The sequence below is a fragment of the Rhizobium sp. PvP014 genome (genome assembly GCF_017876855.1).
Lineage (GTDB): Bacteria > Pseudomonadota > Alphaproteobacteria > Rhizobiales > Rhizobiaceae > Neorhizobium > Neorhizobium soli.
On sequence record NZ_JAGIOT010000004.1, the window covers coordinates 1 to 57,671 of the forward strand.

The 57,671-nt window shown below is 55.9% G+C and carries 41 protein-coding genes and 5 pseudogenes (1 of these 46 running past the window's edge); 22 read left to right on the forward strand and 24 right to left on the reverse strand.

The annotated features are described in order from the left end of the window. The 5 genes from J3A65_RS22955 to J3A65_RS22975 all read right to left on the reverse strand — a co-directional run. On the reverse strand, nt 1-1,207 hold a 1,207-nt coding region (locus J3A65_RS22955; RefSeq protein ID WP_209904198.1), incomplete at its 3' end, for an NAD(P)/FAD-dependent oxidoreductase. 90 nt (nt 1,208-1,297) lie between these two features. Next, nucleotides 1,298-2,383: an ABC transporter ATP-binding protein gene (locus J3A65_RS22960; protein WP_209904200.1), complete on the reverse strand. Its 1,086-nt coding sequence runs from the start codon at nt 2,381-2,383 to the stop codon at nt 1,298-1,300. Beyond that, nucleotides 2,383-3,177, reverse strand: coding sequence for an ABC transporter permease (locus J3A65_RS22965; RefSeq protein WP_209904203.1), 795 nt, complete (start codon nt 3,175-3,177; stop codon nt 2,383-2,385). The genes J3A65_RS22960 and J3A65_RS22965 overlap by 1 nt, the downstream gene beginning before the upstream one ends. Beyond that, a complete protein-coding gene (locus tag J3A65_RS22970) occupies nt 3,177-4,163 on the reverse strand; it encodes an ABC transporter permease (RefSeq protein WP_209904205.1) in 987 nt (328 codons plus the stop codon). The genes J3A65_RS22965 and J3A65_RS22970 overlap by 1 nt, the downstream gene beginning before the upstream one ends. A gap of 159 nt (nt 4,164-4,322) precedes the next feature. Beyond that, the gene (locus tag J3A65_RS22975) at nt 4,323-5,432 is read right to left on the reverse strand and encodes an extracellular solute-binding protein (protein WP_209904207.1); all 1,110 of its coding nucleotides are present in this window, start codon (nt 5,430-5,432) and stop codon (nt 4,323-4,325) included. A 1,151-nt stretch (nt 5,433-6,583) separates the two neighbouring features. Here J3A65_RS22975 and J3A65_RS22980 point away from each other — a divergent pair. The 6 genes from J3A65_RS22980 (at nt 6,584) to J3A65_RS23430 (ending at nt 10,446) form a co-directional block, all read left to right on the forward strand. Continuing rightward, a complete protein-coding gene (locus J3A65_RS22980) occupies nt 6,584-7,087 on the forward strand; it encodes a hypothetical protein (RefSeq protein WP_209904210.1) in 504 nt (167 codons plus the stop codon). A gap of 1,564 nt (nt 7,088-8,651) precedes the next feature. Further along, on the forward strand, nt 8,652-8,888 hold the full coding sequence (locus tag J3A65_RS22985; protein ID WP_209904212.1) for a hypothetical protein: 237 nt from the start codon (nt 8,652-8,654) through the stop codon (nt 8,886-8,888). Next, nucleotides 8,885-9,091, forward strand: coding sequence for a hypothetical protein (locus J3A65_RS22990; RefSeq protein ID WP_209904214.1), 207 nt, complete (start codon nt 8,885-8,887; stop codon nt 9,089-9,091). The genes J3A65_RS22985 and J3A65_RS22990 overlap by 4 nt, the downstream gene beginning before the upstream one ends. A 115-nt stretch (nt 9,092-9,206) precedes the next feature. Beyond that, a complete protein-coding gene (locus J3A65_RS22995) occupies nt 9,207-9,557 on the forward strand; it encodes a hypothetical protein (protein ID WP_209904216.1) in 351 nt (116 codons plus the stop codon). Nucleotides 9,558-9,910: 353 nt separating this feature from the next. Further along, the gene (locus J3A65_RS23425) at nt 9,911-10,090 is read left to right on the forward strand and encodes a hypothetical protein (protein ID WP_245341769.1); all 180 of its coding nucleotides are present in this window, start codon (nt 9,911-9,913) and stop codon (nt 10,088-10,090) included. Between the two features lie 59 nt (nt 10,091-10,149). Then, nucleotides 10,150-10,446 carry a hypothetical protein gene (locus J3A65_RS23430; protein ID WP_245341770.1) on the forward strand — a complete coding sequence of 99 codons (297 nt, stop codon included), beginning with the start codon at nt 10,150-10,152 and terminating at the stop codon, nt 10,444-10,446. A 654-nt stretch (nt 10,447-11,100) separates the two neighbouring features. Here J3A65_RS23430 and J3A65_RS23005 read toward each other — a convergent pair. The 5 genes and pseudogenes from J3A65_RS23005 to J3A65_RS23025 form a co-directional block, all read right to left on the reverse strand. Beyond that, nucleotides 11,101-11,568: pseudogene (locus J3A65_RS23005) on the reverse strand (conjugal transfer protein TrbE); the annotation flags it as partial. A 10-nt stretch (nt 11,569-11,578) separates the two neighbouring features. After that, complete coding sequence (locus J3A65_RS23010; RefSeq protein WP_209904219.1) at nt 11,579-11,878, reverse strand: conjugal transfer protein TrbD; 300 nt, start codon at nt 11,876-11,878, stop codon at nt 11,579-11,581. After that, a pseudogene (locus tag J3A65_RS23015) lies at nt 11,871-12,263 on the reverse strand (TrbC/VirB2 family protein). The gene J3A65_RS23010 and the pseudogene J3A65_RS23015 overlap by 8 nt, the downstream one beginning before the upstream one ends. Further along, nucleotides 12,253-13,224 (reverse strand): annotated as a pseudogene (gene trbB, locus J3A65_RS23020) (P-type conjugative transfer ATPase TrbB). The pseudogenes J3A65_RS23015 and trbB overlap by 11 nt, the downstream one beginning before the upstream one ends. After that, nucleotides 13,221-13,788 (reverse strand): annotated as a pseudogene (locus J3A65_RS23025) (acyl-homoserine-lactone synthase). Before J3A65_RS23025 ends, trbB begins: the two co-directional pseudogenes overlap by 4 nt. A gap of 377 nt (nt 13,789-14,165) precedes the next feature. Here J3A65_RS23025 and repA point away from each other — a divergent pair. The 5 genes from repA (at nt 14,166) to J3A65_RS23050 (ending at nt 20,603) form a co-directional block, all read left to right on the forward strand. Further along, a complete protein-coding gene (repA, locus tag J3A65_RS23030) occupies nt 14,166-15,356 on the forward strand; it encodes a plasmid partitioning protein RepA (protein ID WP_209904221.1) in 1,191 nt (396 codons plus the stop codon). An 84-nt stretch (nt 15,357-15,440) separates the two neighbouring features. After that, on the forward strand, nt 15,441-16,436 hold the full coding sequence (gene repB, locus J3A65_RS23035) for a plasmid partitioning protein RepB (protein WP_209904224.1): 996 nt from the start codon (nt 15,441-15,443) through the stop codon (nt 16,434-16,436). Between the two features lie 155 nt (nt 16,437-16,591). After that, nucleotides 16,592-17,836 carry a plasmid replication protein RepC gene (gene repC, locus J3A65_RS23040; protein WP_209904226.1) on the forward strand — a complete coding sequence of 415 codons (1,245 nt, stop codon included), beginning with the start codon at nt 16,592-16,594 and terminating at the stop codon, nt 17,834-17,836. Between the two features lie 157 nt (nt 17,837-17,993). Next, the gene (locus J3A65_RS23045) at nt 17,994-19,292 is read left to right on the forward strand and encodes a hypothetical protein (RefSeq protein ID WP_209904228.1); all 1,299 of its coding nucleotides are present in this window, start codon (nt 17,994-17,996) and stop codon (nt 19,290-19,292) included. 57 nt (nt 19,293-19,349) lie between these two features. Continuing rightward, on the forward strand, nt 19,350-20,603 hold the full coding sequence (locus J3A65_RS23050) for a DUF4062 domain-containing protein (RefSeq protein WP_209904231.1): 1,254 nt from the start codon (nt 19,350-19,352) through the stop codon (nt 20,601-20,603). A gap of 111 nt (nt 20,604-20,714) precedes the next feature. On the opposite strand, the gene J3A65_RS23055 is transcribed toward J3A65_RS23050, so the two are convergent. Next, nucleotides 20,715-21,863, reverse strand: coding sequence for a site-specific integrase (locus tag J3A65_RS23055; protein ID WP_209904233.1), 1,149 nt, complete (start codon nt 21,861-21,863; stop codon nt 20,715-20,717). A gap of 198 nt (nt 21,864-22,061) precedes the next feature. Between J3A65_RS23055 and J3A65_RS23060 the strand changes: the two are divergent. The 3 genes and pseudogenes from J3A65_RS23060 (at nt 22,062) to J3A65_RS23070 (ending at nt 25,522) form a co-directional block, all read left to right on the forward strand. Then, a pseudogene (locus J3A65_RS23060) lies at nt 22,062-23,197 on the forward strand (RHE_PE00001 family protein). 79 nt (nt 23,198-23,276) lie between these two features. Beyond that, nucleotides 23,277-24,110: a Shedu immune nuclease family protein gene (locus tag J3A65_RS23065; RefSeq protein WP_209904235.1), complete on the forward strand. Its 834-nt coding sequence runs from the start codon at nt 23,277-23,279 to the stop codon at nt 24,108-24,110. A 272-nt stretch (nt 24,111-24,382) separates the two neighbouring features. Then, complete coding sequence (locus J3A65_RS23070; RefSeq protein ID WP_209904236.1) at nt 24,383-25,522, forward strand: DUF3800 domain-containing protein; 1,140 nt, start codon at nt 24,383-24,385, stop codon at nt 25,520-25,522. Nucleotides 25,523-25,638: 116 nt separating this feature from the next. Here the strand turns inward: J3A65_RS23070 and J3A65_RS23075 are convergent, their stop codons facing one another. From J3A65_RS23075 to J3A65_RS23085, 3 genes are read right to left on the reverse strand one after another with little or no spacing between them, the layout of a single operon-like run. Then, entirely contained in the window at nt 25,639-26,925 is a 1,287-nt protein-coding gene (locus J3A65_RS23075; RefSeq protein WP_209904239.1) for a restriction endonuclease, read from the reverse strand. Nucleotides 26,926-26,937: 12 nt separating this feature from the next. After that, entirely contained in the window at nt 26,938-27,747 is an 810-nt protein-coding gene (locus J3A65_RS23080) for a hypothetical protein (RefSeq protein ID WP_209904241.1), read from the reverse strand. Next, nucleotides 27,744-28,349, reverse strand: a complete 606-nt coding sequence (locus J3A65_RS23085; protein WP_209904243.1) for a poly-gamma-glutamate hydrolase family protein — start codon at nt 28,347-28,349, stop codon at nt 27,744-27,746. The genes J3A65_RS23080 and J3A65_RS23085 overlap by 4 nt, the downstream gene beginning before the upstream one ends. Nucleotides 28,350-28,687: 338 nt before the next feature. Between J3A65_RS23085 and J3A65_RS23090 the strand changes: the two genes are divergently transcribed. Genes J3A65_RS23090 through J3A65_RS23100 form a run of 3 tightly spaced genes read left to right on the forward strand, consistent with a single transcriptional unit; the run spans nt 28,688 to nt 35,003 of the window. Continuing rightward, complete coding sequence (locus J3A65_RS23090) at nt 28,688-31,180, forward strand: ABC-three component system protein (RefSeq protein WP_209904246.1); 2,493 nt, start codon at nt 28,688-28,690, stop codon at nt 31,178-31,180. Beyond that, a complete protein-coding gene (locus J3A65_RS23095; protein ID WP_209904248.1) occupies nt 31,177-31,869 on the forward strand; it encodes a hypothetical protein in 693 nt (230 codons plus the stop codon). Before J3A65_RS23090 ends, J3A65_RS23095 begins: the two co-directional genes overlap by 4 nt. Then, nucleotides 31,866-35,003, forward strand: a complete 3,138-nt coding sequence (locus J3A65_RS23100) for an AAA family ATPase (protein ID WP_209904251.1) — start codon at nt 31,866-31,868, stop codon at nt 35,001-35,003. Before J3A65_RS23095 ends, J3A65_RS23100 begins: the two co-directional genes overlap by 4 nt. Nucleotides 35,004-35,392: 389 nt before the next feature. On the opposite strand, the gene J3A65_RS23105 is transcribed toward J3A65_RS23100, so the two are convergent. The 3 genes from J3A65_RS23105 to J3A65_RS23115 form a co-directional block, all read right to left on the reverse strand. Further along, the gene (locus J3A65_RS23105) at nt 35,393-36,523 is read right to left on the reverse strand and encodes a hypothetical protein (protein ID WP_209904253.1); all 1,131 of its coding nucleotides are present in this window, start codon (nt 36,521-36,523) and stop codon (nt 35,393-35,395) included. Between the two features lie 390 nt (nt 36,524-36,913). Next, a complete protein-coding gene (locus J3A65_RS23110) occupies nt 36,914-41,833 on the reverse strand; it encodes a glycosyltransferase (protein WP_348635259.1) in 4,920 nt (1,639 codons plus the stop codon). Between the two features lie 434 nt (nt 41,834-42,267). Beyond that, complete coding sequence (locus J3A65_RS23115; protein ID WP_209904257.1) at nt 42,268-43,065, reverse strand: hypothetical protein; 798 nt, start codon at nt 43,063-43,065, stop codon at nt 42,268-42,270. Between the two features lie 387 nt (nt 43,066-43,452). Between J3A65_RS23115 and J3A65_RS23120 the strand changes: the two genes are divergently transcribed. Genes J3A65_RS23120 through J3A65_RS23140 form a run of 5 tightly spaced genes read left to right on the forward strand, consistent with a single transcriptional unit; the run spans nt 43,453 to nt 50,609 of the window. Continuing rightward, entirely contained in the window at nt 43,453-46,086 is a 2,634-nt protein-coding gene (locus J3A65_RS23120; RefSeq protein ID WP_209904259.1) for a Z1 domain-containing protein, read from the forward strand. Next, nucleotides 46,086-47,093 carry a PD-(D/E)XK motif protein gene (locus J3A65_RS23125; RefSeq protein ID WP_209904261.1) on the forward strand — a complete coding sequence of 336 codons (1,008 nt, stop codon included), beginning with the start codon at nt 46,086-46,088 and terminating at the stop codon, nt 47,091-47,093. Before J3A65_RS23120 ends, J3A65_RS23125 begins: the two co-directional genes overlap by 1 nt. Then, nucleotides 47,090-48,928, forward strand: coding sequence for a hypothetical protein (locus tag J3A65_RS23130; RefSeq protein WP_209904263.1), 1,839 nt, complete (start codon nt 47,090-47,092; stop codon nt 48,926-48,928). The genes J3A65_RS23125 and J3A65_RS23130 overlap by 4 nt, the downstream gene beginning before the upstream one ends. After that, nucleotides 48,925-49,833, forward strand: coding sequence for a hypothetical protein (locus J3A65_RS23135; protein WP_209904265.1), 909 nt, complete (start codon nt 48,925-48,927; stop codon nt 49,831-49,833). The genes J3A65_RS23130 and J3A65_RS23135 overlap by 4 nt, the downstream gene beginning before the upstream one ends. Then, complete coding sequence (locus J3A65_RS23140) at nt 49,830-50,609, forward strand: hypothetical protein (RefSeq protein WP_209904267.1); 780 nt, start codon at nt 49,830-49,832, stop codon at nt 50,607-50,609. The genes J3A65_RS23135 and J3A65_RS23140 overlap by 4 nt, the downstream gene beginning before the upstream one ends. A gap of 315 nt (nt 50,610-50,924) precedes the next feature. Here J3A65_RS23140 and J3A65_RS23145 read toward each other — a convergent pair whose 3' ends face one another. The 7 genes from J3A65_RS23145 to J3A65_RS23175 all read right to left on the reverse strand — a co-directional run. Then, nucleotides 50,925-52,148 (reverse strand): type II restriction endonuclease, encoded by a 1,224-nt coding sequence (locus J3A65_RS23145; protein ID WP_209904270.1) that lies wholly within the window; start codon nt 52,146-52,148, stop codon nt 50,925-50,927. After that, complete coding sequence (locus J3A65_RS23150; protein WP_209904272.1) at nt 52,145-52,603, reverse strand: very short patch repair endonuclease; 459 nt, start codon at nt 52,601-52,603, stop codon at nt 52,145-52,147. The genes J3A65_RS23145 and J3A65_RS23150 overlap by 4 nt, the downstream gene beginning before the upstream one ends. Beyond that, on the reverse strand, nt 52,596-53,804 hold the full coding sequence (gene dcm / locus J3A65_RS23155) for a DNA (cytosine-5-)-methyltransferase (protein WP_281064482.1): 1,209 nt from the start codon (nt 53,802-53,804) through the stop codon (nt 52,596-52,598). Before dcm ends, J3A65_RS23150 begins: the two co-directional genes overlap by 8 nt. Nucleotides 53,805-54,493: 689 nt before the next feature. Next, nucleotides 54,494-55,486: a hypothetical protein gene (locus tag J3A65_RS23160; RefSeq protein ID WP_209904277.1), complete on the reverse strand. Its 993-nt coding sequence runs from the start codon at nt 55,484-55,486 to the stop codon at nt 54,494-54,496. Nucleotides 55,487-55,523: 37 nt separating this feature from the next. Continuing rightward, complete coding sequence (locus tag J3A65_RS23165; protein ID WP_209904279.1) at nt 55,524-56,507, reverse strand: hypothetical protein; 984 nt, start codon at nt 56,505-56,507, stop codon at nt 55,524-55,526. Between the two features lie 238 nt (nt 56,508-56,745). Next, entirely contained in the window at nt 56,746-57,378 is a 633-nt protein-coding gene (locus tag J3A65_RS23170; RefSeq protein ID WP_209904281.1) for a hypothetical protein, read from the reverse strand. Next, nucleotides 57,375-57,671, reverse strand: partial view of a hypothetical protein gene (locus J3A65_RS23175; RefSeq protein ID WP_209904283.1) — the 3' end only. The gene runs 480 nt beyond the window's last position; 297 of the gene's 777 nt are visible here — the last part of the coding sequence; the start codon falls outside the window, past its right edge; its stop codon occupies nt 57,375-57,377. The genes J3A65_RS23170 and J3A65_RS23175 overlap by 4 nt, the downstream gene beginning before the upstream one ends.

A 57,671-nucleotide genomic window follows, 5' to 3' on the forward strand; every position in this document is an offset into this window, starting at 1 on the left:
AGTCATTGGCGAGATACGGGAATTTCCCGAGGTCTGCGTTCTCTTCGCCAGGAGGCGGCGTGAAGCGGTCCTGCCACAGCAAGATCTTGTCCGCGTAACCATCAAGCTCCTTGCGCGCCAGCGGATCGACCCCGAAACCGGTTCCGAGGATCATGAAATCGGCACGCAAAGCCTTGCCCTGCGCTGTTTCGATGAGGATTTCGTCGCCGTCGAGTTTTACCTTTTCAACCGCCGTGTCGAAATGGAAATATGCATTCGGATGCCGGCTGACACGCATCGTTGAACCGCGGGGGGCCGGCGTCTGCGTGCGTAGCGAATAGTTCATGATCTGCCAGCGCCTGGCATCGCTGAGCTTTGGAAATGCCGCAGTGAACCCGAACGAGCCTATGCCCATCAGTTTATTGATGCGGGGCATCTCTTTTCGGCGAATGAGGTGTCGCACTTCGGCTGCGCCCGCCTCCAGTGCCTCAGCCGCGTTGTCGACCGCAGAAGCGCCAACGCCGACGACCACGATCCGTTTTCCGCGCAGGGCTTTAAAGTCGATATCGTAGGACGAATGCGCCCAGTATTCCTGCGGCAGATCGTTGACGAAACCGGGTATGCTGGGGCGACCCATGCCATCGCGGCCGGTTGCCATCACCACCTTGCGGGCAAGCACCGAGCTTTCGCGCGCGCCGTCGCCGCAAAGCGTCAGCCGCATAAGCTCGCCCTCCGGCTTGATCGTCTTCACTTCGACGCTGTTTTCCACCGGAAGATCCAGCACCTTACGATACCAGCAGAGATACTCCATCCACATCGGGCGCGGGATCTTGTCGAGCGCTGCCCATACGTCATTGCCGAACCGAGCGGTAAAATAGGCACGGAACGTGAGCGATGCCATGCCATAAGCCGGACCGGTCAGTTGCTTGGGCGATCGCAGGGTTTCCATGCGTGCGTAGGTGACCCAGGGCCCTTCCATGCCAGCCCGATTGCGGTCGAAGATACGGATATTCGCAATGCCGGCAACCCTGAGCGCGAAGCCGGCAACCAGACCGCACATTCCGCCGCCGATGACGACGACGTCGTGGACCTGCGGCTCGCCGACCGTCGGCGCCACCCAGCTTGCAGGCGGATAGCACAGGCATGCAAGGTCGTCGCGCACACGCAATTCCAACTCGGCCAGACTGTTTACGGCTGATTGGAGCGGTTTCTGTACATCATAGGCCATAATTTGCCTCCGGCGCCCGGTAGATCTGGGGCTCGAATGGAATGCTCGAACTTTCTTGGCGTCTCACTCTTTGAGAGGCAGACACCCTTCTCATTTGCCCGCATGCCGGTCGGGAATGACGGTCGCTGTCTCCGTCTTCCAGCCGAGCCAGACATCCTCATTGCCCAACTGGGCCACTTCGCTTGGGTGAACCAACGTGTTGAGAACGGCGCCGCCTTCGACCTCGACCATCAGCGAAGTATGGTTGCCCTTGAACACGCGCTGACGGATCTTGCCCTTGATGCGATTGCCGCTTGCGGGTTCGAAAGCCGAGCAGTGGATAGCCTCCGGACGCAACACTACGTAGAGATGCTCGCCGACGCGCGGCGCGAGCCCGCCGGGATTTGCCTTGATGGTGACGCCGTTCCAGTTCAGCGACGTTTCGTTGCCCTCCGAGCCGATCACCGTGCTCCGCAAAAGGTTCGTCTCGCCGATAAAGTTTGCGACGAACACCGAGCCCGGCCGGCCATAGAGCGTATTCGGGTCGCCCATCTGTTCGATGCGCCCCTTGTTCATCACAACGATCGTATCGGACATCGTCAGCGCCTCTTCCTGGTCGTGCGTCACGAACATAAAGGTCTTGCCGGTTTTTTCCTGGATCGATTTCAGCTCTATCTGCATCTGCTGGCGCAGCTTGGCATCAAGCGCTGACAGCGGTTCGTCGAGCAACAGCACATCTGGATCCGGGGCAAGCGCACGCATGAGCGCAACACGCTGACGCTGACCGCCCGACAGCTCGGCCGGAAGGCGGCCGGCATAGTCTTGCAGCTCAACCAGTTCCAGCAGTTCGGAAACCCGGCGGTGTATGCTCTGGTTGTCGAGGCCTTTCAGTTCGAGACCGAAGGCGATGTTGCGGGCAACGCTCATGTGCGGAAATAGCGCATAATCCTGAAACACGATATTGACGTTGCGCTTGTTGGGCGGGACGCGGGTAACATCCTTGCCGCTCAGCATGATGCGGCCGGATGTCGGTGTCTCGAAGCCGCCAAGCATCCGAAGTGACGTCGACTTGCCGCAGCCGGAGGGTCCCAGCAGCGTGACGAATTTTCCCGCCTCGATGCTGAGGTTGAGATTGTCGACCGCAACATGCGTGCCGTAGCTTTTGCTGACATTGTCAAATTGGACGACGGGTTCCATTAGCGGGTCCTCGCGCGGCGGGTGATGAATTCAGCGTACAATCCGACAGCGGCCGTAACCACCAGAACGATCGTCGCCATGGCATTGATTTCGGGAGACATGCCGCCTTGCACCTTCGCAAAGATCAGCATGGGAAGCGTCGGGCGGTAGCCACCCAGGAAGAAGGTGCGGACGAAATCGTCGATCGAGAGCAGCACGCAGAAGATCATGCCGCCAAAAAGTGCCGGCCCGAGATAGGGCAGCGTCACGCGGAAGAACGCAACGATACTGTCTGCCCCAAGATCGCGCGCGGCATCGACCAGATTGCCCGGCATGGAACGAAGACGGGTAAGAGCCATCACCACCACGAAGGGAACCGCGTGCACGGTATGACCAAGGATAATCGCAGCGGTTCCCGTCGGCATGTCGATGGTCGAGATGAATATGCGGAGCGAAATCGCTGAAATCATGCCCGGCACCACAGCGGGCAGGCAGGCGAGCGCAAAGATGATGGTCCGGCCACGGATGCCGTTCGAGACGATCAGCATGGCGATCCAGGTTCCCAGCGTGGTCGCGCCCAATGTGGAGGCCGCGGCGATCATGATGGAATAGAGGCAGGCCTCGAGGAACTGCTTGTCCTGCATGACCCTGACATACCAGTCAAAAGTCCAGTTGCTGATCGGGAAGGCGACGAAATTGGCATCCTTGAAGCTCATTGCCATCATCAGGGTGAGCGGCAGGAGCAGATAGAGGATGAAGACCCAGTAAATCGCAGTCAAAGTCGTGCGTGGAACATCGGAAACTGTGTTGCGCATCAGATCGCACTCCCCTTCTTGCCGCCGACGACACGCATGAAAATGCCAGCTGTGATCAACGCCGTGACCAGCATGATCAGCGCAAATGCGGCTCCAACCGGCCACTTGTCGCTTGCGCCATGGAAGAACCCACTGATCGTTTCAGGAAACAACACCGTATTCGGACCGCCGAGCAGCATGGGAGTTGCAAAGACCCCGATGCAGGTCAGAAACACAAGCGAGCAACCGGACACGATCCCGTCCTTGGACAGGGGCAGAATGATCCGGCGGAAGCGCGTGATCGGTCCGGCGCCCAGGTCGGCGGCAGCGTCCAGATATTGCGATGGAATTTTTTCGATGGCCGAATATAGCGGCAGAAGCATATAGAGGCAGATCAGATAGATCAGGCCGAATCCGAGCGAGAACGAAGTATAAAGCATCGGAATGGGCCGGTCGATCAAACCGATTTCGCGCAGAAGAACATTGAGCGCACCGCGATTCGCCAGAAGCATGATGACCGAGAATGTGCGTATCAGTTCGCCTGCCCAGAACGGTACCAGAAGCAGAAGCAATGCCTTTGAGCGACCTTCGGGCTTGACGATCTTTGCCACATAATACGCCACCGGATACACGACGATCAGCGTGATCGCAGTCGCCGCCGTCGCGAACACGAAGCTCTTGATCAACGGCGTGAAGTAAAGCGACTCCTGAAAGAAGATCGCATAGTTGTCGAACGTGTAGTGCGCTTCCACACCCGCCGGGATGGGATAGCGGGACAGAAGGCTGATCTTCAGCATCTGATAGATCGGACCGACATGCAGCATGACGAGCCAGACCAGTGGGATGCCGGCCAGCAGCACAACACGGCCGATGCGGGACTCGACGGCAGCGCCGAGAGTGTGCTGGTAAATTGCGGAGTTGACGATCCGCGCAATGCCGGTCGAATATTTGGGTACGGGGGCGTCGCGTCCTGCCGCATCCCCGGCTATCCTGTTGATGTCCGCCATGAAACTATCTCGGTTAGAGCAACTCGACTTTCCGCAGCCCTAAGCTGGCGGTTCGTCATCGCGCGTGGTCAGGTTGAAAATCTCAAGATCACCAACCATCCCCCGGAGATCGCCGAAGCGCTCCGGAAGGGATCACGGATCGTGCAGGCCCCTGCGTTGTCAGGCCGCCTTGACCTCTGCAGTCGCACGATCGATCATCTGGTTTTTCATGTCGCGATTGACCGACGAGAAGAAGATGATGCGATCGAGCTGCTCCTGAGGAAGCGTTGAAGCAAGCTTCTCCCGATCGTTCAGCAGGTCTGCGACGCCGTTGATCGTAGAACTGTACCCCGACTGGCGGGTCATGGCCGCGCCGACCTCTGGGCTTTCAAGGATCGCATTGAGCAGCTTGTACGCATTCTCAGCGTTGGGCGCGTTGTTGACGACGTTCAGCGTGTAGCAGAATCCGAATGTGCCTTCCTTTGGCACAGATAGTTCGATCGGATGCCCTTCCATAATGAGCTTGGCAGCCGGGCCGGACCACGAGTGGGCAAGATAGATATCCTCGTTGATGAACATCTGCTGCACTTCCGAACCCGCATCGTAGTACTTGCGGACCATATCCTTGTGCTTGATGAGCAGGTCGCGGGCTTCGTTCGTTGCCTTCTGTGCGATGTCCGCCTTGTCGAGATAGGTCACGAAGTCACCATCATGCCCCAGCATCTGCATGGCGATGGTCATGAAATCGCTGACGATATAAGACGTCAGTCCCTTGTATTCGGGATCAAACATGATCTGCCAGCTCGGCGCATCCTTGACGTAATCGACATTGCGGGCAAGGCCCTCATATCCTGCCAGGATCGGCAGACCCCAGAGCTTGTCGTCGACCCGTGCCCAAGGCGCGTCCTGATAAGCGGTGTTGAGGTTTTTCCAATTTGCAATTTTGGCCGTGTCGAGCGGCTGGATCAGCTTCGAGCTGATGAACTGCGAGTAGCGGTGGCCGGCGACCGTAACAATGTCGGTTGATGGATTTGCGCCCTCGGCAGTCAGAAGATTGTACTGCTTACCTTGGTCATCGGTCAGCCGGATCCTAACTTCGATCCCCGTGTCTCTCTGGAATTGTTCAACGAATTCCTTCGGGAGAAACTTGTCATAGGTGGTGACGTTGATGACGCCGTTTGCAGCCCAGGCGGGCCGAGGACGAATGATCATCGGCACTGCGAGTGCAGCGGCGCCTGTGCCTAGCAAAGTCAGTGCGGATCTGCGGGTTATTTTGGATTTGTCACTCATCTTGCGTTCCCCTTGTTGATTTGAACTTCAATAGAGTTGGTATTTGGCAATCGCCACGAAGTTATGTTTGTGGCGGTTGAGAACGACCGCCAGTGCAGCAGACCATTGGGACGCAGTGTCCGGTATGCCGAATTTAATTCCGGTAAATAGGAATTGAACGTAACATTAGATCGTTGTCAACTCTCTGATTGAAATTCTCTTGCGGCATGTCGACTTCGACCGAGGCGATGTGGCGTTCCTTTTAATCCGCACAGATCGAGGCTCAAGGGTGACATGATAGCGGTAAGAAAACGGAAAATATCTCGAAGTTTCTCGACCTCATTGGACCCAAAACCACTCCCTTAGAGAAAAATCGTAGTCCCCTTCCGTGTACTCTCGGACGGTCATGCAAATAGATTAGTGACAGTTGAGCAAACTGCTCGGCGGGCCTAGGCCATAAGGCCTGGGCTCGAGGGGGACGTGTGTCCTGTCACAAAATCCTTGCCTATGGGGAGATGGAGTTCTCAACGCCTTCACCATGATCTCTTACGGCCATATCCTGCCATCAGATTGAGGCCAGCAGTCGCGAAATGGATGGAGAGTGTTTCCGGAAATGACGCTGACTGCTCTGGGGACTTCCGTCAGACTTCCTTAAATTTGGAACACCGTTTGGCTATGATGTACGGCGAGACCTTCAGGTGGTTGCAACAGAAAACTTCAGTAACTGGAGGCTCGTGACATCTGGGCGCCTCTAGCGCCAAGAATATGATGTCGGCTCACCAGCGCCCTCTAAACCTTTGAAAAGTATCACGGTTCAACGCGGGTTCTTTGTGACCGGAAGCTTCTCAGTTGGAATCTCGGATTGAGTCTTGTGAGATCTTCGCATCGCAGTGTCTGTGTCCCTGCGACGTCTTTTGATCTCGTTGTCGATGGCTGTTCTGATGAAATCCAGGCGAACCTCACCGACATTTAGGAGTGAGTCAATCGTCGCGGTGGCGCCTTCGGCCAACGGTAACTGAATTCGTTCTGTCCACTGCTTCTTACGTCCCATTTTCGTGGGAGTTACATGTATAACAACTGGAGTCAATTATCGGCCATTTCGTGCATATGATATTGACCAGATAAGATATACATGATACTGCCCCAATGATGTATATGATTGGAGGTTTAGAATGAAATTAGGTCGGAACGCTTGCATAACACGACTGCACGCCATTCTGGAAAGCGGGGAATATGTTTCCATCAAAGATCTAAATTCGTTCGAAGACTACACTTTTGCTCCAATCTACAACGATCAAATGCCAATTGGATACGATCTTCCACCTTCGATGATCGATTCGATTTGGTGCCAGCGAGTATGCGGCTATTGTATCAAACCCACATTAAATTTTGGATGCTTGACGAGCATTATACCACCAAGTTGGGGCGGTTCTAAACGAAGTTGGAACCACGCCTTAGCGTGTGAAGAATGCCTTCGTATCAAAAAAAGCAAAACGGGCTGGTCTACTTTTGACGGAAGGGAAGGTGTGTACTGGGACGGCTCATCATGGCGCGGAGAAAAAAATCCTCGTCCTAAGTTTGCCAGGGATCGTGAGGTGCAGGAATTCGTGTCGTTCACGCGTCGTGATGTTGAAACGATATTACCACATCGCTTCATGAAACCGGCTGGGCTGTGACATGCTGTGCCTGGCCGCGATGCAAAACCGAAATGTCAGGTGGTGATGACAACAATCATGGTCGATGACCAGACCGAAGTATTCGCCTTTGCCGTATTCAGTTGCTTTGCTCGGACCCGGCCGACGTCGTTGCCGTAAAGATGCATCTGCCAAAGCGCCCTGATACCAGGATCCGAGAAGCGTATCTCGTATAGATCGTCAGCCGCAGGCGGGTGAACATCGTATGTATTTGAATGATTTTGTTTCATAGGCTCAAGATGGGAGTTGGTCCCCTGCAGCGCAATCACACTGCTGCTTCACAGTTATTCAAGTTGAATCAACCCGACCTTCTCGAAAGATCATTACCGGTTGACCAAGGGGCTATCATAGCAGTCCGAGAATCGGAAAATTGCCAAGACTTTTTCCAACCCTATTACTTGGAACATGCCAGTATTATCAGATAAATACGTACTACCCTTCCGCTGGTCTTTCAGGTGCAAGGGCAATAATCTGCAGGTGACGGGTAAGGACCGTCGCACGTAAACTTTGGTCTGCTCTCCCTTTCTTCCTCTGGGGGGAGCGTTCGATTGACTTTCAAAGGTCAGGAGATCATCAGTGGGGCATGATCGCCCAACGCTCTCGAGCCGACATCTAGAACGTCAATCGCGGCATGTGGCCGAAGCATTTCCTTATTCTCGGCGATCTACCAGCTGACTTTGATCTGGACGTTTTTGAAGGCCCACGACCGGACGGGACGGGCTAGTCGATAAACTCGCGGTCCCGAGCCTCGAACCCGAATCCTTCGAGCCTGTGGCACGGCTTCGGTCCAGGATCGGCAAACATACAGTGCTCGCGGCTCAGGACCGCTCAAAGCTAACCCGGGGGTCTCAGAACTTGGATGGGACGCACGGTTGAGGACCACGGATGGGACGGGGAAGGGAGTAGTCACTCTTCGGGGCCGGTCCGTGGTCCTAATTCGCATGCGTCCCAAACACAGCTCGGTTGCGTTGGAGAAAGCGTCCTATATATACGGACAGGCTAGCACTACCATGCCCTGTGCTATGTGGGGTGCAGGTCGAGGTTCCTAGTCGGGATCAGGCTCGGAGTCGGGATCGCCAGTGTGGTGTATTCACCAGCAGGTGTGGAAGTGAGTTGATTAAACTTCCATCGGCCTGAATGTTTGGAGTTGAACCGCTTTTTCTTAGTATCTTCTATTTTTTCTTTAACTTTGGCCTAAAGAAGAAAAAGAGAGTATAATAAACTAAGAATAACCTAAGAGAACCGACTGGGCCTATTTCCCGACGGAACCGCCTTCCACCCGCTGGTGATAAGCCAGCACTGCGGCGCCACAGACGGCCATCCTCCCCCGCAGGGGAGCGATACACCACCCAACCCCCTCATCGCGCTGTAGCTCCCGGCTGTAACACCGGGAAATGCACATCCGATCCAGATCCGCGATCCAGATCCTCGATCTGCGATCCGTATGGAGCAAAACCGTGCCTGATCCCCTCGAAATGTACGCTTCCATGCTTGATCACATCACTCGAGCCATGAACCAGATCCTCGCATCGAAAGACATCATGCGATGAAGTGGAAAGTCCACACCCCGAACCTGCTCAAAGAGCTAGTCGAGAATAATCCGACCGCCTGGGCGCTGCGGATGCCAGTCGTGATCTTTCGCAACATCCTCGGCTCCCTCGCTGAACGCGCCATCGCGATCGACGACCCCGATCTGAACATCCTGATGCTGCGGCTGGGTCTGTACGAAGTCCATCCGACCGAGATCGACGCGGCCATCGCGAACCAACGGGGGCGCTTATGACCGAGAAGCTGACCGGCCGCACCCGATACCGGACCAACTGGCGCAGGAAGCTGATCCTTCAGATCGAGGTGATCGAGACCAGCATCTACACTCAACCCGAGACCTGCGACAGCCACACCAGCCAGCACATCGTGTGGCGTGATGCTCGCGTCGAAGATTTGCCTATTCCTGCAACCTTGGGACGAGATACATTACCCAAATAACCGAAAGCGCAACCGATGCCTGATTTCCAGACCGTCCACCGCGCCACGATCTTCTATGAGGCCGATCCGGATCTCGTGAAAGCGATCAAGGCCACCCTACGGCCCCGCGAAGGACTTGCTTCTTAAGGCGGTCGGCGACGACGAGCTGATCGCTGAGTTCAACGACAGCCATACGGGGGAGGCGCAGAACATCAAGCAGCGGAAGCTGCATATGCCATGCCACCCATGGCTCGAGTGTTGGCACAACGCTCCGTACTGGCACCGTCCCCACAAACTCACACCAAAACCCGCTCGCATCATCGAGCTGGCGAAAGAGAAGGTGATGGCCAACCCCGAAACTCTGACCAACCTCGAAATCCTGATCCAGGCGCAGGATTTGATCCGCGAGCCAAGGCATTGGACGCAACACAACTATGACCGTGAAGAGGCGACCGAACCACACTTCGAAGAAGCCGTTCGCAGATAGTCGTTTAGTGCCATCCTCAAGGTGATCGATAAGGACACGGATTTCGAGCATATCCGGTCTTTACATTGCTTGATGCCGTGATCGTCGACAACGATCCCGTTGCAGTTCCAACCTTCAATGAAAACCGTAGTCATGCTGAAGTCATGGAGGTATTCGATAGAGCGAAGGATCTGGCCCGCGCATCTGCTGCCTAGCGTTCAGGGAGCGATCAGCCTATAAAGCAATCTTTCTCCATCAACTCGACCTCTATCAAATCGACGGGAGGTAAGTGAATGGCCTGCCGGCGGCGCGAGACAACGCCATGCGGTTGGCGGAGAACTTATTGGACTTGTCATCGACGCGAGGGCTGCAGCATGACAGTTAAGACCTTTGACCTTCGCAGCAAAATTGCCAGCATCAAGCCGGATGCGGAGGAGGCATCAACGGCCCCAGACGCCAAGATCGATGAAATTGGAGATCGCCATGGCTTAGTGGCCAGGGAACCTATCCATATCATGAGCCGTCGCAAGCCAGCCGAGCCCCAGCAAATCTAAGCATCCGGCCGCCAATTACGACCTTCAATCGCTTTCTTCAGTTCTGCGAAAGAAATAGGATGTCATATCCGGAGGCACTGAAGGAACTGGTGGACAGGGCCGAAGATGCGTCAACATTGCCGCAAGTTAAGCAGAGCGAAGTGAAAAACACTCAAAACAGGCACAAGACGACTGCGTCGGCCTCAACCGAGTTTCATACTCGTATGCTCAAAAACCGAGGTAGAAACCAGATCCAAGACACAGTCTATGTGCGGGCACCGCTTGAGCTGACCAATCGGTTCAAGGAGTTCTGCAACGAGCAAGGCTTCAGCTACGGGGAGGGGCTTGAGGAACTCATGAGGGAGGCGAAAATATGAGCGAGGAGCTGGATGAGCTTTTTGGAGCTGCGGCCGAAGCCCTCTATGCAGCCGACGAAGAGCTGGTATCCCGAGTTTAAAGCCTGTGAGCTGACTTCAGCCACCGCGCCCGGTCTCAAGGCATATTTGGAGCCCACCAACACTATCAAGCTTCCCTCGATAATGCATGCAACGACTCCTATGTTGTGGTTGGTCGATGTTGTAGCCTAGGCGGGCTTAACCAAGCTCGTGTTCACTCCAGAGGCGCCACGGCCCATCACCGTTACCATGGTCTTCAGGCCAGTTTGTTTCCAAACATTGTTCGTCTCGATGAGCTTCTCGAATAGCGAAGCAGGATTTGCATGTTCCGAACATACGAAGTAAGACCGCGTTGTTGCAGACGCCTTACAAATAGCTATACTGATGGTGCAAGGACGAGGACTTAGCTTCCTCCCCGCTCTTAGATTACGAAGTTGACCCGCACAACTAGCCTGCCAGCCTGTGCGGGTTTTTCGTATCAAAAACGTTATTCGGCTGGGTATGAGCCACCTAGCGCCAACCAAAATTTAAGGCGAGGCTTCCCCTTAGCTGGATAGCAGATCCACCTAGGCTTGGCGCTGTTTGACGTTTCCGGCGTCATCATCCGGCGGATTTGGGTAAGGGAGCGTTCCAGTAATTACCGGCATAGGAGGCAGAGTGTCTGGCTGCATCCGAATAGAAATAGCACGTCACCCCGGAGCGCCGCGGCTTTGGTAGTCGTCAGGTCAGGATCAGCGCATGCCCGCTCTCGTAATGCCCCCTTTCCGTCTGAAAGTGCACTCGTCGCTCATCGTCGATGGCGCGCGTGACAAGATCGGGAAAGTGGGGTTCAGCGTCTGTGGGATAATCACCGGTCGGCACGGGCACCGCCTCGACCTGTATCATCCATCCGGAGCCGAGCCGCGAAAGGATGGCGTTGATCTGGCGCGAGACCTCGTTGCGCTCGGCGTCGGTCGAGCTCTTGCTATCCGGCCCGGCGAAATACAAGCCGGCTATCAGGGAGCCGTCTTTCAGCAGGATGACCCCATTATCGACGAGGCCGGCATAAGGCACCAGATCGACAAATGATGGTCCGGAATGGCGGAATGATTTGAGCGCTACCATCTCAACTACTTTAGAACTTGGGCCACGGCGACGACGTCGCGCGATAGGACGTCTTGTAGGAGATGTGGCGGAGATAGACCCGGCATATCAGTGGATCGGATTTGGCCATCATGCGCAGCGCCGCGACTGCGACCAGCCAGATCACGATGCCGAACAGGGCCGCGTACCAGGTCAGAACGACGAAGATCAGGATGATGGCGGCCAACGCCGTCAGCAGCACGAGCTCGCGGTCGGCGCTTATCAACAGTTTGGACGCGATAACGCCCCTGTGCACACGCGAGCGTGCCAGAGAAGAGCCGGCCTCAGCCATGAGCCCCCTCCCCCGTTGTGGCTGCCGTCGTCTTCGGTTCGGGAGTTCCTTGCTCGGCCTGTGAGTGGCCCTCGCCAATGGAGGCTCCGGTGGCGCCGAAGAGAGCGACGATCTGGGTGGCTCCAAGCAGGACACCCCAACCAGCGCGACGTAGCAAAGCCGTCTCGCGAAATCATTCAGCTCGCCTCCGAAGATCAGCATGGCGACAGCGGGCCAGCGCAATGAACCCGGCCACAGGTCCAGTGATTGATTGCTGGATCTGTTGCAGTGGCGATTCCCAGGGAAGACCGCCTCCACCCGAGGAAGCGCATGCGGAATAGCTAAAGCCGACAGAGATGGCGACAAGCGTTGCGCCGGTGAGAAGAATGGAGATGTTACGCGACATGGCTGTCCTCATCGATCTGGGCATAATGTTCGGTCTGATAGCGGCCGTTGCGGTATCCTTCGATGTGGATCGCCTCACGGACCCGCCTCCCCTTTCCCGTTCGCTCAATAGAGACGACGAGATCGACGGCCTCGCCGATCACCTCCTGCATTGGCTGCTGTCAGCCTTCCGCCGTCAGTTGCTCCAGCCGGCGCAAGGCTGGCATCGCGGTGTTAGAATGGATCGTGATGACACCGCCCGGATGGCCGGTGTTTGAGGCCTTGAGCAGTGTTAGCGCCGCACCGTCCCGGACCTCGCCAACGATGATTCGGTCGGGACGCTGGCGCATCGTGCTTTTCAGGAGACGAGCCATGTCGATAGTATCGCTGGTGTGGAGCGAAACAGCGTTTTCCGCTGCACACTGGATTTCGGCGGTGTCTTCGAGAATGACCATCCGATCGTCCGGGGCCGCAGTGACGATCTCGGCGATGATGGCGTTGGCGAGTGTGGTCTTGCCCGATCCCGTGCCACCCGAGATGACGATGTTCATCCGAGCGTCGATCGCGCTTCGAATTGCCGATGCCTGGGCTTCGGTCATCACCTTCGACTTCACATACTCGGTCAGTGGAATAAGACGCGAGGCTCGGCGGCGGATGGTGAATGCTGGTCCGGAGACCACCGGCGGTAACAGGCCCTCGAAGCGGTGTCCGCCAATCGGAAGTTCGCCTGAGATGATCGGCCGCTCATTGTCGGCCTCCGACTGCAGGGCATGCGCAACACTGCCGATGACAACTTCGGCTGCAGCAGAGCTCATTGCGCCGGCAGGTGCAACGCCGTGCCCCAGCCGCTCGATGAACAACCTGCCGTCCGGATTGAGCATGATCTCGACGACGGTGGCGTCATCGAGGGCGATGCACAGTTGGTCGCCAAGCGCGTCCTGTAGTTTGCGGACCAGGCGGGGATGGGAGCGGAGCTGGGTCACGCAGCGCTCCGGAGCGATGACCCATCGATCTGCGGGGTCGAACGGTAAGCCTGCGAGCATACCTGCTCAAAGCCGCCACGGTCGGCTGGCAGGCTTCCGGCGATAGCGATCGTGTTGCCGATCGGAGCCGGTTCGCCGAGACGCTGCATCGGCCATCCCGCTCACTTCAGGATGCGCTCGAAGCGGAGATCGGTGGCAGTAACGATCTCGCTGTAGCTGCTTGCCATCGACCATTCGATGATCGACGCAGAAGCGCGAACTCTCGACCATGCCTGAATTCGGGCGAAGCGAACCTCCATCGAGAAGGTGGGGGAAGGTCTGCTCCAGCATTGTCGGGCCAGAAGCAGGAAGAAGACGAACGCAACCTGCGACGGGTCCGCCGTCAGTAATTGCCAGAAGATAAGTCGGCCTGCAATTATCGTACTGATCGCGCTCTTCTCCTGCGGTAATGGAGACGTCCCAGGCGAGACGACCGCCAAATACCGTCGCTCGAAGACGGTGCATCTGTCTCAGGAAGTCGCGATGGCGCTCGTATTTCTCGGGCGCGACGGTCAATATCCGCATGATGATCTCCGCTTGAACAAGGTCATGCGGACAGAAATCATCTACTTCACCGCGTGCCTATGTGCAGATCTGCACCTCAGGTGATTCTAGCGAGTCGCTGGTCCGGCTCTTACAAAGTGAGCGTGTGGTGGGCTAGGCGGAGGAGATTCATGTGCAAATCTGCATTTTGCGATGACTAGGCGAAAGGGAGTAAATCTGACTAACTCACGGTAAATGATCGCAGATTCGCCTTGGGCAATAGAATCGGGAAATATCCGTTAACTCTTTGTTAACCTTAAATCCCTTGCTCAGAGTTGGGAATCGCGAGATAGTTTCGCAAATGATGGTTTTGTGGCCATTTTTTCGAAAATGAAGCCCGCCGGGATATAGTTTGCAAAATGAGCCATCCGCAGCCCAACAGATTTGATATCGAGATTGCCCAGCAGGGAGCGAAGATCTCAAATGCGCTGCATATGCTCCGCAGCCAACAATATCCCCCGGACGCCAAGAAGGGACTGCGCAAGTTCCAGCTGGGAGAGGTCGCCGACTTCATAGGGGTTACCCAGAGCCATCTGCGGCAAATCCATTTGGAGGGCAAGGGGCCGGAGGTTGAGTCCGTCGGTGGCCGACGCTACTATACGGCTGATCAGATGTTAGAGCTTCGAGACTATCTCGAATCCAACAAAAAATCCGACAAGCGATACTACGTTCCCCGGCGCCGTTTGGGCGAGCCCATGCAGGTCGTGTCGGTGGTGAATTTCAAGGGCGGAAGTGGCAAGACTACGACCGCTGCGCACCTTGCACAATATCTGGCCCTCACCGGTCATCGCGTACTGGCCGTCGATCTCGATCCACAGGCATCACTGACGTCCCTCTTTGGAATCCAGCCCGAACTTGATGATACCGCGTCGCTGTACGAAGCGCTTCGTTTCGATGACGAGCGGAAATTCATCTCGGAGGTTATCCAGCCGACTAACATTCCCGGTCTTGATGTGGTTCCTGCAAATCTGGTCCTGCAGGAATACGAGTATGATGTGCCCTTGGCGATCTCCTCCAAGAAGGGAGAGGACGGTCGGTTATTCTACATGCGCATCTTCAATGCGCTGAAGCAGGTGGACGACAGGTACGACGTGGTCGTTATCGATTGCCCGCCACAGCTGGGATACCTGACGATCACCGCGCTTATGGCTTCGACAGGCATTTTGATCACTATCCATCCCCAGATGCTGGATATCATGTCGATGAGCCAGTTCCTCATGATGTTGGGCGGCATAATGGGTCCGGTTGCAGAGGCCGGTGCCGAGATGCGTGTCGAATGGTTCCGGTATCTCGTCACGCGCTTCGAGCCGACGGACATCCCGCAGGCTCAGATGGTCGGGTTTATGCAATCGATGTTCGCCCAGCAAATGTTGCAAAATCATGTGCTCAAATCGACAGCCATTTCTGATGCTTCGATAAAGAAGCAGACCTTGTACGAGGTAGAGCGAGGCGATTTCGTCCGTTCTACCTATGATCGGGCAATGGAGAGCCTGAACGCAGCCAACTGCGAAATCATGGAACTAATCCACGGCGCATGGGGGCGAAAATGACATGCTTGTCAGCCGTTTTTTCGCGAGATTTGATGAACCATATCAATTCCTTGTCGACGTTGAAAGCGAGCCCGGAGGCCGGCGATGGCGCGTGAAAATCCTTTTTCTAAATTGGACATGGCTTCCATCGCGTCTAACCAGACACCGACGAAGCCTGGCTACGGTATGACTGGTGCAGCCAAGACTGTCGTTCGGTCCATCGAGGATCTCGCGGAGAACACAAAGAAGCTGATGGAAGGCGAAGTGATCGTGGATCTGGATCCGCGATTGATTGACGTTTCATTCCTCGCCGATCGCCTTTCCGACGATGGCGAAGAGTACCAGGAACTCAAGCAGGCGATCGCTTCATCCAGCCAGACAACACCGATTCTGGTTCGACCCAGTTCCTCGGATAGTCAACGCTTCATGGTCGTCTTCGGTCACCGCCGTCTCAAAGTCGCCAGAGAGCTTGGAATTCCGGTCAAGGCAGTTGTCAAGAAGCTTGATGACATCACGTCCGCAATCGCCCAGGGGCAGGAAAATTCCGCACGCTCCAACCTGTCGTTCATAGAGCGTGCGTACTTCGCACAGAACCTGCTTACGTCTGGAATGACGAAGGATGTGGTTCGATCGTCGCTCGCGATCGATGAGGCGATGCTTTCGAAAATGCTCGGTGTCGTGGAGGCCGTCCCGGCGTCGATCCTCAAGGTGCTCGGGGCCTCCAAGAAGATCGGACGTGACCGGTGGCTTAGCCTCCGTCAATTGCTTCTTGCTCCTGCCCTCCTGAAGGTTGCCACGGAGCATGTCGAAACAGCAGGCTTCGTTGATCTGACTGAAGACAAGCGGTTCGATGAGCTCCATGACTACCTGAAGCGCTTCAAGGTCAAATCTGCTGCAAAGAAGCCCAAGGCCAGTGTGTCCGGGAGGGATTGGACTTCGAGCGATACGTCACTCAATTTCGTGATGAATGCCAAATCGAAGAAGGTTGCGATCGAGCTTTCGAATGTCGAAGCGAAGCCCTTCAGCGAGTGGCTGTCAGCCCACATGGATCGTTTGTACGACGAGTACAGAGGATCGAAGCAGGAAAACAACGGAGACTAAACCGCAAAAGAAAAAGGCCCCCAAACGGTAAACCGTGGAAGCCTCTCTCGTATCTCTCGCAGGATTGAGAATCGCATTTCCCGGAATCACAGTCAAGAGTCTTGGCACCGATTTGGTGAGCGGATTTCCTTTGCCTGAAGAAAGGTGAGAGAAAAATGCAGACGGGACATGTAACGACGCCCTTTGGGCGGCGGCCGGCGACGCTTGCCTTGGTGAAAGGACAATTGGCGATCGCGGCATCAACGCCAGGCACGCGTGTCGAAAAGTGGAAAGTATTTCGCGATGTGTGCGAGACGAGGGAGCGCTTGGGTTTGCAAGACAGAGCGCTCGCCGTTCTCGATGCCCTTTTGACATTCTACCCGGATGCACAGCTAGACGCTGAAAACGTGCTTGTTGTATTTCCATCCAATGCGCAGCTATCCGTCCGCGCTCATGGGATTACGGAAAGTACACTGCGCCGCCAGCTCGGCGCGCTTGTGAATGCAGGACTTATCCAGCGTCGTGATAGTCCCAACGGAAAGCGATACGCACATCGCAATCGAGACGGTGAAATCGAGCAGGCTTACGGCTTCGATCTGAGCCCGCTGCTTACGCGTGCCGCCGAGCTTGCCTTGCTTGCGCAGGATATCGCCGCGGAGCGCATGCGCTTTCGCCGGGCGAAGGAAGCACTCACGATCTGCCGCCGAGATGTCCGTAAGCTAATTACAGCCGCGATCGATGAAGGCGCCCACGGCAATTGGGCGCATGTTGAAACAATATATATTGGCATTCTCGGGCGGCATCCTCGCTACCCGGACAGAAAACAGGTCGAAGCAACACTCGATGATATGGAACTTCTGCGCACAGAGGTCCTCAACCTTTTGGAAATGCAGTCAGAAACTATAGATATGCACGGCAATGCCACGCTAGATGACCGCCACATACAGAATTCAAATACCGAATCTATATATGAACTTGAACCGCGCTCTGAAGATGAGCAGGGCGAAAGCGTGCCGGAAGAGCCGCACGCAAGGAGTGTGACGCCCGGAAAGACAAAGGCAAAGCTCGAACCGATCAAGGCGTTCCCGCTGGGAATAGTCCTTCGAGCTTGCCCGCAGATTGCTGACTATGGGCCGGGCGGCGGCATTGCCCATTGGCGCGAGCTCATGACCGCGGCTGTGGTGGTCCGCTCGATGTTGGGTGTCAGCCCTTCAGCCTATGAGGAGGCCTGCGATGCGATGGGGCCAGAAAATGCAGCAGTGGCGATGGCCTGCATTCTTGAGCGATCGAACTTTATCAATTCTGCCGGCGGCTATCTGAGGGATTTGTCAAAGCGGTCGGCGCAAGGCGAGTTTTCCCTCGGGCCGATGCTATTTGCCCTTTTGAAGGTCAACAACGAAGACGACCGAAAGACTGCTTAGTCGTGGTACCGTGGCAAACATTACGAGCTTCGTCGAAACCGATTCTTCTTGAATCATGGGAGCAGGCATTCTTGTCAGCCGTTTTTTTTCATGATTTCCTCTTCTTATACAGTGAGTTATAAGCGGTGAAGAAAAAATTTTTGCGGGGAACGGCGTGATGTGGAAGGCGAAGGAGAAGCAGCTGAATGTTGAGCAGATCACTGGTCATGCTGCGAAGAGGCACCGGTTAATCGTCGGTCGAGCGCCTGAAAACACCGAAATGCTGTTCACGCCAGCCGAACTTTACGGCGCTATGGCGCAGTGCTCGAGCAGAGCAAAGATGGATCAGCATGCGGCGAGAGCTCAGGTTCAGATGTGCCGCCACCTCATCGCTAGGCACGTCGATGACAAGAATGATCGATTCGCTCTGTTGGATACTGCCCGGACCCTGAAGGACTATGTCGGGAAGGCCATGACCGGCCTTGTTGGTGACGGCATCGCCTATCTTCAGATGGTACGAGATGGATACCATTGGATAGATCATTTCGAAAACCACGCCATCCATGGCAAGCCGCCAACCACTCGGTCGCCAGACTATGTCTTCAGCCGCACAGGAGATTTGTTCGTCGCCCTTACAGAGGCAAAGGCGACCAAGGGAGCTTCTAGGGCTGCTTTTACGAAAACTGTCAGAGACGGCTACCAAGAACAAGTCGAGCCTTATCTGGGCCGTAAGATTGGCACCTGGATCGCGTCGCATGGCTATGCCGTCGGCAGCTGGATGAAGTCGATGAAGAAGGCCGAGATATTCATCGACCACACAGTGAGTTCAGGTTCGCCATCTGGTAATGGCGACGGCCCTTCAGAAAGGTCTGATCCGCGGAGCGTGCGGTTCGGCAGCTATTGCGGCGTCCTCACTCTCCTGTTCGGGCCTGATATCGGAGAGGCAGCGCGAGATCGCCGCTGGAGACCTTCCGAGCAGACCTTCACCACCGTTGAGTGGCTCAACCGGACATGGATTGTTGGAGAAGACGCCGAATGGGAGCCGTTGGTCGTCATTGGCGAAGAGCACTTGATTTTCAAATCAGGACCGGTGCGATTTGTGAATGGTATGGCGCTGGATATAGAAGTTGCTCGGCGTGTCTTTGCTTTGATCGAGTCGAGCGAAGGGGATTTGGATCTCATAGGAGAGCTTCCGGAGTTCCCTGCGGATCTCGTCGAGACAGCTAAGCGTTCCGGTGGCGCAATCTTCCCAGATGGTTTTGCAGTTCTCGGCCGCGACGAAGATCTGAGCACGTTTCAGAGGATATCGGTGAATCCCCCGGCGCAATCCTCCGCTGTGCTGACTGAGGCAGAAGCCGACATGACGGCCGCGATCACGACGGCATCTTATCGTCTCGAAAGCCGACTGCTAACGGCCGGCGAATCTGGCGAGAGCAATCAAGAGGCGCTTGCGCTCGTTTATGTCGCTGAAGGGTAGGACTGCCGCGCTGCCGCCGTCCACACCCTCAATCAGGCTCAAACCACGAGAATAATCATGATGAAGCGACCCACGTTATTTCTGTCATCGACCGTGTATGATTTTGGTGATCTGCGAAGTGCGCTGAAAGATTATCTGGAATTGCGAGGATGCCGGGTTTTGGCGTCCGAGTTCACGGACTTCACGCGACCGCTGGATGAGCATTCATACCAAGCGTGCCTCAACACAATCGAGCAGGCCGACCTGTTCGTCCTGTTCATTGGTCGGCGCGTTGGCGGTTGGTATGATCAGCAAATGCAGATCAGCATCACCCGCGCTGAGTTCCGTCATGCCTACAAGCTTGCACAGCAACACCGCATACGCATCTTGTGCTTCGTTCGTAGTGACGTGTGGGAGCATAGGCAAAGCGTCCGCGATCTTGAAAGGGCTCTGAGAGACGACCCCGAACTGAGTGATCAGCAACGTGAGCGATATGCCAAGTATCCGACGATGGCGATGGACAATGCGAACGCCATCATCTCATTCATCGACGAAGTCACCAAGAACAACGAGACCGCCAAGGCGGTGAAGGGGCAGGGGGTGGCTCCAATTGCCAATTGGATTTGGCCGTTCTCAACCTTCAGCCAAGTCCGTGACGCGATCGATCCGCTGGTTCTCAACGGGCTTCCCGTTGCAGATGCTGCCGGCAGAAAGGCTCTCGAGGAGCAACTGTACGTTCTGCTTCAGAAGGCCGTCCCGCAGGCGAGCAAGTCGCTCGTCAACCCGGTGAGCAGTGTTCTGAAGCTGCGGAATGCACTCAACCTGAACACCAGTGACCTAACTCGGAGAATGAAAGTCCCGGCAGATCGGTGGAACACCTTGGTCTTTCTTTTGACGCTGTCATCGAAAGCGCAACCTGACGTATCCGCTGTCACGTCGCATTTGGGTTCCGGGCTTCTTCTCGCCTACGACCCGAAATCTGGTACCTTCGAGCAGACGCCGGAATATGATCTCCTGGTCCGGGTGGTCGATCAAGGAAATCTCCTCCAAAAGACTTCGGCGACCGATATGAGGGAGCTGTTCGAACATGGCCGCCAGGCGACGACTGAGGGCGATCGGGTCGTTCCATGCCACCTCTTGGTCATGTGGCTGCATGGCCTGATGCGTTGGGTGGAATTCATCGCCTGTGCAAAGGCACTTGCACGATCGTTGAGCGGTAAACCGCTGGTCCAGCCTACGGTGATCCCTACGACGCCAATTATCGATCAAGAGGAGTCGTTGGCCGCGGAATTTGTATCTATCCAGGAGATCAGGGAGTTTGTGAGCGAGTAGCGCAGCACTTATCGAAGGTCGCCTACCAGAGGCAGAGCTCAAAGCGTCCAGGCGGTCGAGGAGGTACGACAAGCGTACGCTGACGGACATCGCGACAGGCACCATATGCGTTCAAAGCATTCTTGCCGCTCGACCGCTGCGTCGTGTTGCGTTGTTATAGTAGCTCGATGCCTGCTGCACGGATCGATGGCGAGACTGCTCAATCGCCTCAGGAAGCGGTACGCCACGATTGGCGGCCTCCGTGAGATAACCCGACCGCAGCCCGTGCGCCGAAAACTCCCCAGGCTCCAGTCCAGCCAGCGCCGCCCGCTGTTTGACGATCTGGTTGACTGCACTCGGCTCCAGCGCGCGCTTCGAAACATTCCCCCAGCGATCGATCTTGCGAAAAATGCTCCCGCTTTCAATCTTGCCCCCCGCAAGCCAGACATTCAGCGCATCCACAGGTCTACCCGTCAGATAAACGACCTCATCGCTTTCGGCACCTGACGTCTTGGTGCGACCGAGGTGAATGGCGAGAGAGGGGAGGGGAGGGGCCCCCTCGACGGTGATTGGTGGCTCGACTGTGAGCTGCTCCCTGCGCAGACCGGCAATCTCACTGCGACGCCGTCCGCCCGAGGCAAAAGCCACCATCAGGATTGCCCGGTCGCGGATATCACGAAGGTTGTCGGTGCTGCAGGTCGCGAGCATTTTTGCCAAGACGTCGCCGGTCACCGCCTTGGCGCTTTTGCGTTTCCTTGGCCGCGGTGTCGCGCGCACAGCAAGACGGATCGCGGACTTCAGCGAAGGGGAGGAGAAGACACCCGTCAGTCCGCGCCATTTCGTCAGCGTCGACCAGCTGGCAAGCCGCCGGCGAACCGTATCGGGCGCATGCGGCCCTGGCGATCGAAGAAAACGTTGTTCGCGCAGGCTCTGCTCGACATCGGCCGGCATTCCGTGTTGGGGGTCGATGTCGCGCTGATCAGGCTGCCAGAGATGGTGGGCGACGAATTTCAGAGCCAAGGCTTCGGGTGCCGGCCAGGGGAGGGAGGCACCGGTTGCGGCCAGCGACCAGGCCTGCAGATAGGCAAGGTCGGAGGTGAGCGCGCGCAGAGTGTTTTCGCCCATGCCTTCGTTGACCAGATGGCGCAGCGTTTCGATATCCTGGTCGGTGAGCAATTCAGCCAGTTCGTCGCGGCGGTCGATCGGCAGCACGCTGGCGATGGTGTCGAGCTCGTCGGCCCGGCGATCGACGGCGGTCTTTGAACGGGGCAGCATGGCCATAGCAAACCTCACGATCGACGGTTTCGACGGCCGAGCGGCCAGGGACTTACCGGATTCTTTCTGATTTGCGGCCCGAAATCAATCACCCTCGATAAGGGGTACTTATCAATGGTTAAACACCGTTCCGCCAAAAGCGGCCAGTGACGAACTCTAACTATACAGTAGCGTTCATTTAGTAAATCATTTACCATAATTTCAATGTCTTACGACTTGTCAAAATTCCCCATCTCTAGCCTGCTGCGGCCGATTTCGGACGCTGGCGCCGCCTTGGCGCGGCTCGACGAGCGGATCGCATGCTCGCCGGTCGGCGACGGCGGATCGAGCGTACCCATTTCACCGACGCCTGCGCGTCGCTCTGGATCGACGGCGAGCTGGTGCATCTCGAAGACCTGGTGCTGCATGACGCCGGCGCCGATATTCGCGCGCCTACCCATGAACTGACCATCGCCCGCGACGTCCTGAAAACCCGCCGGCGGATTGCGGCGCAACCGGCCGGCTGGGCGCTCAGCGCCGAGGGACTGCGCAGCCTGCGCGACGAGGGTCACATCGTCGCCGACGGCAGCGCCAGTGAAACAATCGTCGTCGAGGTTGATGGCGAGCCGAAACCCGCTGATGAGGCGGGGAGCGGAGGAGGGGAGGGGACTGATGTCTCTGATCCGCTCGCGGCAGAGCTGGCGGCGATCGACGCCGTGCTCGCCCGCTCGGAAGCCGCGCTGACACAGGCGACAGCACCCAGCCGCGCCGGCGGCCGCGAAAACGAGCCGTTCGTCTACGACTTCGATTGGGACGAGGACGAACGTCTCGGCGAATGGCGTGCCGTCCTGCGCGAACTCGACAGTTTTCCACCTGTGCTGCAGGCGATCCTCGCCCTCGATGCTTGGAATGGTTTGCAGGTGCTGCAGCATGCGACTTGGCTCGGCCGACTGCTGGCGGGGGCCTGTCTGCGCTAGGTTGCCCTTACCACGGTGGCGCATCTGGCTGCGCTCAATCTTGGGCTCAAGTCTATTCCTGTCGATCGCCGCCGGCATCGCGATCGCGAAGCCCGTTTGCTGGCCATTCTCGCCGGCATCGACGCCGCAGCCGATCTCGGCCTCAAGGAGCACGACCGGTTGACTCTTGCCCGGCAGTCGATGGAGCGGAGGCTAATCGGCCGGCGCGCCTCTTCGAAACTACCGGAAGTAATCGAGCTCGTGATGTCCCGACCGCTGGTATCTGCCGGCATGATCGCCACAGCTGTCGGCGTTACACCCCAGGCTGCGATACGGATTGTCGGCGAGCTCGGGCTCAGGGAGGTGACGGGGAGGGGGAGGTTCCGGGCATGGGGTGTAACTTGACGAATCGACGGCCTTCTCCAATCTTCTGGCCGTAATTATATGATCGAGACATAACGAAAATCGTCCGAGGAGCCGAAGATTGTATCTGCCCGAAAACAACAAAGTCGTTGGCGAGTTTGAGCGGTTGCTCGAGAGCGATCCTAAGCCGGGGAGGCAGAAAGAGCAGGAAATACAGGATTTCTTGGAAGATAATAGTGAGCTTATTATCACCAACAGTAGACTGGGATACAAACTGCATATGCATGCCGTAATTTCCAAATATCCCTTGTCGACAGACCTGAAAACGGACTTCGTTTACATTGTCAAAACCTCAGGAGAATGGGAGATCACGTTCGTTGAGCTCGAGGATCCGCGGAAGCCAATTTTTACCGAGAATATGAAGCGCACGCTCCCAAGCGCTCAACTGACGGCAGCACTTGCCCAAGTCCGAGATTGGAAAGTGTTCGTTGAGCAGTCCAGATCGCAACTACTTGATGGGCTGGCGCCGATTCTAAAACCGCGGCTGTTCGAACCCAGCCCAACCACCTTCCGCTACCAGCTCATCTACGGTCGATCTGCTGACAAGAATCTTACGGAGGATCGCAAGCGCCATTTCCTGCAAATCAGGGAAGAGCAGGGTGTGGATCTTTTCACCTACGATCAGCTGATTGAAATCTATCGTGGGTATCAGCGGTCGAGGAAAAACATCATGCGCAAGACGAAGCGAATGTTCGCGTTCAAATCGCTGATTGATGAGCCACACCATATTTTCTCACATTTGGGGCCCGGGGCCATCGAGTTGACGAGCGATCAAGAGGGCCGTCTGGTTTCTCAGGGATATGAGATGGACGCTTGGAAGGCCGGGCACCTATTGAACTACAACCATCGCCACCCGATTCATCGACGAGACGACAAGTTGTTGCTTAGGTCCTGACACCGAAGGTATCGGCTTGAGTAGCCATGGGCTTCTTGACGCTGAGCTGGGCTCTCTGCTGAGTCTCAACCTCTTTTCTATGAACAGACCCAGCGGGGTCGACGGGACGAGTCCTGTCTCATCTCGGCGAGCGAACGGTCGCAGACTGTGCTGACTTCTCAGTTTGCACGTTGATCAATGTGTCGTAGCTGGATACTCTCCGGTGCAAATGCCTTCCATGTCATTCTCCGGTGATCACAAAGTGAAATGAAAAGCCTGAGTGGCATCCAACCATGACTCTGGGGCAGACCGGACGAGTAACCGTCGATGTCAACGAGCATAGGCAAAGGATCATTGCGCTCAACGGTCTCGTCAACGCTAACCGTGCCTACACGATCTACTACGACGAAACGAACAATATCCGTCGATTGCATGTCCGTGATGATGGACTAAACGTGCGAGAACCGAAATGCTTCGTCGTCGGAGGAGTGGCCCACGAGGGCTCCGGCCAGCAAATCGATTTAGGCCCCCTTCGCTCGTCGCTAAAGGTTCAACCCAGCGCAGCAGAAATTAAGCTCAAGCATGTTGCCACCGGAAACTTTCTGGACATTCTCGGCGCTGCTCGATTAGAAATCTTCCTTGAGTGGCTTATCGCCCAGGGCTTGTTCGTCCATTATTCCGTCGTCGATCCGCTCTATTGGTCGATCGTTGACGTTGTGGACTCCATTCTCGGCCAGTATGGCGAGAGTCGGCTTTTCGGTATCGCTCGGCCGCTCAAGAACGATCTCTACAAAATCCTCCGCTACGATTACGACGGAACGGTCGATATCTTTCAACGATATACCTATCCTGACGTCGGCCGCGCCAATCGCGAGGCGTTCCTCGAGGAGCTGATAGAACTGGCCGAGGTTCGCTCGGACCTGCTTGACCATACCAACTACATGATGCTGAAAGGCACCCTTGAGATTGGCCTCAAACTGGACTCTCTGCCATTTCTCGAAAATGAGGCTCCCAATGTCCTTATCGACAGCTTTGGTGCGTTTTTCCAAGAAAGGATTTGCCTTCTGAAAAACGCTGCGCACATTCTCGACCTGGAAGATGTTATCAAGGACTACCTAGGGCGTCTAAGGTTCGTTGACGGAGATAGAGAACTGGCTAACTTCAGGTTTGCAGTTTCGCACGACGAACCTGGTATTCAAGTCTCCGATGTCATTACCAGCCTGCTCGGAAAGTATTTCTCTTTCATATGTGCTGGTACGGATGAAGCTCTATGGGACGCTCGCTCCACATTGAACGCCCAACAGACCCGCAATATCACGTTATTGAATGACCTGCTCGAACGCTCTGTAGGCGAGAATCTCGTTTTTTCGTATTCGGTGATAAGCATACGAGACCAGATGTTCGGCGAAGCGTTTCGTTCGCCGATGGAATAGGCATATGACGTACTACGCCCTGTCGATATCGAAACAACCGCCGGCGAGAGATCGCCTAAGGAAACTGCCTTGATCTTAGCCCTGACGAAATTGATCTGTGCGGTCGAGCATTTCCGTCACTTGCGCCGCCCTCTGCCGACCACTCGCGCACGCCTTCTGATGACATATTCGGCGATCTCTAGGAACGATTGGAAATCATCGTTCTGATAAACAACCTCGTATAGGGGACAGCCAGCTTCATCTCGAAGGTCAAACCCGACGATGCATGGCTCTCGGAGATTTTGGAGGCGCGAGTAATCGACGTTTGAGGCTTGCCGGGCTCCCTTTGAGCTAAACCGTGCCCAGTAAGTGTCGAGAGGGTCGCTTACACCCAGGGCTTGCAAACTACTATCGCGTGAAAAGCGTGGACAATCCGCAGTGCATACGGCTTGCAGATCACCCCGCAGCGCATCTAGAAACGGCATTAAAAGGTGCTCTACGAGTTCGGGCTTCAGTGTACTTTCCTCTTCCGTCTGTAGGGCGACTTTCATGACGTGCACCACAACATCTGCGTCTATGTGTCTAAGGGCAGCGAGTGTGACGTAGGCGAGCGTTTGGATCACCGGCTCCTGAGTGGCGCCGTATTTGGTGACTCTGAAAAACAGATAAATGACGTTTAACATCGCGTAGTGAAACGCCTGAACCGCAGCCTCGCTGTCGCTTCCGCCTGCCCAAGGGCGTTCATCGATATTGCCGTGTGCGAATTCGTTGGCTATCAGCGCCACGCGTTCCATCGGACCGATTTGAAGGTTGTCTCGCTCTTTCCAAATCCGCTTGAGGCGCTCGATTGAACTATACTCAAGCAAATTCCAGAATCGCTCCCTGACAGCTTCCATGTACCCTGCCGAACTCAAACCCTTTTCAAACAGGCGAAGGACGGTTGCAGGCTGTCGGCCTAGCAGCTGCTCAAGTGACCGTCGATCCCAGAGGTATATCTCAGGCTTCGGAAAACGCTGCTGCCAGGTCTTTACCCAATCGCGCGTTGGATTCGAGAAGGTCGTATTTGTGGCGATCACGAGCACATCGACCTCCGGGTTGGCAACAGCATTATTGCAAGCGACAGTCACCGCTTCTTTTTCGAGAGTTCCAGTTCTTCCTTTGCATTCGACCCACCACCGTCGCGGCTCCATAATTCCATTATCGCCCGATGTAAAAAGCCTGGCTTCGAGGTCTCTACCTCCATCCGCCGCCCCTCCTCCTTTTCCCCCAACCCGCCATTCAATATCCTTGGCGCCCATTCCGTCGAGGAGCCAGAAGACGCACTCTTCAAGTTGATGGCCCTTCAGCTGTTCAAACTCGATTTCCGTCGGCAGAACCCATTGCGGGCCGTCGTTTCCGCCTCCGTTTTCTTTCGCGACAGTCACCGAGCAGATCCTTTACGATTCTGACGAAGAGCGATTTCTCAGTAGATAAACGCTTACGGCCGAGGCCACCGTCACCACAAGCTCCGCCTCTTCAAAGCGAGGTGCTCGTCCTTCTTGCAGGTGACGTCCCTGCTCGGAAGCGAACCCCCAAAGTTGATGCAGTGCTCGATCGAGGGGCGCGGGCAAACTCAGTCTGCTTATTATCTTGCCAAGCGTATCGCTGCTTCCATCGATCTCGCGTGCAACGCATTCCAATGCTGCCATCGCATGCTGTATCGCTCCAGTCACATCAGCTATCGGTCGCCGTGAGATATCTTTGATCGCTTCATGGATCTCGTTTGCGGCAGTCGGGGTCCCGGCCTCGTCCATCGTCAACACCGCGTCGTGGATTGCGAGGTTAAATGCCTTAGAACCACGAACAACGAGCCTGCCTTTCTCCAATTGCCAGCCCACACCCAGCTCACGAAAAGACTGGTTCAAGCGTTCCGAAAATTGTTGTTGCCGTTCGCCGTCATAATCGTTTTTTCCGACCTCAACAAACAACCGCTCGGCAAAATCGTAGACTTTGAACCAAGGCGCATCGGTTATGAGGCGGTAGACTTCGTTCTCGACGTTGCCAGGCGACCAGTTGCTGGGATCTGGCCGCTTAAGAAGCACTCCGCACAGTAGATCACGCATCGTGTCGGGGCCGAGGTCAAATGCAAAACCCAGCATAGTGATTGCGTCCCGTATTGCCTCGGGAGCATCTTCTCGAACGCTAATTTCGGCGTCAGGAGCGCGATATCCAAATCGCTGAGAAAATGGAATGCCTTCGCTTGTCATTGTGACACCTGTTCCTCGTGTTCAGCGAGCGATCGCCTTGTCGCATTGACGAAATCTTGTAATGAGGGCGCCTCTAATCGACCAGATGTGTCCGTCAGACGATCTCGAAGTCCTCGCGAAATTTCAAACTGCACCCCTTTTTTCACAAGTCCACGATTGCATATATTCCGACTGCTTTCGCCTTGGAGCTCAGGATTCTCATGTCTGGCAACAACGAAGCCGAGTTCTTTCAGGTGTTTCTCGAGAATCGCTTTCAGGTCTGCGTCCCTACCACCCAGATATACGACTTCATCATCGCCTGCGCACCCGTGGAAGGCCACACAGTATTGGCTGCTCGTGACGATCTGGACTCCCGCGGGCTCGTCAAAATTCGTCGACGTAATGTGCAGGTCTCGATTGTTGGTCGGCTTCCTACCTTCAAAGAGATAGAGGCTAATCTTATCCCCCGCCAGCGCTAGCGCCAGCTCTGACGTTCCGGGCTCAATGCTTCCACCGTGCGGGGCAATTATGCAAGCCGCAGTGTGTCGACTATGCGCGGTTACCAGAAATGCGTCGGCGCCTTCAGCATTCGATAACTCGGCAAAGTTTCGATATTTATCCATCGGGGTTCTCCGCCATGTAAGCTTTAAAAAATCACCTTTGACGTGGCTGCCCCTCGCGTTGCAACCGAATTCCTCTCGGAGAATAGCAGCGCTGAAAGCAATTATCGTGTTCTGAAGGACAAGATGTTTTCAGCCGGTTGGCGGTCGGCAAGAAGCAGGCTTGTACGTGCGCAGGTTAGACGCTTATAGGTAGTACAGATCCGGAGCCGGTTTAGTGATTTCCCGGTCAAAGGTGGGCGCCCTCTGTAATAGGATGCGCTGCAAAAAAGTTGAAAAGTCTTTCGAGCGCTCTGCTATCAGCAAGCCACGAGGATTTCGTAGGTCGGTGGGAGCGGCATTTGCGTAAGGCCATTTTAGGTCCTGCTGACATTATTGACGGCGCATCCGTCCAGGGCAGCAGGGGCGTCTATGTCATAGGTTGCTTCGATCAGCGCATCACCTTCTATTCGCAGCAGGTGCGCGCGCTTGCGTTGATCCACGCCCTGGCAGATCAGGAATATCTGAAGGATGGTCCACGCATTGCCGTCATCGGTGGCGGTGCGGCTGGTACGGCTGCTGCCGCCGCTGCTGCTCTCGCCTCGTCCGGCCAGGTAGTCTTGTTCGAAGAGGCGCAAGATCTGCTCAAGCTCCAGAACGGCACGGACAAAAGAAAGCTCGACCCCCACATTTATAACTGGCCCGGAAGCAACGCCGCCGACCCGATCGCGGACCTTCCGATCCTAGATTGGGAGGCCGGCCCTTCGCGCGAAGTGCGCGATGACGTACTTCGGCAGTTTGAAGATATCGCTGGTCGAACCGGCAATCGGCTTACCAAGCAGATGCGTCACCGGGTCATCGGAGTCCGTGCCGTGGGAACGGGGTACGAGCTAACAATTCACGAGGTGGACACAGGCATCGAACGGACCGAGCGATTTGAGATGCTCTTTCTCGCCTTTGGATTTGGACTAGAGCCGACCGAATCAATACTAGGAATCAATGACCGCAGCTATTGGGCGGACGCTGGTGTCCCAGGCACGGAGTTTCAGGGCCGGCCCAATCCGCACTATTTTATCAGCGGAAATGGGGATGGCGGCCTGATCGATCTTGTTGCCGCGGCGTCGGCGAACTTCGATCATGGTGCGATGATCCGGACCGTCACCGCCCACCCTGGCCTAGTGGAGGTTGAAAAGGAACTGCTAGCTATCGAGAGGCAGGCACGTAACGCCCGAGCCGCTGGGGGAGATATCGACCTCTACGGAGCCTACGATGCGCGCCTCTCTGGGCTGATCGAAGCCAACGGTCTCGTCGTCGACATTGGGCGCCAATTGCGGCCCGGCGTTCAAATCACCCTGCAGACAAGAGGTCCCGCCGTTTTTTCCCTCGATACCTCAATGCTCAATCGATTCGCTGTCTTTGCCACAATTAAGGCCTGCGAGACGACTGCGGGTCGCGCGTTTAGCCATCGTGCATGCCATACGGTAGCTAGGGTTGCAGGATATGTTCCCGCTGTCGATCAAGCGCCGTACCAGCTCGATTGTGATGGCGAGCTGCTTGCATTCGACGAGGTGATCATACGACGCGGCACCCACAGAGCGCTTGTTCGCGAGCCCTTCGCGAACATCCTCGGCGATTACGAGGCGCAGCATCGAACTTGGCTGATGCGCTTGGGTGATGCCACGTTGGTTCCCACCCTTTCAAGCGACGCACAGGATTTCTTTCGAAACCTTTCGCGCGAAGCACACATCGTTGGATCGCGTCGGCGCATACAGCTTGCGCAGGCGGCGATGCCCGTGGCTATACATATCAGCTCCGACGGCACGCAGCTACTTTGGGCGGGTGACCGAACGCCAGAGCAGATAATTGGGGCCTGGAGCGGCGAGGGCAGTTTTCATATCACGCTCGCCAACGGTCCAGACGAACTGGCGGCGGTTGCAGGCGCGATCCTACGCTTGGCGGCGCATGCCAGCCAAATTAAGGTCTATGCAGATCCGCTCGTCTGGTCGGAGCAATGGAGGCGTCTGACGGCAAAATCGCTGCATGCCACGGGCATTCCGATGCCGCAAGTCATCGGTGGCAATCCTGGTGGCGCCGCGCAAGTCCGGGAGGCAACGGGCGCCACGAGACTCGCCAGCATCGTTCACCGCCGGCTCGATAGTTGGATGTTGGGCAAAATCGATGAGCATCTCCACGACTTCTTCATGAGCGAAGAGGATCCGGGTGCCGCTATCGGGCTCGAGATCGGGGCGGACCTACGGGACCTAATGCGTGACACCTGGCGTGTTTGGCGGGAAGCGTTGGAAGACGACCCGAGTCTTCTTAGCCGTTTTCTCCGCCTAATGGTCAGTGCCACGGATGAGGAGGGTGATGCCGTGCAGGTCCTGGTAGGACCGCGCAAGTTGTCGCCTATTATCTGTGGAACGGCCCTCTCATTGGCTGTAGCCTCGGTTTGGGGGGTCACATCCCCCAGGGGCGTCCGTCCGGGGAACCTGCTACGCCAGATCGCCCATGTAGAACGGACGGGTCACGGCTGCTCCGCCGACCGCATTCTCGGAAAGAGAACTAGCGTTAGCGCTCAAACGCACGACTGGAAAACCAACTTTGTCCTTCTCGCGCTCGAAGGAACGCTGGATGTGGCCGTTCAAGCCGAAATGACGTTTGCGAATATCGAGACGCGTCAGCCGTCGTTAGTCGAAACCACAGGGTCGGGACCGATCATGATGTGGATTACCGAACCGTTGATCGAGGCCTTGTCCCAAGGTGTGGACGCGCTCTCAGCATTTCTGGCCGATGTAGAGCGTCGACACGAGGTGCAGCTGATTGGTGCAATTGAACGACAGGGGGAACCAGCATGAGCGAAGAGACGGTATCGTCTTCCCTCGAGGACTTCATCAAACGGGTCTGTAGGGCGGCTAGATCCTGCTCCCTGGATGTCTCCGAGCGGCCAAGCTTGACCGGCCGAACGTTCAGTGGAGGAAGCAGCCAAGCGACCACGCTCGAAGCAAGCGAGTTGCCATCGGACGCCCAGGCCCTCAGTGTCGGCCGATATACTATAATTTTTGGCTCGCTTCCCGATATCCCGACTTTGCCCGGAGTGCGCGAAACTCTTCGGCGGTATCGTAACCAATGTGTCGTAGCCCGGTCGTTCCTAACGACGAATCAAAGCCTCGATCTGCAGCTTTTCCTCGTTGGCCCACGCGGCAGTGAATGGGAAAGAAAGTGGAACTCGCTGGGCCTCTACCTTGAGCGGGATGATCGCGTCGCAAGGAAGTTGGCCTGGCTCAGACCGCGCGACGCGGCGCGAGACGATGACAGTTTTGCCGATTTTCAGCGTCGGACTTTCTTGGCTCGACCTTGGAAGGAAGACAATCCAGAGTTTCGGGACAACCAACCACTCGATTTGGACGAACCGGCGATCGCCGGCCTGCCTAGAACAACTGCCGAAGAATTCGATAGGATTGCGCTCGATGGCGACGACGATCGGCCGGCCGATGAGATTGTCGAAGCCTTGGTCAGGGCATGGGAGCAGAGAAAAACATCATGAGCGACGTTTACCTCTCCAGCATGGATATTGAAAACTTCCGCACGTTTGGTGGGTTTAATGTGGTCCTTCCCGCCGCGCCCGGGCTACTTCTCCTCACCGGTACAAACGGGTTGGGTAAGAGCAGCTTCTTCGATGCCATCGAATGGGCTTTGTCCAGCAAAATTCGGCGCTTCTTGCCCTACGTTTCCCGAGCAGGGCGAATTGTTATTCCCGAGTCCGACTACCTGACGCGGCATGGTGCGCCTTCTCAATCGCACGCGGTCACGCTGAAATTTTCAGAAGGGGAGGCGCTGCGAAGGAGTGCAACCGAAGCGCCGTCGGCAGCGGCCGTCTCGGCTTTGATTGCATATCCCGGGCGTGGTGAGACTACCGATCTCAGCACACACCTTGCAATGACGCACTTTCTTGGACAGGCGGAACGGCAACGGTTCACGAGCCGCGAGGCCGATGACCAATGGGCCGCCCTCAAGGGACCGAGTGGGATCGACCGACTGGAGTTAATACGCACGCGGTTGCGTGGAAAGGCGACCACTCTTGCATTTGGGAGGCGGATTAAAGCGGAGCAGGGTGTTATCTCGGCGATCGAAAAGGAAATTGCTGATTGGCTGGGCTGGCAGGCGCGCTTGGACCGGCTGCACCAAGCGATCCGTGCCGGAGGCGGTCTAACCGTGCAGGACGTCCGGTTGCGGGCTCAAGAAATCGAGCTAGAGGCGTCCCTCCTACTCGAGCGTGAGCCAGCCGGTATCGCGGGCGAAAGCAACAGCCAGCTCTTAGCCCGCCTCACTGGCCTTCTGGATCTTGGCTTGCAAGAGCTCTCGGATCGCTCGTCAAACCTCGCGGCGGCCGAAGAGCTCGTCGACAAATATCAGACGCAGCAAGCCTTGGGCCGTGAAGACAATCCTATATTGGTGCGGGTGCGCCAGCATGTGACAGACGCTTTGGCCGCTGCTGAGGCAGGTGAACCGCTAGTTGCTCCAGCCAACAATAGCGTCACAGAGCAGATTGGTGCAATATCGAGCATCGAAAACGAGATTGCTCGCCTCGAAGCGACGCGAGCTGACTTGCTTCGGCGGGAAGAACTCGTTGGGATCTTGGCCGACGCCCAGACAGAAATCGATGGTCGCAATGCAGATATTGCGCTGCATCGTAGCCTCGTCATCGCCTCAGAGACGTCCATTCAGGTCCACAGCGCTGCTTCAGCGGACTGCCTACGGCTACAAGCCATCGCCGATCGGGCCCAAGAGAATGTTGAAACGATAGATCAACTGAATGAACTGGCCAGGAGCGCCGAGGAGCATGGCAACATTCTAACGCTGGCTGTCGAGTCTGCTGCTGGTGTCCGTGTCGAATTCGATACAGCTATTCTCCGCCGTGACGAGCTCCTTTTCGCGGTCGAAGCCGGACGACGGGAACTCGGAGAAGCAGAGCGGCATGCCACGGCGATCGAGAGTGCGGTTGCAACTATCGCCAGTCATATCCACGAGAACGAGGAGATTTGCCCTGTTTGCAGTGCAGAATATCCCGCTGGACAACTCAAGTTTTTAGTCAGCGAAGCGGCAAAGTCGGGCGATCTCAGGGTAGCCGAGGCAACGTCCCGGCTTGATTTACTCGAGACCGAGCTTGCGCCGCTGGCACAACGCGTTGAAGACCTGCTGCAGATATTGCGACGACCGGAGCAACTGGAGCCGGTCACCCGCAACGCTGTGGAGCAAGTGAAGGAGGTTCGGCAGCGTCTCGCGGAACTGCTTGGCCTCGACGCTGATGGCGATCTAGCGTCGGCGGTTTTGTCTCGCAACGAGCGTGCGCAACTCGATCTACAGACGGCGCGCTCAGCTTTGGCGGACTTGGCATCTCTCGCGACAGCCGCTCAGCAGCAGCGCGCACTTTCCAATGCCGAACTCGACCAACTTGCGAAGCGACTTGACGCTGCAATGTCCCGCATGAGCCTGCTCAGTGCCGAAGACCGTGATTGTGCCGAGCGTATTGCCGCGCGCGGCATGCCCGCAATGACCATCGATGACGTCAGTTCACTTCTGTCAGATCGTCGAAATGACCTCGAGATAGCCTTGGCGCGGCTCGTCGAGCTCAGGGACCTCGCGGGAACTGCAACTTCGGCTTTGGCAAGTTTGCAGCAGCAAGTGGTTGTTCAACAGGACGCACTCGCGGCAGCAGAACTTGCTATGAGGAACGCTCGACTCGGCGCCGAAACCTTAGTCGAACAATGGTCCACCCTTAATCTGCCCGGAGTGCCCGACCGGACCATCCTCGATGACGTCCAGGCAAAGCTAAGCAACGCAAGCGTTCGGCTCAAACTCCTAAGCGGTCGGTTGCAGGAACTCGCGAAGGTAAACCAGGATGTCCTGCTGGATGAGGAAATTGTGCTCGTCACCGAGCAAATGCGCGTCGCAGGGGGTAACTCGGGAGTTGTTGATCCAAAGGCCCACCTTAGCGAGCTACAGTCGCGGCTTGCACCTGCTCGTGCAGCCCTCAAGCTCTCACAGGACGCACACGACGCCATCGACAAGTATACCGTAAAGTTGGGTGACCGCGCCGAAGCGTACAATCGCGACGTGCTTGAACCACTCAATGACCGCATTCTGGAATTCAACGCAGCCATGTTGAGCACGCCGGGCGCATCCGTACAGTTCAAAGCCGACAAACGTGTTGATAGGACTGATTTTGCTATGGAATTGCGCTATGGCGATGAGGTCGATGACTCTATCCAGAGCGCTCGCCAAGTGCCAGCGCAACTCGTCTTGAGTGAGGGGCAGCTAGCAGCAAACGGTTTTAGCATTTTGTGCGCCGCGAGCACAGCGTATCGTTGGTCGCGATGGCGCGCGCTGCTGCTGGACGATCCGTTGCAACATAACGACGTCATCCACACGGCTGCCTTTGTCGATCTCATGCGCAACTTGGTCGAACTTGAAGGCTATCAGTTGATCATGTCCAGCCATGATCGCGCGGAGAGTGAGTTCATAGCCCGGAAGTTCGATGCAGCCGGGCTTGCGTGCACAACTGTTCTTCTGACATCGCCATCCGAGAATGGCGTCGCGTTCGATCCACCAACGTACAATAGCGTTGCAAGGAACTATCTAAACGGCCTCACCCCCGTCCCGCGGGCCCGTTCAGCATAAATTGGTATTGTCGCGTGCTTTGATCTTTAATGGAAAGGCAAGCGCAGAGCCGGCGAAGGGTCCTTCTAGATTGTGCCAACGGCCGCTGCCGACATTTGCGCGATAGGAGCCACTTCCCCGTAGCTTATCAAGGGGCATTCGAACCGCCACGCGCGTCGGCGGGAAGCAATGATTCGAACTTCTCGATCAACGCTGTGGCTAACCCCGGCGCTACTATGAGGAGCCCGATCTCGTCGAGGGCGTTTTCCGCTACACCCAACAAGCGCACGGACCGTTTGAAGGGGTAGCAGTCACAACAGGCGACGGCTCGAATTCCCCTATTGTCCGTGTCAGGCGAAATGAGAAATTGCCCCCAGTTCCTTCGCTTCGCTTGACAGTCCACTCATTTATCAAAACAGATGCTTAAAGTCTGGAAAATCCGGTCCATCTTCGGGTAGGTCGACCTGCTCCCATTCCGGATCGGATATCATTACAGGTTCGTATTGGGCAGCGTGGTCTGCCAATATTCGGTTCAGGCGATATTCGAAGGTCGCCGTATGAGACAAGCAAACGACTTGTGCCGGTCTGTTGACTGTAGCATTTGCGATAAGAGCCGCGAGCTTTTCATCGTCGTCGCCTGGTACACCGATCGCAGCTACATGCCGAAAAAGGTAGGTGAAGTAACCTGCTAGAGTCAGCGTATCTCTCGCCAAGTCGGTCTTGTTGGTCCTTTCCAAATCGTTTTCAAATAGCCTGATCGGTTTGACGAGCGGGAGAACTGGGTACCTTATCCGGTCTTCCTCGTCGTTATTGTAGAATATGTAACCCGATTGGATTCCAAGGCGTTGTGTCTGAAGAAGTGCGCGGAACTGACCATAGCCATCGTTGGCTTTATCCCTTGGCCCGCTTTTGAACCGCCGGATATCAACGCCGAGCTTGCCTTTTCTAACCCGCTTGGGATTTGCATTCTTTGCTTGCAGGCAAGCCGCGAACACCAAGGTTTTGGTTGGATCTCGCGGATCCTCTGTTTCAAAAATAAAGACGAAGTCGCCACCACGTACAGACTCCGCACGCCATTTATCGAGCGGCACAGTCCATGCGTGCGCATAGGAAGTGTGTGCCATTTGGCGTTGAGACGAATTCACCTGCCTGACGGCCCAACTCAGTTGCTTTGGCAATATTGCGTTGAGACCAGGCTCGGTCGACGGAGCGACGCAGTCCTCGATGGTAAACTTGACTTCACCGATGATAAGCGCCTTGCGTATAACGTCCGACGGTTCAGGCGACCGCCAAGTGTATGGCATCGCAAGCGCGTAAACGGCAAACGGGTAGTCTGCGGCGATATCGGATAGCCTCTTCTTTTTGAGAGCGGCCAGTACCGTAGAGAGGTTAGGCGGCATGTCTGAGCCAACGGCGGACTCAAGGCCTAAACGATAGCTCCTGATATACTTTCGAAATGTGCGATCGTAGACGTTGAAGAATACTCGCTCCATACGACTTTTGGGATGCTGGGTATAAGGAGATGGTGTTTGAAAAGGCATAATGAGATCCGGTCAACAAACTACGGATCGTTCTAGACAGCTTGGTACTTCTTTAGTGTAAAAATTTGTTCGTTAGTCTCATCATTCTGTGCTGCGGCTCTCCATAGAGCGCCAGAAATCGATGATGACACGAGCTGTGGGCCGAGCTTCATCTCACATAAAGCCATCAATCTGCGAAAATAGCGATATATTGCAGCTACTTACCCGAGCATGATCGAGGCGACAAAGGTTCGAATCCGTTCAAGGCGAAAGCGAGGAAAATTATCTGTTACTTCTGTTTTTCTAGAGCATTGATAGGCTGCTGCGCTGCCAGATGGGCAAGCGCCGCTTCTTCAGCGACGCCCGAGATATAGTTAAAGTCAGGCTTCTCTTCGATTGACCCATGGTTTCTCACAACGTGTTAAACTCGCCGGAAAGTTTTCGCGCGGCGTGCTCCCAAGTCAGACGAAGGGTCAAAGCTCTTCGCAATTCGGCTGCACGATCGAACGCGGCTTTGCTGTCAAAGAGGGCTTCATCCACCTTCTTCACCCATTCGGTACGTGTGTCGGTGTCCGAAAGGTGAACCGGCGCGATACAAGGTTCAACTAGCTCCGACGACAGCCCATCGTGCTTTACTGCGCCCCGTAGATAATCAGCTAGTCCACTTCGGCCTGAGATGATCACTGGCACGCCGGCGGCAATCGCCTCAAGTCCAGTGAGGCCAAAACCTTCTGCCACAGATGGCATCAGGATCAGCGCAGCTTTTAGGTAGCCGTCCGTTAATTTCAACGGATCGGTCGTGAATGGTCGAGGTTGCACATACCCGGCGTAGTCCTGAAGATTGCCGATCTGTGCAAACTCCGAATTTGCATCCTCCGAGAAGCCGCGCATTATCAGCAGCGGGGGGCCCGGCGCTGGCCAATCGCGGCCGTGGCCAACCATTTTTATAACGTCACATGCTAGCAAGCCACCTTTGGCGACCGCGTCTTCCATACGAGCTGACATGACGCACATATTAAGACGCAGTTTCGAGTAGTCCGGGTTGAGTTTCAGAAGGCCGGGATTAAGCCCCGGTACTAGCACGCAAATTGGCGGGGGATCTATCGCTGCCGCGATGAAGTAGTTCTCAACCCGTGGGCCGATGGCAACAACGAGATCGGATACGCTTGTGAGGTCCAGCTGGTCCTGTAGTTTATTAGCACCCCTGAGAACGTCGTTTTGTCGATCAGAACGGGGACGTTTCAAGCCTTCGTTCTCTTGAGGGATCGTGTGAAGGACGTGAACGTACTTCGATTGAAAACGCTTCGCGAGCGCTCTCGCAAAACGGCCAGTGATGTGGTCATGCCCAAGGACCAGCTCAGGCGCCCCACCGATATCGGAGGCTTGGCACAGAAGCGTACGGTCCATGCCCGCTATGCCAACCGAATCTGGGCACCCGATCAAGGTGACCTTCCCACTTCTCGCGTCGTTCATGTCGGACTCGGTTGCGTCCGGAACCAAGCAGATAACGTTGTGCCCTAGGCCCGCCAAAGCCGTGCAAAGTTCACGATTGAGAGTTGAAATTCCTCCGTGATGAGACGCCCATTCTGTGGCCACAGCCAATATCGTCTTCTGCTCCGCTTTCGGAAGTGGGCCTTGCCTGTCGGCTTTGGGAGTTGGAACATCAACGTCTATCTCAACGCTTGTGAAGCTGTCCGAGCCACTATATCTCGGGGGTATAGCAGGTTGTGCAGATACTGGAGGGAGCCCCATACTCGAGATGCGGGCAAGAATATCTGCTGGATCTTCGCGCCGAACAATGTTGGCGCGGACGTTTCGTCGCGCCTGCTCAATTGACCACTGCAAGGTTGCATTACCGTCATGGGAGGTCTGCTTGATGCGATGAAGTTGTTCAAGTGAGACATTTGTTCCCCGCGAAACCAGGTTGCTGAGCAGGGTACTCCGCAGCTGGTCGACAAAATCTGGCGCGCTCAAAATACGCGCTCCTGTCTCCTGGGGAGCACGTTCTGGGAGAAGCGCGACTAGGTCGATATAGGCTTGGGCGAGTGCGTATTCGGAAACCTCGGCAAACTTCGCCGAACGATCAAACGCCACCTGTTCTGCAAACTTTGCCCATACGATCCGAGCGAGGCCGGAGTCCTTCTCTCGTAATTCCAGGAGCTTCAGCCAAATTTCCTGTGGTTCGCGAAACAGGAGCTCGACAGTGGCCTCAGCGATGGTGTCCGCATCCGGCCACTCCAGCAGCGTGCCACTCTGATCTTTTTCAAGCGCTGCAATCACATTCGCCCGGGCTTGAGGGTTGCCGTTGCGGGCGAGGTAACTTAGTATCGAAGGACTATTACCTTCGCGCTTGAGATCTGGGGATTGGTCGAGTTCACGCAAAACCCCCGCAATGCGGGTATCTAGCGGCCACTCAAGCACTTCTAACAGACGAGTTGTAATCCCTCTCGAGCCGTTACCAGTGGCAATTTGCATAACCGCGCGAATAACTGCTTCCGGCGCTCTCAGATATGCGTCCTTAACGAGTTGGCGCTGCGCGTGATCTTCGTAGAAATCATTACCAGTGAAGCCAACCGTTGCTGCAGCCCAAGTAGACCAAGTCTGGTCGCTCAATTGAGCGTAGGTCTCAGGATCATGCTCCAAAAGAAGCCTGAGGGCTCGGACGCCAGCATTCGCCGGTCGATGGCTCGTGCTTGTGCCAAGCCAGCTCGTGTCAGCCAAGGGCGCCTTCAGCAGATACTCCAAGGCGGTTTGTATAATCCTTTCGCGCAGCCTAGCATCAAGTGCTGACCAGCCGGGCGTTTTCGTGATGTCCGATACGAACTCAAACTGTTGATCGTAGCTCCCTGTTTTCTCGTAGAAGAGCTGCAGATTGAGTTGCCACCAAAGTTGAGCATCACCTTCTTCAATTCGGAGAAGAAGACTTTCGATCTCGTCTCGCCAAGTGGCTGCTGCCACTTCTGCTGATGCGCTTAGCTGCGCTGCATCGCGCTCCCTCTCAAATCTGCGCCGCATGAAGTCGGACACTGGAGAACTCAGCTCGACTGAGTAATGCTGCGTCAGCGTGTCCTGCAAAATCGGGACTTCTGAAGCGATCCTCCAAACGTCGCTGAGCGTATCGATCGGAAGCTGTACGGCGAGTTCTACGACTATGCGAGATAATGCCGCACGCAGGGCATCGTCGCGGACGAGAGTAAGTTTTTTGAGATATTCGCCGAGATCATCTGTTACAATGAGGTCTGGGAGGGTTTGGAGCATGAGTATCACGCTGCGGAGCGGGTCTTGGCTACGCAGAAGGATCTTCTCCGCCACAGTTGCACGCGCCGCGGATTCCTTCGACCAACGTCCGGTTTTTTCACCCCGCTCTACGATGAAGCCCGCTAAGCTGCGATCCGCATCGACAACGAGTGCGGCAACCGCATCGGCTACCTCAGGTGCTTCTACCTCGTTGGAGGCAGCCCAAAACAATCGTGCGACGACGGTCTCGAGATAGCTTTCTTTGTCGCCATCGACATCAAGGCGTAACTGCAACCATTCAAATGTCTCGAGAGCTTGCGCCACCGTCAGCTCTGGCGCCTTGAACCGCGATAGAAACAGTTGATATGGCCCTATCAGATTGCTCCGCTTTGGAGTCGTCAAAGACGGAAGCAACTGGCTAAACGAGAGCGCGCCGGGCCATGCGATCTGCAAAATGGTGCCGCGGAGGCGATCATCGGTATCGCTCGTGAGATCAGAAAAAAGGATCGGAGCCAAAAGTCCGCCGGCTTCCGGGCCAGCGATCGTCCGGATTGCTCGCGCCGAGATTGTCCGAAGGATACCGTCTACGCGAGGGGCGGCAGCCACCTTAAGAATCGCGGGAATGAAAGATTTTTTACCGGACTCTGCAGCAAGGTCGATTGCTGCCCTCCTTTCGAACAGCGGGGTATTATCGCTCAAGATCCGAGGAAGTAGCTGCTCCTCCAAGTCGTCATGATCAAGTCGGCCAAGGAGCAGGATTATCTCGTTGTATCGATCGACAAGATCCTCTTCGGCGAAACGGTCGAGAAAGGCCCCGATAACCCTGGCACGATCGGTGGGTTCTAGGGCCAAAGCCTGCGATTGAATAAGCACATCAGGTTGTCTGTCGAGTAGCGCGTCGAAAACGCCGGGAACCATCACGGCAGTCCATCCTGCGACCTCTGAGAGGTGAAGTGCGACGCCACCTGGTCCGCCAACCTCAGGCACGATCAGCAGCGAGAGAATTTCCTCTACAGATAACTGATGGTCGGCCAGATAACGTGCCGCTAGAAAGTCGCTGAATAGTCTGTGCGACCACTCGAAAACTTTTGGCGCAACCTCAACAAAGAGGGGCGACTGCAGGCACAAAGAGAATATATTTGGTGTCGCGATTATCGGCCCGTCGGCGGTTGGCTCGAGACCTCCGGCTATCCTCGAAACAGAGAAGGCGTCGATTTCGGAAGAGCCAACTGTGGTCGTGAGCCTGCGCATGTCCGAGAAAGTGCAAGCAGCAGCCAGCCGGGCGGCCATCGCCACTTTAATCTGAGTTGACGAACCTTCTATAGACTCAAGGGATGCGACAATTGCGGAGTTGATCAGATCAATTTGTCTGCTGGGCGAGGAAGTCCCCGCACGATATTGCTCCAGTAAAATTGCTAACAGGATTGGTCGACCCGCGACCGCACGCATTTTTTTATCCGATAGGTGAGCCTTCAGGATCGATTTGCTTTCCGGCGTTAAGTCGGAATGTTCGACAGCTGCTTGTATTTGCAGGTCGGTCAAAGGTAGAAGTGACAGCCGTTTGAATGCGTGTGGCGGCCATCGATCTTCGACCAGTTGATCTAACAGGTCTGTCCACGCTGCAGGTCGGCTTGTGAAGGCGACTTTGAGACTGCCGAGTTTCCTGTTGAGTCGAAAGAGGCGATCAAGAAAGTCCTCGAGGACGCGTTTCGGATCAAGCCCGCCACCTAGTTCATCGATTCCATCGATCAGGATGTGCCACTCCCGATCTTCATCAATCCAACCCCGCGCGTGATCGGATAAGAGCAGGGTATCGAGGGTTTCGGGAAAGCTTTGGCCGCGAACTGAGATCAAATCGACTTGACGAGCTTGATCGCGGAGTGATCGTGCCAGCGCATCTAACTCCCACGACTTTCCCATCCCCGGTTCGCTTAGGAGAACTAAGCAAGGGGTGTCCGCAATATCGAGCAGCGCTACTGGATCAGACTCGTTTTCTGTGTCTTCGCGCGAAGCGCTCCTATCGACCTCATGATTGGAGATAATTGGAACCCATTCGCGGCTGTAGAGGAAATCTGTACGCTCGCCGATATTCACCAATTTCAAACACCTCAAGGAGATAGCTAGACTATAATAGTCATCTATCTGCTTGATACAATATGACTTTTCATTTCAGCCCAAGTGGTGGGCCAGACATGATCAGTGCGCGACCGGAAGGCAACGGCACATTATTTTCGGGTAAAAGTACCATAAATCTCGTAGGCTGGCTGACGATGCGCCTGAAAGAAATGGACGAGGTTTCAGACACTTATCGAATCAGAAGAGTAAGTCGACGGTTCGATTCGGTTGAAGAGCCATGAGGATAGTCTGGTGAAGGCTTCGACCTTCCTAAGTCACTTAGCGAGTTAAACCCATCACTGTGCGTTGGCCGCTTTTCAAGAATGGCCGCCCGCGTTCTCCATCGCAAGGCGGTATCGAACTGAACTATTATTATTGCGGTGGGACTTGGCTGTTCCCGCAACCGCGCGACACTAGGTCCTGGGCTGCTCCCCGTCGTACGATCCGCTTACTACCCAGATGAAGCTTTGCACATCAATATTGTCTCGTGGTTCGAACTCTGCGAGATCGAGTTTTGTTGCCCCCGTAAGCTGTAGAAGACTTTCGTAGACGCGGATGTCCAGTTCAGGGCGGTAAAGGCTTGCGAAGCGGTGCCCGATCCTCTCAGCGAAATCCTTGGTTGCTTCCGGCTTGAGGAACATGTGTTCTGACGGTCTCCAGAGAAAGGGCAGATAAGTGACAATCGTCCATTTGTTTGCCTGAAACGGGGACAAGATCCGGTCAAGCACTACCAGCGATTGCTTCCTGTCGCCTTCTGCAAAGATCGCCGCCGCTTGAATGAAATTCTTTGCCTCTCTGCTCCGAAGGACGTCCTGGACTCTCGCCTGCTCTATCGAAAACAGCATGTTCGTCGCCCGGAAGGCTGACAGGACTTGCTCCGGATCTGCATCTCCCGTCAATGCTTTCTCAAGCGAGCTGGTCTTTTCCAGGTTCAGCTTGGCCTTGATCTTGTAGGGCCGCTCACTGAATGCATCACTATGAAAGCCGCCAGGATAGTAATGCACGAAAAGTTTCTTCGCACCATCCATTCCGGCATATCGACCCATGGCCTCGCCGACAGTCTGCAATAAAATCCGCCATGCGGTGTCAGCGTGGGCTTCCTCGGAAACTCTCTTTCGGTCTGCCAATCCGAAAAATCGGCCATCCCGTTCGACCAGATCGAACGTCACCTTGCCAATTTTCTCGGATCGAATGGTTTTGGGCGGTGCCATATATTGCTTCCTTTTTTCATCAGTTGCGAGCTCCGCTCAAGTATCGCACCCGTTGGAGGGCTTTTGACCGGATAGTCGGAGCCTTTCTTCAGTCTTGAATATTTCCCTCTACGGTTCCAGCCCACGAGAATTCAGCCGGCAGAAACAAGCCTGATTTCGATCTCAGGAGCGTCCTGAAACATCGCAGAAAGATCTAGGAAATAATCAACTGGTCAAGCTGTGATTACAGCTGGTATTTGCTGATAGATGTTTTGACTATTTCAAGGATTCACCCATACGTTGCGAGGCCGCAGGGAGGAGAATCAGGCCAGCTGGAAAAGCCTCGGTCTCCCGATGCAAGGAAATGCAACGAGAGGGAAGATTATGCCGGGTCCACAGGTTGAGAGATTGGTAGACGAAATTCTGGTCCAGCTTCCTCGCAACCCCGATCTTGATCGTGCTTTGGCAGCCGTCGTTGCAAATATGTCGGCGTTCATGCCCGATTTTGCTGAGCGTATGGCAGAGGAGATAGCCGAGGCTCGCACCATCGTTGCGCGTCAGATGGAGGATGTCGAGATTCTTCATCGCCACTCGGTGATGCGAAAGCGTGACCGCTGGTACTTCGGGGCAAAACCAAGCGACAGACACTGGCCGGCGCTTCGCGCGTATCTCATCGCTAAAGGTCTTGATAAGAACGATGTCGAGACAATCGACGAAGCATCCAGCGAGGTTGTGTCGCTGCTTGAAAATCCCCGCAAGGAAGATTTCCAATGCCGGGGCCTTGTTGTAGGTCATGTTCAGTCAGGCAAGACCGCAAATATGACGGCGGTCATGGCGAAGGCGCTGGATGCCGGCTACGATACGGTTATCGTACTGGCGGGCCTGACGAATAAACTTCGTTATCAGACCCAGATGCGGATGTATAAGGATCTGGTTTCCCGACACCCGCTTGACTGGCATCCGTTGACTCCGAATGTCGAGCACCTGGATTTCAGGGCCCCACCCCAGGGAGGCTTCCTGGCGCACACGGACAAGGCCCAGATTGCTGTTGTCAAGAAGAACCCGTCACCATTGAAACAGCTCAAGATCGCGGTCAGGGGGACACATCCGATGGCGCTGAAACGCCTGCGCGTTCTCGTCATTGATGACGAGTGTGATCAGGCCAGTGTAAACAGCGCGCGTGGCGAATTCGATGTCACTGCGATCAATGCCCACATCCGCGAGTTGCTGGCAATGATTCCGGCTGTCTCGTATATCGGATACACCGCGACTCCGTTTGCCAATGTTCTGATCGATCCCTTCCGTAAGGATGCGCGGGGCGGGAATAACCTCGACGATCTCTATCCTCGTGACTTTATCACGGCATTGCCTTCATCACCGAACTACTTCGGCACGGAAAAGCTCTTTGGGCGTATCCCTGACGATCCCGAAAATGTGCGCGCGGAAGATGAGGCACTCGACATGATCCGGGACATTCCTGATGATGACGCGGTGGCAATGCAGCCGGCCAGCGTCGCCGGGCGTGACACATTCCAGCCTGAGGTAGTGCCGACGCTGGTCGATGCCATACTTTACTATCTTGCCTGCTGTGCAGCGCGACGCGCGCGTGGCGATGGCGGAGAGCATATGACGATGCTCGTTCATTCGTCCGCGTATGTTGTGGCGCATGAAAAGGTTGCGGCCGCGATAGAGGAATGGGTCAGCTCGGTGCGTTTGACGCTGACGGACCCGGAAAGCGAGGCCGGCAAGCAGCTTTCTTCGGTTTGGACGCGTGAACAAGGCCGTTTGCCTTCCGACATCACCTCAGCGGCGCCCGTTACTCTCGAACAGATTTTTGTGCATTTGCCGGAGGTGCTGGAAGCCCTTGAGTTTCCTGTTGAGAACGGCCCGAGCGACAGCAGGATCAACTACGAACTTCCGGCGCGGACCTACATCGTCGTTGGCGGATCAATCCTTGCACGTGGTCTCACCCTCGATGGTCTCATGGTCAGCTACTTTCTCCGAAGTGCCAAACAGTATGACACCCTCCTGCAGATGGGCCGCTGGTTCGGTTATCGCGCCGGCTACGAGGACCTGCCCCGCATCTGGATGCCGCCGGATCTCAAGCTTGCTTTCAGGGCGCTTGCGAGGGTCGAGCGCGAGATACGGGAAGACATCGGCCGTTTCCATCTCGAAAACAAGACCCCGATGGATATCGCCGTCCGCATCCGGGCGATCCCGGGGATGGCTATTACCAGTGCTACCAAAATGCGTGCGGCCAGGACTGCAGCAATAAGCTATTGGGGAACGCATCGGCAAACCTTTCGGTTCGAGCACCGGAATCGCGACGTGCTCAACGGCAACTGGGCCGCGGGCGGGGCCTTGCTCGAGGCCGCAACGACGCAAGGTCTGCAAGTGCAGGACCAGCCGACGCTCTGGAGAAAGGTTCCAAAGGAGCTGGTGCTGGATTTCATCCAGAAATATGCGTTTCACCCTGACCACGCTGAACTTCAGGCCCACGTCCTGTTGCCATTTCTGAAACAGGCTGATCCGAGACTGGCACTATGGAACGTTGCTGTCGTCACATCCGGCAAAGGTAAAGCCGCAAAAAAAAATCTCGGTCCCGTCATCGGAGCCGGTCTCGTCAATCGCGCGCGCCTTGATGATGCAGGGTCTTCCGCTGATATCAAGGCCCTGATGTCGAAGGCTGACCTGTGGTTCGATTGCGAAGGGGTGGCCCCCGCCGGTGAAGGCTGGGAAGAGCTCAAGCAGATGCGTCAGCGCGAGTTGGGACAGGTGCCGCTGCTCCTGCTCTATCCAATCGACCACGAGTCACCTCCGATGGGAAACAGGGGTACGCGTGTTCCACTCGATGCCGTCGAAGACGTCCTCGGGCTTGGGATTGTGTTTCCGGGCAGCGTGACTGAAGGCGGACAGTTTGTATCGGTCGACCTCCCGTCGCTTTCAACAGAAGACCTTGAAAGAATGGAGGCGGAGGAAGCTGCCGAGATTGCCGTGATAGACGCCGAAGAGGGACGGATTGCTGCCGGGGAGCCGTCATAATGGACATCGGGGAGAAAACTGCCCGGACGGCGTGGACTGTGCTCCGGGCAGGTGGCAACGAGCCGGCCGGATTCGGCATTCCGACAAAAGCCTCATCTGTGACGACCAGTAATGGCGTTGTCCGCTTTGCACTTGGGCAGAACGGAGAGGCTCGTCTTTTGCTGCCACTCGGAACCGCAGAAAAGGGAAACGTTGTTCAGGGGGCTCCCGCGCTCGACGTTCGTCTTTCGGAGTTTGGAACAGCAGGCAAGTCACAGCGGTTCCTTGATCTGACCTGCCTTCAGCGGGATCTCGATGGTGTCTTTGCCGAGGTTGCGGGGCACATCCTCGCGGGTATCGAGAGCGGTATGCGTTGTCTGGACGCTGCCCGGGCATCGATAGAAGAATTCCGGGCGCTCCTCGTCCGCCAGGCTGGGAGCGATATATCCAGAGAACAGATTGCCGGGCTCGTCGGAGAGTTGCTTGTCCTCAAGCGCCTGCTCGACCGGTCTCCGGATGCCTGGAAAAGCTGGCGCGGTCCGGCGATGGCCAGACATGACTTCATGCGCGCCAGTAATTCGCTCGAGGTGAAGGTGTGTGTGGGTAAAGGACGCACCAAGATCACCGTCAACGGTCTCGAACAGCTGTCGGAGCCGGCAGGAGGGCTGCTCTTTCTCCAGCATTTTGAACTGGAGGTTGCTGACGCGGCGATGCTGTCGATCTCCAGTCTCGGTCGTGCCGTGCTGGACGCAGCAAGTCAGCCGGATGAGGTCAAAATGCTCCTGGCAGCTGTCGGGTGCCAGGACATCGATGATCCTCTCTGGAACACAGCTTCGTTCCGGCTCGAGCGGGAGACCCTGTACACTGTCGCGGACGGCTTTCCCCGGCTGGTCTCATCATCATTTCCCGGAGGCGTCACGCCGGCTGGTATCTCTGATTTGACCTATACAACTGACCTTGCTTTCGCCGGCCCCTTCAGAATGGATCCATCCCGCGCGCGTGAGGTCGAGGATATGTTCCTGCCATGATCCGCCTCGGCCTCCACAGCGAAAGTTATGGCGTTACCGGAAACATCGGCGAGAATTTTCTTCGCCTTCTCGGAACTCCGGCACTAAGCCAGCTACAGACAGTCATTCGCGAGTCCGTGCAGAACATCGCCGATGCTGCAAAGCTTGGCACAGGACCGGAAATACTCCTGCGCCTAAGGCGTCTTAATGCGGCTGAAATGCGGTGCTGCAGAGAAAAGCTGCTGGCGGAACTTCCTGAAGAGACAAGGTCCCACGAGAGTCTGTCGAATTTCCTCGAGACAAAGAATCCGGTCGTGCTTGAGATATGCGACTTCGGAACGACCGGACTTGGTGGTCCTACGCGGGCCGACAAAATCCCGATCGGGACGAACCGGACCGATTTCATCAATTTCCTTCGCAATATAGGCACGCCACGCGACACTGAATACGGCGGCGGAACCTATGGTTTCGGCAAGGCGTCTCTCTATGGTGCGAGCAAGTGCCGGACTATCTTCGTTGATACCCTGACAGAGGAGGGTGAACGGCGTTTCATAGGCTGTCACATCGGCGCACGCTTCCAGACAGAGGAAAAAAGAATGCTGCGGCAGTTCACCGGCCGCCACTGGTGGGGTGTTGCTGATCGCAATGATGGAGTTGCGGATCCTGCGCGCGGAAAACAGGCCGCACAGCTGGCCGCGACAATCGGCTTTCCCGAGCGCGAGGATTACCAGTCGGGCACATCCATCATGATCCTCGACTTCCAGACGGATGGCGAGGAGCTTGCGGTCATCGGTCAAAGGATCGTTGAGGGCCTTCTGTGGAGTTTCTGGCCACGGATGATGAGGACCACTCCGAAAAAGAGGCGGTTTACTTGCAGGGTAATGGTCGGGGAAGACGATCTGCAGATTCCGCAACCCGAGGATTTTCCTCCTCTCGATCTCTATTGCAAGGCGATGCGCGCGGCCCGTGCTGGCAAAGGTAACGATATTCGCACCGTCGCGTGCCAGCGCCCGGTGAAAAACCTTGGCAATCTTGCTCTGGAAAAAGGCCTGCGAGGAAAGAGACGGCCAGTAGTCGCGGAAGACAGCCTTTTCCCTGCCTCCGCACATCATATCGCTCTCATGCGACCGGCGGAACTGGTGGTACGTTATCTCGAGGGTACGCCACTTCCTGACGAGCGGTTTGAGTGGGCCGGGGTATTCCTTGTCGACCGTGATAAGGAAGTCGAAAGCGCTTTTGCCCGTTCCGAACCTCCCGCACATGACGACTGGGTCTCCGGGAACATGGAAAGGGGACACGCCAGAACATTCGTAAACGTTGCACTGCGCACTCTCGAAACAGCCGCACGTGAAATGGGTGAAGCGGCCGCATCTAGGATCTCCAACAGGTTCGAGGCACCGCCACTTGCTCGTGTCGCCGGTCGACTGGGCAGTGCTCTGGCAGGCACCGGTGGCGACGGAGCAGGGCCAGCGCGGCCGGGTGGACATGGCGGAGGCGCTGGCGGTGGTTCCGGCCGTTCTGCGCGAGTGTCTCGTCCTGTTTTCGATCGGCTTGTCAGGGAGGGTGACCGAACGCTGGCGGTATTCCTGACAGATGTTGTGCAGGATAACGGCACTTCTGGCTACGTCCTTGTCGCCAGTGCCTCGATTGCGATGGATGGCGTTGCAGCGAAGCGGGATCTGACATTCGATCGTCCGGAAATTGTAAGGATGCGGTCTTTCGGGGGCGAGCTTTCTTCAGGAACCTCGAGGCTTGATCTCGGAAAAGCGGAGGGCCGCTTCGAGATCGTTGCGGAGGTCCCCCGTGACTGTGCGGTGACTGTTGACGTTGAACTCATCGGTTCGGAGGTCGGATGAGCCGGCGCATTGCTTTTCCTTTCCTCACTCTTCAGGACCCCTCTGTACTTGCACAAGACTGGAGGATTGCCGTTGGCCACAGTGAGCTTCTCGATAGTGGCGAGTGGCTTCCGGACTGGGACGCCTCGATCCCGCTTCGTTTAAGTCGATCATTCGGTATCGACTTTGCGACAGCAGCGCGCGATCTCGAAATAGACGCTGATAATCTGAAGCTGGCTGTCATTTTGCGCATAGGGAGCGGTCAGGGACGTCTGTCGCGTTCAATTATTGACAGAGAGCACCGGGTTCTCGACGCCGAACATCCCGTCACCGTTCTGGAAGTGACCATCGATGGAAGCCAGCTGTCGTCGGTTCTTGATTTGCATGTAGATATTACACTTGCCGATGATTGCGGTACCGGAAGTGATCTATCACCCTCGCGGAAAGGTGACCGGGTCTGGCGCGACACCGCGCGGATCAGGCTTGAGGGTGAAGAACCCCGGCTGCCTATCGAGGTCGCTGACCTTTCCTCGTTGCTGACCGGGGTTGCTACTTTTGCGCCATGGTATCTTGAATGGTCTCCGCGTGACTGGTCACGTGATTTCCATGGTGCCATCCGTCTCTATCTTAGCAGCGGCCACCAGAACCTCATTACAAGGATTGAGGCCGAGGATACTGAAGTCCTGCGAATTTTAATGGCTGATGTCATGAGCCAGGTCTGTGAAAGTCTGCTTCGTGAACCGGACGCAGCCTTCATCCTCGAAACCTGTGCGGAAGGATCTATCGGCGCGCAGGTAGAGTTTTGGCTGAAGCTGGCATTCCCCGGTCGCGACGTCCGTTACGCGAAATCGCTGCTGGAACAGCGCCCTGGCCTATTCCGGGCATCGATGCAAGCGCTCGCAAATCAGCAGGTACAAGACATATGATCACGTTGATGCCTCGCCTTTCCGGTGCAGCAGCCCAGCAGATGCTCGACGAGATGCTTGCAGATAACGGATTTCGTTGGCAAGGTTTTTCGGCCGACTCGCTCCCGAACGGAGCACGCTTCGCCGCAACCGGCGGATCTGTCATACACGCCACGCGTTTGAGAGAACTGCGAAAAGAGCTTGTCGCTCTGGCCGTTGATTTCGGCTTTGGTGCCGAGGACAGGAAGAACCGCTTCGGAGAGTACGATACGGCCCTGACGCGCTGGATTGCAGGGCTGACAGAGTTCAGTTCAGGTGAAGCACTTCGTGACGATATCTGGTGTTTTATCGCTGTCTCGATGGCTCCCGACATAGTGCACTGGCGCTTTGGCACGTCGAGAGACCGCTATCTGGGCGGTGTGAGAAACTGCTTTCAAAGGGCATGGTTGCGTGCCCGGGCCCTGGATCGGGGAGAATCCCACTCCGATCGCTGGGGTCTTGTTGACCAACTGACAGAAGATGCGCTCGTCCAGATAACCGAACGTCCGAGCATTGGAGCGGACCCGCTTCTGTCACTTGCACTCGGAGAGGGATGGGTTCGCGCGGCAAGCCGCATCGGGCGGCCTCGCATGGAGGATGTCATGCGTCAGGCAACCTTGCGACTGCGCGTGCGGAACGAGGTTCAGGCCCTGTCGCTTTTGGATGAAGACGATCTGGCTGAGATAGTGGACCAGTTTTTCAACTCCGCCTCGGAGCAGACGATCGCTGCTCTGAGCTCCGGACCCGGCAGTGCCTGACCCCAAGGTCTGGGAGACCAACATCCTAACATACCTGCGACGAAATCAGAGCAGATACAGGTTGTCGTCGTTGTACGGACGATCCTCTCCTTGACGACGAGCTTACAGTCACGCTCTAATGTCCGAGCGCTCGTTAGACGAGGAGGATTTTGTACAAAATCCGTCCAATGTGTCATCAGGTAACCGTTGCGCAGATGGAGATTATGAGCGGTCTTCGCGCCATAGCTCGGCCGGCGCCTTATCAATAAGCCAACGCAGTTCATCATTTGTCGGAAGATTCGAGCCATTTGGCATGGTACCGACAACACGTCTCCCTCAGATCCCGACCTGTCGACTTTTTACCATACTCATAAAATCGCAGACGCTCATCAGCCAATCCCGTTGCGCCGGTCGAAACGAACTCTGGATGCTTCTCGGGATAACCAGCTGAAGATGCTTCGTTCGCATCTCGTCAGTCTGGTTTTCCGAAATGCCAGGTTCGAGTGTCAACAAATGCTTGTCCGGAATGCGTTCGGCTTCCGACAGCACCTGGCGCCAACGATCCTTCAGCGTTGATTTCGATCCAAGCATCGTCAACCGCTCGGCGGGAAAGGTGAGGTCGCGGTATTCACTCTGGCCAGGGAAAAGGAAATCCGGCTTGTTCCGGTTCTCTGTTTCAGCCCCCCTCACATAGGCAATCCCGTGATCGGTGAAGACGGCCTCGAGATGATTTTCGAGTGCTGAACCGGCGCGCGATTTCCGGCGATTCTGGACGCTGAGAGAAAAGCTGAGGAATCCGTCGACGTCAGCGCCATCAGCTGCCTGAAAGCCGCTGCTGATACGTTCGGCGACTATACGTCTTTCCAGTCTGCGGAACAGCTGCTCCTCACGCTCCATCCAGGCCACGAGAGCACTGTCTGCATCGTCGCGTGCCGAGACGCCCGGAAGTGAAGCCCGGGCAAGGTCGGAAAACTCTCTGGTTCTGGGAAATTTCAGCCCGAATGGCTCGATCAGATCATCAAGCCTGTCAGCTTCGGGCTCCTCGAGTTCAAGCCCGAGCTCGTCGAGAATATATCGAGCCGCAAAGTCTAGTTCCGCGTCATTGTTGCCTTCGACTTGCTGGAAAGTGAACTGGAACTCCGGCTGGTCTTCAAGACCAAACAGCCAGACAAGCTGGTTCTGTATCGTTGTGCCTGACGGGGTCACAATGACCATTGCCGATCCGTCCCGGCATATGGCCAGAAAGAAGACGTCACCGGTGGACATCATGGCGGTGATTTCATTCCCGTAGTAGTAGAGGCGATACTCGGTACGGGTAGGGTGGCTTCTCCTTGCATCATACCAACTGACCATACCCTCGATGGTGATGGCTTCCTGCTCTTCACCCAGCCAAATAAAGCGGGCGGGAATGTTCTTCCTGTCCGCATCACCCAGCAGCTGTCGCAGCGAAGCTGATCCATTGAATTCATGCTGGTTGGACGTTGCGGGAGTTGTCTCGACTGCGCTGAGCCGTTTGACGACGATCCCCTGGAAATGATCCGAGAGAGTTCCTCTCTTCATGCAGTCCTCCCCCGGATTTCAAGTCTAGGCTCATTGGTTCTGAGCCAGACTGCGCATTGCTCAATCAATTCGTCCAGGGGAAGCCGTGTTCTCCCTTTCAGTGCACACTCCCATACGATGCACTGGCGCCAGTTATCCTGAGCAAGCAGGGACTCCGATCGGACGTCGACCTCCCTGTTCCGGTTGATCTTTGCAAGCCAGAAGTCCGGACGGCTCGACGGCCACTTGAACAGATGGCAGTCATGGCCGTGCCAGAAACAACCGTGCGCAAATATCACTGCCCGGTACTTTGGAAAGACGAGATCCGGTTTCCCAGGGAGACGCTTGTCATGCAGACGAAAGCGGAAACCGAGGGCGTGAAGCCCACGCCTCAGGATCATCTCGGGTTTTGTGTTCTTGCCCCGGATGCCGGACATCATCCGGCTTCTGGTCTCGGGAGAAACGGTATCAGCCATTCGCGGTCATCGGCATCCTGTCGGGTCTCGTCACAGAACGGATCGCCTCGATGGTCGCCGGCTCGATCTCAGCCTTTCGCAGTGCCGCCATGATATGCTTTTCCATGGCCTGCGCGACAAACTCGACAACAGGCACGACGACGGCATTTCCGAACTGCCGGTACGCCTGGGTATCAGAAACAGCAATCTTGAAACGCCGGTCACCCCGATCGAAACCCATCAGGCGCGCGCATTCGAGCGGGGTCAGGCGTCGCGGTCTTTTCCCCGGCTGCTCGACCAGGACTTCGGACCCATCCTTGTAGTAGCGCGCCGAAAGTGTCCGGGTGACATCATTGGGGCCGAAGAGGCTGAAGCCAAACCCGTTGCCCTTGGACTGATGTTTGGCCTTGTAGTTCTGGAGATACTCCCAGAGCCGGGGAGTGAGGGTATATTTCGGGTCGACCTCCTCGTGCGGCTCAAGAATGCTGCCCAGTTTGGGACCATTCTTCGGGTCAGGAATGACAAGCGAACTGAAGTCGAAATCTGTTTGCTCCCTGAAACCGACTATGAAGACCCGCTCCCTCTTTTGCGGAACCCACGGTTCCGAGCTGATCACCCTGTGCTGGACGTGGTAGCCCAGCTCATTGGTCAGAACATTCATGATGGTCGCAAAAGTGCGCCCGCCATCATGGCTTTCCAGGTTCTTGACGTTTTCGAGGACAAAAGCAGCAGGCCGGTGATGGGCGATTATCTGGGCTGTATCGAAAAACAGCGTTCCCTGGGTATCGCAGAGGAAACCGTGGGGGCGTCCCAGCGCATTCTTCTTGGAAACGCCTGCGATCGAAAATGGCTGGCAAGGAAAGCCTGCAAGCAGGACGTCATGCTCCGGTATCTTTCCCGGATCCTGCGAGAACTCGCGAATGTCGCCACCGATCTGGTGGTTGTCACGATAGTTCAGGGCGTAGGTTTTCTGGCTGTGTGGATCCCATTCGGATGTGAAGGCGCAATGACCGCCGATGCTTTCGAAACCCAGACGCAGGCCACCGATACCGGCAAACAGGTCAATGAAACGAAACTGTGTCGGTGGTTCCTTTGCTCCATGTTGCGCGATTTTCTCGAGCGCCTTGATCTCAAGGCGGCGGGGCTGGCTTTCACCGTCATCGTACCGTCTGGCCGTCCGCAGTGATACGTCCAGCAACTCAGCTGCCTGCGCGACGGTCATCCCCGCCTTTTCCCGAAGAGCTGTAAATTCCGTCCGGGTATTGTGGCGCATGCTGTCCTCGAATCGCTGCTGGGTCATTTTTTGACAAAATGGCAGGAATATCCCTAGCGATCAATACATGTTCTTGTTGTGTTCTTTAAATGGTTGATGAATAAACAGATTAATTACGGGGCGGGGAGTTGCAGTTCTAGGCAGAACGCCACGGGCGTGGCCAGTCGGTCCCGCCTCCCCTGCGGGCGCTATGCTGAGGCTCCTGCGGCTGTCCTCTACCGTCCCTGGCGTGTCGAGAACTCCCGAAATCCCGCCGAGGCGGCGCTATGCTGATTTCTCCGGTACTCTTCATCTTTCTCCTTGGATCGCGCGTCGCGATCAAGCCGGGGATACGGCATTGTTCGTGGGGTCTTTTCCGGACGACCGGCTTCTGTGAGTGAGAAGCTAGCGCGGCGGTGAGATGTTCTAACCCTCACTTGTCAGTGCCCAAAAAGGAATTCCAGACCAAGAACGATCAACAGTGCACCGGCGGCCATAATCCACGTGCTTCGTCGTTGGCATCCAAGGAGCCGAAGGACAGGTGTTATCAAGGCACCCAGCAGAAGAAGGATCGGGACAATTGTCATGCTCCGTACCTCAGCATCGACGTTCCTCCTGCAATCCTGCCATAGCGCGCAAATATCTGATCGGGTGGCGGACTAGGGCTTCGCATATCGCCGGATCACGTTATCGACCGCGTCCCTTGCTGAAAAAAGCCGTAGCCTTTCCAGCTTCTGCAGGGCTTCCTCTATTGCAGGGATCAGGCTTTCGAAGTCGGCGAAATGGTCTATCGGCGTAGACCGAAGGTTGACATAAGCTACTGTCTTTGTCGGCTTGAACGTCATTCCTGTTTCGAGGAGAGGAACGATTGCCTGGCGAACGGCATCGACGTCGTTTGTCGGGATACTCAACTCGCATCCGATCGACATCCACTTGTGAACCAGATCTACGCGACGATACCCGTTCACATTTTTGAAAAGCGCCCATGTGTTGTTCGCACCGCGAATGCCAGGATACTCCATCTTCAGCTGTGGATATTTTAACTGTGCCATCTCGTAGTATGACCGGTAGAAATCCATCACTGTCGCATCGGCGGATTTTACATATCCTCGTGCTCTCGTCTCGGATGCGCCCTCAAGGACCGATCTTTTGAAATCGAACTCGGGCATGCTCCTGAGAAATTCGATGATCTCCTCATACGGAATAAACCTGTCAACAAACGCTTTCTGTTCAGACGGTAGATGATCAAAGTAAGAACGCGGCGAGAAGAGTACGACTGTGTAGGAGCTCCATTGTCCCTCATCGATCCCCAGCTTCCCGCGTCTGTGATATCGCTCGAACTGCCTGTTCATCAGCGGGGCATCGATCTTGTTTTCAATCAACAGTCCATGCCGACCGCTGGAGGTATCGAGAATGATTTCGACATCGGTTTCGCCATGAGCGGTGTCGAATACTGAACGCCGGCCCTGAATAAAGTTGCCGTCTACCTCCGCATGCCGACAGAGCTCTCCAACGAATAACGGCGAGCTGTGTACAAGGTCCATCAGGACCATGTCCGTCATGACCTCTTCAACTTTCGGAAACATGCCCCCGGCAACCCGTGCCACGGTCCGACCTGCGGCCGATTTGATCTGCAGAGTTCCGTCCGTCATATGGCGCCTCACGCGAACTGTCGCGGCCGATACCAGACTAGTCCTGTTGCAGGTTTGGTCGGGTGCGTAAAGCAGCCTGACGATGAAATCGTGTTATCCGGGTAGGGTTCCCGATTGCAAGAACTCTTCCGGACAGTTTTGACTCCAGCTTTTTCAGGTGTGCCTTCCATCCGGGGTCATCCCGTTGCGCTTTGTCGAAACCATAAATGATAAGGTGCGGTCTTACGTTAATCGCTGGAGGCTCGCCGGTCTTGGCAATTTTTCTCAACGTAACGGAGATGTCCCGAGCCGCTGATGGCCCGAAAGCTCTCACTCTCATTTCGTTGAACCTCAAGAGGATCGTAGCTGTCTCAAGATATCTCACCGCCAGAGCAGGTGCATGCGCCGTCAGCGCCTCTTCATAGTCGGAGATCTGCCGAATAACACCGGGATCCAAGTCACCGTAGGCGCGCAGGGCGGAATTTGTGAAATGCTTCGCCTCGAAGAAACGTATTTCAGGCGTTCCTCCATCTGACTGAACTGCAATCGCAGCATCGATACGATCGGCTTTGCGACTTGACGCGATTGCCTGTTCCGCCCCGGGTGAGTCCTCGGCTGATCCAGGACGCGTGAGGGCAACTTCTGTGTCGATGACATTGGAGTTTCCGACGAGCATGGGATGCAGCCCCGACTTCTCTAAACCGGAAAGCTTCGCCGATGCTCGCATCATGCGCTCAAGTGTTTCGCTACCTTCGTAGCGCGTAGCCAAAGACTCGATGCCTTTCAACTCGAAACTGTTGTCGCTGTTGAGGCGGATGTAATCCTGCGCATACGTCGCGAGATACTTCACATGAACAACGGGCGATATCTGTCCAGCCTTCCAGTCGATCCGGAATATCGATGCGCCGCGGTAGTAGGCATTGATGGAGCTTCGCCGCACGGCGAGAACAAGATCGCGATGCCGAAGGATATCCCGCCACCAGTTTTCACCTTTCGATGCAGCGAGCGCATCAAGAGCGTCTAGGAATTCTGGATCAAGCATTCTACCGCTGGCCGACGTCACGTACTAATGCTCCAACGGTTTACCATCACTCAATGACGTATCGTAATGCAGAAACAGGTGACAATCGATGGGCTCGAAGACCGAACAAGAGTATTTTGAGCGGAACCGGCAGGATCCGCGGCCGAGGGCGCGAACTGGATCATAGCGGGCAGTTCGGGTTTAGAGCTGGAGCGTCGCAAATGACCATCGGCGCATCCATGTCGCCTTTCAATGAAGTTCACTCGATCTTGAGAACCTCACGAAACAACGCCCGCGCCCTTCCCGCGAATTCCATGACATCTTCGCGAGCCGCCAGATTTTCGATGTTTACGGTAAGACGGCAGGACTGAACGCCCTCGATCGCCTCGAATGGAGGATCACCGAGTTGCGCGTCTTTGTCCGGCCATTGGCCATTGTCCCAAACGTTCCTCAGCCAGTTGGTACGGTCATTCATCGTCTCTGTACATTTCCAGGCTATGACGGATAACTCCGAGCGGGTCGTGTCGGAGAATGCGAAGGTGTTCGGGTCGGGTTCGCCCTTGAAATCCATACCCGGAACGAACGCGGTATCTGTTGTAACATTGATTTCAAGCATCCATTCGTCCTTCTGAGGGAAGTAGGATTTCTGTGCTGCATTGGTGAACAGATATGACGTACAGTTTAGCGGAAGAAAATCCCAAGCCCACTTGTCGAATGGCGATGTCGTCTTCTGAGGCGGCTGGGCGTGATTGGCGTTGCTCCAGGCGTAGAACGTGCGGTCCGGAAACTGCTCGCCGATGAGCCTGACGGTATCCAGCACTCTGCGATAGTAGGAGTGAAGCAGACGTTGGGCTTCCCGGACATCAGCGAGCGCGCGCGATAGTTCGGTCATAGATTTTCCTGAAAGTTGTAATCGACAAGAACTGCTTTCGATTGTTGGTTTATCCGATGATGCGAAGTCAGTCCGCTGAACGACTGGATCGTCCTGTAGCCGGCCAAAGCCAGGGCACTCACGATGTCGCTCAGGATCCTGGCATCGCGTTGGCTCGTCGTTTCTTTGCCAACAGCGATCACTGCCTCCAGTAATTTTGGCCAGTTGGCGGCGAGAGCTTTGATCTCGTGACCACCGTTGTGTAGATCCTTCAGGATGCTTCTCATGTACGACGCCTCATGCTGCCCGAGGCC

What these genes read in the sequence shown, in the direction of transcription:
- J3A65_RS23095 (WP_209904248.1), top strand. Translation starts at nt 31,177, where the DNA reads ATGAGCGAAGAGACGGTATCGTCTTCCCTCGAGGACTTCATCAAACGG.
- J3A65_RS23130 (WP_209904263.1), top strand. Translation starts at nt 47,090, where the DNA reads ATGATCCGCCTCGGCCTCCACAGCGAAAGTTATGGCGTTACCGGAAAC.
- J3A65_RS22970 (WP_209904205.1), bottom strand. Translation starts at nt 4,163, where the DNA reads ATGGCGGACATCAACAGGATAGCCGGGGATGCGGCAGGACGCGACGCC.
- J3A65_RS23050 (WP_209904231.1), top strand. Translation starts at nt 19,350, where the DNA reads ATGATGAAGCGACCCACGTTATTTCTGTCATCGACCGTGTATGATTTT.
- J3A65_RS23045 (WP_209904228.1), top strand. Translation starts at nt 17,994, where the DNA reads ATGTGGAAGGCGAAGGAGAAGCAGCTGAATGTTGAGCAGATCACTGGT.
- J3A65_RS22980 (WP_209904210.1), top strand. Translation starts at nt 6,584, where the DNA reads ATGAAATTAGGTCGGAACGCTTGCATAACACGACTGCACGCCATTCTG.
- J3A65_RS23085 (WP_209904243.1), bottom strand. Translation starts at nt 28,349, where the DNA reads ATGGATAAATATCGAAACTTTGCCGAGTTATCGAATGCTGAAGGCGCC.
- J3A65_RS23070 (WP_209904236.1), top strand. Translation starts at nt 24,383, where the DNA reads ATGACTCTGGGGCAGACCGGACGAGTAACCGTCGATGTCAACGAGCAT.
- J3A65_RS23055 (WP_209904233.1), bottom strand. Translation starts at nt 21,863, where the DNA reads ATGGCCATGCTGCCCCGTTCAAAGACCGCCGTCGATCGCCGGGCCGAC.
- J3A65_RS22975 (WP_209904207.1), bottom strand. Translation starts at nt 5,432, where the DNA reads ATGAGTGACAAATCCAAAATAACCCGCAGATCCGCACTGACTTTGCTA.
- repB (WP_209904224.1), top strand. Translation starts at nt 15,441, where the DNA reads ATGGCGCGTGAAAATCCTTTTTCTAAATTGGACATGGCTTCCATCGCG.
- J3A65_RS23140 (WP_209904267.1), top strand. Translation starts at nt 49,830, where the DNA reads ATGATCACGTTGATGCCTCGCCTTTCCGGTGCAGCAGCCCAGCAGATG.
- J3A65_RS23425 (WP_245341769.1), top strand. Translation starts at nt 9,911, where the DNA reads ATGACAGTTAAGACCTTTGACCTTCGCAGCAAAATTGCCAGCATCAAG.
- J3A65_RS23160 (WP_209904277.1), bottom strand. Translation starts at nt 55,486, where the DNA reads ATGACGGACGGAACTCTGCAGATCAAATCGGCCGCAGGTCGGACCGTG.
- J3A65_RS22960 (WP_209904200.1), bottom strand. Translation starts at nt 2,383, where the DNA reads ATGGAACCCGTCGTCCAATTTGACAATGTCAGCAAAAGCTACGGCACG.
- J3A65_RS23125 (WP_209904261.1), top strand. Translation starts at nt 46,086, where the DNA reads ATGGACATCGGGGAGAAAACTGCCCGGACGGCGTGGACTGTGCTCCGG.
- J3A65_RS23165 (WP_209904279.1), bottom strand. Translation starts at nt 56,507, where the DNA reads ATGCTTGATCCAGAATTCCTAGACGCTCTTGATGCGCTCGCTGCATCG.
- J3A65_RS23135 (WP_209904265.1), top strand. Translation starts at nt 48,925, where the DNA reads ATGAGCCGGCGCATTGCTTTTCCTTTCCTCACTCTTCAGGACCCCTCT.
- J3A65_RS22990 (WP_209904214.1), top strand. Translation starts at nt 8,885, where the DNA reads ATGACCGAGAAGCTGACCGGCCGCACCCGATACCGGACCAACTGGCGC.
- dcm (WP_281064482.1), bottom strand. Translation starts at nt 53,804, where the DNA reads ATGACCGTCGCGCAGGCAGCTGAGTTGCTGGACGTATCACTGCGGACG.
- repA (WP_209904221.1), top strand. Translation starts at nt 14,166, where the DNA reads ATGAGCCATCCGCAGCCCAACAGATTTGATATCGAGATTGCCCAGCAG.
- J3A65_RS22985 (WP_209904212.1), top strand. Translation starts at nt 8,652, where the DNA reads ATGAAGTGGAAAGTCCACACCCCGAACCTGCTCAAAGAGCTAGTCGAG.
- J3A65_RS23145 (WP_209904270.1), bottom strand. Translation starts at nt 52,148, where the DNA reads ATGAAGAGAGGAACTCTCTCGGATCATTTCCAGGGGATCGTCGTCAAA.
- J3A65_RS23105 (WP_209904253.1), bottom strand. Translation starts at nt 36,523, where the DNA reads ATGCCTTTTCAAACACCATCTCCTTATACCCAGCATCCCAAAAGTCGT.
- J3A65_RS22965 (WP_209904203.1), bottom strand. Translation starts at nt 3,177, where the DNA reads ATGCGCAACACAGTTTCCGATGTTCCACGCACGACTTTGACTGCGATT.
- J3A65_RS23100 (WP_209904251.1), top strand. Translation starts at nt 31,866, where the DNA reads ATGAGCGACGTTTACCTCTCCAGCATGGATATTGAAAACTTCCGCACG.
- J3A65_RS23170 (WP_209904281.1), bottom strand. Translation starts at nt 57,378, where the DNA reads ATGACCGAACTATCGCGCGCGCTCGCTGATGTCCGGGAAGCCCAACGT.
- repC (WP_209904226.1), top strand. Translation starts at nt 16,592, where the DNA reads ATGCAGACGGGACATGTAACGACGCCCTTTGGGCGGCGGCCGGCGACG.
- J3A65_RS23080 (WP_209904241.1), bottom strand. Translation starts at nt 27,747, where the DNA reads ATGACAAGCGAAGGCATTCCATTTTCTCAGCGATTTGGATATCGCGCT.
- J3A65_RS23150 (WP_209904272.1), bottom strand. Translation starts at nt 52,603, where the DNA reads ATGGCTGATACCGTTTCTCCCGAGACCAGAAGCCGGATGATGTCCGGC.
- J3A65_RS23430 (WP_245341770.1), top strand. Translation starts at nt 10,150, where the DNA reads ATGTCATATCCGGAGGCACTGAAGGAACTGGTGGACAGGGCCGAAGAT.
- J3A65_RS23010 (WP_209904219.1), bottom strand. Translation starts at nt 11,878, where the DNA reads ATGGCTGAGGCCGGCTCTTCTCTGGCACGCTCGCGTGTGCACAGGGGC.
- J3A65_RS23115 (WP_209904257.1), bottom strand. Translation starts at nt 43,065, where the DNA reads ATGGCACCGCCCAAAACCATTCGATCCGAGAAAATTGGCAAGGTGACG.